Genomic DNA, 55,177 nt, shown 5'->3' with positions numbered 1-55,177 from the left:
TCACCGAGATCGATGCGCCGCCGCCGCCCGCCGCGGGCGAGGTCCAGGTACGGGTGAAGGCGCTGGCGCTCAACTTCCTCGATGTGTGGGGATTTCGCGGCATGGCGTTCGCCAAGCGCAAGATGCCCCAGGCCGTGGGCGTCGAGGCCTCGGGCGAGATCGCCGCGGTGGGCGAGGGCGTCACGCGCTTCAAGGCGGGCGATCCGGTCACCATGTACGGGGCCGAGACCTGCGGCCACTGCAGCGCGTGCCGGAAGGGCTGGGACAATCTCTGCGAGAACGTCGCCGGCATCATGGGCTTCCATATCGACGGCTTCGCCCGCGAATTGATCAACCGGCCGGAGCGGCTCGTCATTCCGGTGCCGAAGGGCGTCTCCTTCGAGCAGGCGGCCTGCGCGCCCATCGGCTTCGGCACCGTGCAGCACATGCTGTTCGACAACGCCAGGCTGGAGCCCGGCGAGTCGATCCTCGTCCATGCGGGCGGCTCCGGCATCGGCACGGCGGCGATCAAGATGGCGAAAGCCATCGGCTGCACCGTCTATACGACCGTGGGCGACGACGAGAAGGGCGAGAAGGCGAAGGCGCTGGGTGCCGATTACGTGGTCAACTATCGCACCGAGCGCTTCGAGGGCGAGGTGCGCCGGCTGACCAAGCGCAAGGGCGTCGACGTGGTGTTCGAGCATGTGGGCGCCGAGACCTGGAACGGGAGCCTGCTCTGCCTCAAGCGCGGCGGGCGCCTCGTCACCTGCGGCTCCACCTCGGGTGTCTCCACCACCATGAACCTGATGCAGCTCTTCCAGCAGCAGTACCGGATCTTCGGCTCCTTCGGCTGCCGGATCGAGAACATCAGCCAGTCGCTGGACAAGATGGCTCAAGGCATGACACCGGTGATCGACGCCGTCTTCCCGCTCGACGAGTTCCAGAAGGGCCTCGAGCGGCTGGAAGGCAGAAAAGTCTTCGGCAAGGTGCTCGTGGCGTTCTAGTCCTGAGAGCATGGGTCATATGAACCGACCTCCTCAGGATGAGGTCTCAGGGAGAGAAGACAGGGTTAAGCCGGCCTCTGGTACAAACGGCCGCGACGGCAGACCTTGACGAAAGCGTCTCCCCGCGAAAAGACGCGGGGAGTTTCATTTCAGGCCAGGATTCAAAAAAACGTGCATCAGCCCCACCGCCCCCGCAGCCTCGTCTCGCGCTTCACCGAGACGGTGATGGTCGGCGTCGTGCGCAGCGTCTTCGCCCTGGCGCGAGCCCTGGGTCCTGAGCGCTCCGGCGCGGTGGGCGCGGCCCTCACCCGCACCTTCGGCCCGTTGCTGCGCGCCCACAGGACGGCTCTTGCCAATATCCGCGCGGCCTATCCGGAGAAGTCGGACGCCGAGGTCAAGGCGCTGGCCATGGCCGCCTGGGACAATCTCGGCCGCACGGCCGGCGAATACCCGCATCTCGGGCGCCTGTTCGACTTCGATCCCGACAGCGAGGTTCCCGGGCGCACCGAAGTCGATGGAATCGACCACTTTCTGGCGCTTCGCGACGACGGGCGGCCCGGCCTCATCTTCTCGGCCCATCTCGCCAATTGGGAGCTGCCCGCCATCTGCGCTGCCCGCTTCGGGCTCGACACCACGGCGGTGTTCCGCGCGCCCAACGATCCGGCCATCGCCCGTGTGCTGCACGAGATCCGCAGCGAGACCATGGGCAATCTCGAAGCGGCCCGCCAGGGCGCGGCCTTCGCCATGCAGGGAGCGCTGGAAAAGGGCGGGCATCTCGGCATGCTCATCGACCAGCATTTCACCCGCGGGGTGATCGTGAACTTCATGGACCGTCCGGCCCTGGTGAACCCGATCCTCGGCAAATTCGTCCGCCGCTTCGACTGCCCGGTCCACGGGGTGCGGGTGATCCGTTTGCCGAACCACCGCTTCCGCCTGCAGCTTACGCCGCCCCTGGACCTGCCGCGCGATCCGGACGGCCAGATCAACGCGCAGGGCGCCATGCAGGCCATGACCTCCGTGGTGGAGGAATGGGTGCGGGAATACCCGGAGCAATGGCTGTGGATGCATCGCCGCTGGCGGGTGCCTGCCAAAGCATAGGACCCAAAAGTGGATTCCACTTTTGGGATCTGATCCGATGCTCCAATCGTTGAAGAGCGCATCGTTCGTGCGGAAACCCGGATCCACTTTTCCGCACGATGCGCTGGTGCTCAAGGTAACGTGAGTTCACCTTGAGGCGGAATTCATGTTCCATGGCGGCATCATGGTATCCCGATTGAAAGCGATCCTCCTGGCGGCTCTTGGATTGGCCGCCTTTCTGCAGCCCGCTCTGGCGGACCCACCCCGCGCGGTGGTCGAGCTCTTCACGAGCCAGGGCTGCTCCTCCTGCCCGCCGGCGGATGAGCTTCTGGTCGAGTATTCCCGCCAGCCGGACATCGTCGCCCTGTCGCTGCCGGTCAATTATTGGGATTATCTCGGCTGGAAGGACACGCTCGCCCATGTGGCCTTTACCGAGCGCCAGAAGGCCTATGCCCATTCCCGCAGCGACCGGCAGGTCTTCACGCCGCAGATGATCGTCAACGGCAAGAAATCCTCCATCGGGTCCGATCGGGCCCAGGTGGAGAAGGCGATCCAGTACACCACGAAGGGACGCAAGGCCCTGCCGGTGAACGTGATCGTCACCGAGCAGAACGGCGCGGTTTCGATTGCCATCGAGGAGACCCCCGACACCACCCAGCGCGAGGCCGAGGTGTGGATCCTGCCGGTGCTGAGATCGCAGACGGTGCCGATCGAGCGCGGCGAGAACCGGGGCAAGACCATCACCTACGCCAATGTGGTGCGCGGCCTGAACCGGGTCGGCGAATGGCGCGGCGGCTCCGCCCAGTTCGAGGTGCCCCTCGACATGGCCCGCCAGGGCGGCGACGCCTATGTGGTGCTCCTGCAGGGCACGGATGCAGCCCGGCCCGGACTCATTCTGGGAGCGGCGAAAGGTCCGGGGCTTTAGTCGAGAAGAATGACCTTGTTGGGCAGCTCGTCCACGTCGTCGAGACGGGGAGGGGCGTGCTCGGCGAGGATCGCGCCCGTGCGCCGGATGGCCTCGATCAGCCCCTCGATCATCCGGCCGTTCCGGATCGCCACCGTCAGATCCGCGACGATGCCGGCCCAGATTCCAGGATCGACCCGGTCCGCGACGCCCGTGTCGGCCAGGATCTCGGCATGGTGCTCGGCGAGCGCGAGGTAGATCAGCACCCCCGTCTTCTCCCGGGTTCGCGTCATCCCGCGCCGCAGGAACTCGCGCGAGGCTGCCTCGTGCGCCTGCGCGTGCTTGACTGAACGTGGCACCAGGGCGAAGCGCAGCTTCGGCCAGGAGAGGATGAGGCTTAAGGCGAGCGCCACCGCGAGCTGGATCAGGAAGATGCGCGAGGTGCTGATATCGGTCAGCCGGATCAGCGGCCAGGGGGTGACGAGCGCCGCGAGCATGGCCCATAGCACTGGGACGGCCCGGTAATGTCCGGCCTGCTCGGCAATCACGAGAACGATCTCGCCGGAGGTCTCGTCCTCCACGTCGCCGATTACGCTGGCGAGACGTGCCTGTTCGTCGCTCGAGATCATCTACCAGCTCCCCGAGGCGCCGCCGCCGCCCGACGAGCCGCCGCCTCCCGAGAAGCCGCCCCCGCCGGACCATCCTCCGCCCCCCGACCGCCCGCTGCCCCACCCGCCGGTGGTGACGATCCACGGGCCATGGCGGCCCCGCCGGACGCCGCGGCTGCGGCCTGCTCCCATGAAACGCGCAATCAGGAAAAACAGGATCAGCAGGATGATGAAGGCGATGACCGGATCCATGGCCGTGGTGCTGTCCTCGCGCACCTGAGCCCGGCGCTGCCATTCCTCGGCGTCGCCTGTGAGGATCGACAGAATGGCGTCGACCCCCGCATCGATGCCGCCCGCGAAATTGCCCTTCTGGAACTGGGGCGCGACCGCCGTGGTGATGATGATCTTCGACAAAGCATCCGTGAGGGCGCCTTCCAGCCCGTAGCCCACCTCGATGCGTACCTTGCGCTCCTGCGGCGCCACGAGGAGCAGGGCGCCGTTGTCCTTGCCCTTCTGGCCGAGCTGCCAGTGCCGGAACAGGCGGTTGGCGTAGTCCTCGATCTCATAGCCCTCCAGCGAGCGCAGGGTCGCGATCACCACCTGGTCCGTGGTCCTGTCCTCATGGGCTTTCAGCTTGGCCTCGAGCGCTGTCCGTTCCTCAGGCTTGAGGAGGTTTGCGGCATCGACTACGCGGCCGGAGAGGGGCGGGAAGGTCTGGGCGAGGGCGGGAAGAGAGAAGAGGACGAGGGTGAGGGTGAGGAAAGCGATGACGAGTGCGGTCACTTTTCCCTCCCCCTTGCGGGGAGGGGTAGGGGTGGGGGTGGTGCGATCAGGTGAGCGTTCAGACCAGCTAGGGCTGTGGAAGCGTTCCTGCTTCATGGATGAACGCAGCACTCCGACGTTGCGACCCCCACCCTCAATCCCTCCCCACAAGGGGGAGGGGACGCGCGGCACATCTCCCATCCCGTCAGAACTTCACCGGCGGCGGGCGGTCAGAACCGGCTGTCGCTGTGAACGTCTCCATGGGCTTGGCATCGGGATAGACGATGGAGGCGATCCAGCGGCCGGGAACCGTGCGCAGCTCCGTATTGTAGGCCTGGACGGCCGTGATGTAGTCGCGCCGGGCCACGGCGATCCGGTTCTCGGTGCCCTCCAGCTGCGATTGCAGGGCCAGGAAGTTGGCGTTGGACTTGAGCTCCGGATACCGCTCGACGGTGGCGAGCAGACGGCCCAGGGCTCCGGAGAGCTGGTTCTGCGCCTCTTGGAACTGCCGGAATTTTTCCGGGTCGGTGACGGTCGAGGCATCGACCTGAACCTGGGTTGCCCGGGCGCGGGCTTCCGTGACCTGGGTCAGCACCTCGCGCTCCTGCTGGGCGAAGCCCTTCACGGTCTCGACGAGGTTCGGAATGAGATCGGCCCGGCGCTGGTACTGGTTCTGCACCTCGCTCCAGGCGGCCTTGGCCTGCTCCTCCAGGGTCGGGACGTTGTTGATCCCGCAGGCAGACAATCCGAACGCCAGGATCATGGCGGTCAGGGCCGCACGGATTCGCGCGGTTGAGAGCAATGCCGTCATGTCTGTCCTTCTCGCGGTTCTTGTTACTTCTTACACCGCCCGGATCAACACATGGAGCAGGGGCGGCGTTTCAACAAGCGGCTTTGGGGTGGCCGTGCACACGGGATTGAGTCATGATCCGGCGATCTTAACGGCCAGATTCGACCCATGACCTTCCTGCCCGACGTCAGCACCCTGCTCACCTACACCTTGGCGGCGATCCTGCTCTTCGTCACGCCAGGTCCCGACATGAGCCTGTTCCTGGCCAAAACCATGTCGGGCGGGCGCAAGGCCGGAATGGCTTCGATGCTGGGCGCGACGGCGGGTTGCTGCGTCCATACGCTGCTCGCGGCGCTGGGGCTCTCGGCGCTGCTTGCCGCCTCCGTGACCGCTTTCACCGTGCTGAAGATCGTCGGCGCGCTCTACCTGCTCTGGATGGCGTTCGATGCGGTGCGCAACGGCTCGGCGCTGAGTGTGAAGGAGCAGGGCCAGACGGAGGTCTCGTTCTGGAAGACCTTCTTCATGGGCGTCGGCATCAATCTTACGAACCCCAAGGTGGTGCTGTTCTTCGTGACCTTCCTGCCCCAATTCGTCGACGCGTCTGATCCGCATGCGGCCGACAAGCTGCTGTTCCTCGGCCTCTACTTCGTCGCGCTGAATACGCCGATGGGCGCGCTCATGATCCTGGGCGCCGACAAGGTGATCTCCCTCCTGCGCGGCCATCCGAAATTCATGCGCGGGATCGACTATTCCTTCGCCGGCCTGTTCTCGGTCTTCGCCATCAAGATCCTGACGACATCGGCTCGATAGGCTCCTTTCGCCTCGGCTCGCGCCCGCCGATGATCGCCCAGTAGACGAGGCCGGCCACCGCGCCGGTGAGCCCGAGCACGACGCTCACATGCAGTTCCTCGGGGCTGGCGATCCGCGCCTGCCCGCGCAGGATCCACGGCACCGCCGCCGTCAGCACCCCCGTGGCGAGCCCATGCCACAGGAGGCTGCGCATCCCCAGCACCTCGCTGACGATGGCGACCAGCAGCGGCGGGAAGATCAGCAGCGTGAACATGATCCGGCCGACCGCCAGGAAGGCATCCTCCACGATGGGGCCGGGATCATCGGCCGCAAAGACCGCATCGATCAGCGACCAGAAGCCCACGAACAGCGTGTCGCCGGTCAGCAGCGCCATCACGGGATCGACCATGGAGGCGATGAGGAAGAAGGTGCCGCTCGCGCCGACGGCGATGAGGAGCGCGAAGGGAATGAGGATGAGCCAGCGGATCATGGCCATAAGCTAAGGGAGCTTCAGGACATTCGCCAGCGGCCGCTGTGGATGGAGGCGCCGCACTGCCCGCCAGCGCTGCGCATTTCGGCGTCTATTCCCCGTCCCGCACCGCATACACGCCCTCGGCCCCGATGCCCTGCTCGGCCATCATGCGGGCGCGGGCGCGCAGCTTTTCGGTCTCGCTCTTGAGCTGGCCGCAGGCGGCCAGGATATCGCGGCCGCGCGGGGTGCGCACCGGCGAGGCGTAGCCGGCGCGGTAGACGATCTCGGAGAAGCGCTCGATCCGCTCCCAGTCCGAGCACTCGTATTTCGAGCCGGGCCAGGGGTTGAATGGGATCAGGTTGATCTTCGCCGGAATGCCCTTGAGCAGTCGCACCAGTTCGCGCGCATCGGCGTCCGAGTCGTTCACGCCTTTGAGCATCACATACTCGAAGGTGATGCGGCGCGCATTCGACAGGCCCGGATAAGCGCGGCAGGCATCGAGCAGCTGCTTGATGTCGTATTTGCGGTTGATCGGCACCAGCTCGTCGCGCAGCTCGTCGCGCACCGCGTGGAGCGAGATCGCCAGCATGGTGTTGGCTTCCGCGCCGAGGCGCTCCATCTGCGGCACGACGCCGGACGTGGAGACGGTGATGCGGCGGCGCGACAGGGTGAGGCCCTCGCCGTCCGACATGACCTCGATGGCCGCGACCACATTGTCGGTGTTGTAGAGCGGCTCGCCCATGCCCATGAACACGATGTTGGTCACGAAGCGTCCGCCATCGTTCGGCACGAAGGCGCCGTCCGGCGGGGTGGCGCCGGGCCAGTCGCCGATGGAATCGCGGGCCACGATGAGCTGCGCCACGATCTCCGCCGAAGTCAGGTTGCGCACGAGGCGCTGGGTGCCCGTGTGGCAGAAGGAGCAGGTGAGCGTGCAGCCGACCTGGCTCGACACGCAGAGCGTGCCCCGGTCGACCTCCGGAATGTAGACGCACTCGATCTCCGCGCCCTTGTCGAGGGGGCCGGTGGAGGCCATGCGGATCAGCCACTTGCGGGTGCCGTCCTTCGAGACCTGCTCGGAGACCACCTGGGGCCGGGTGAGCGTATAGGCTTGGGCCAGCTTGGCGCGCAGCTCCTTGCCCATGTTGGTCATCTCGGCGAAGTCCCTGGCGCCCCGGAAATAGATCCAGTGCCAGAGCTGGGCCACGCGCATCTTGAGCTCGCGCTCGGGCACGCCTATGGCGGACAGCGAATCCTTCAGCTGGTCGCGGGTGAGGCCGACGAGCGAAGCGCCGCCGGGGGCTGCTCCCGCCGCGACGGTCAGCTCCGCGGTCTTTTCGATGAACCCGGCCGCGCGCGCGGCATCGCTGACGGCAACAGGAGCCGCATTGGGGTTTCGCTTGGCGATGTCGAGCACCGTCGCCATAGGAGATCATGCCTTCGTTGTTGGGAATTCGGTGGTCTTATAACACGATTGCGCCGGAAAAGTGAGCGCCTCAACGCAAAATCCGGGCTTGAGACCCGGAAGATGCTTATCGATCAGCCGATTTTCAACTGTGGGAAAGTGAAACCCTACGAAGCGCATTCCTTGCGGGCGTGCTCCAGGGCCTTGTTGAAGCCGTTCAGGGAATAGCGGTCGGTGAGGTTCGAGCCGCGGGCCGATTGTGTCTTCACCGTCATGGTGCCGCTCTTCGCCATCGTGGCGATGGCCTGGCCCTCCTCGGCCGGGTTCTTCAGCCAGGCATTGGTGGCCTTGGCCACGAGAGCATAGGACGTGTTGCCCACGGAGACTTCCGCCGGACCGTTCTCCTTGGCCGTGAAGCCGAACTCGAACGCCACCTCGTTCCTCACGTTCTCCGCCGGTCGGAAGGAGACGAAGAGATAGGCCGGATCGCGACTGGCGGTCTTGGGCGACCAGTCCTTCGGGCGGCTGAGCGCATAGCAGATCTTCGAACGGCCGCTCTGAGCCATGTAGACCTCCCAGTCGCCATAGGACGTCACGAGCGAGCCGCCGGGGCTCGCAGCCCGGGCCGGCTTGGCCGTGCTGGCAGCCGCCGCTCCGGCCGCAGCCGCTGCGGCGGGCTTGGCCGGCGTGGTCTTGGCGGCGGAAGATTTCGCCGCGGCAGCCGGCTTGGCTGCAGGCTTGGCCGGCGCCGAGCGGGTGGATGGCTGCGTCGAACGCTGGGCCTGAGCCAGGGCTGCAGGTCCGGTTCCGATGACGACGAGGGCGGAAAGGATGCCCGCGGCGATGCCGCGCTGGAAAGATGCAGGAGTCATGGGGCGGACCATAATGGCGGATGGTTAAGAACTTTTCACCATCCCCGTTAAGGCGGCGCCGGAAGATTGGCGGTGCGTCGAAACGCGGCGGTTGCTTTGAGGATGCCGACTCCGGCTGAACCGCAGCCCAATAAAAAGGGCCGCTCGCGCGACCCGTTCAGTATCCTTCAAAGCTTGTTCGTTTTTGAAACAGTCGGAGGATTTCAAATCATTTCTTTGCTAACGGAATCACATATAAAGATAATAAATAACATTTCAATAAGTATATATTCTTCTTACTCAGCCGATGCCTCTAGTGGCTGTTAGCTTGGCCTTGCGTCTCTGCCAATGTTTGTCGGGCTTTCTCCCGGTGAGCATCGGTGATGGACCCGGCCACCTGTGTGATGGCAGCAGCCAGAACGGCGGCATCGTCGGCAAAGCCGATCAAGGGCAGGAGGTCGGCGATGGCATCGGTTGGGAACACGAAATATGCGATCGCCCCGATGAGAATCAGCTTCACGCGGCTCGGGGTCGAGGGATCCGTTGCGCAGAAATAGGCTGCCACCAGATCCTCCGCGAAGGGGATCTTGCCGGCAACGCGCTTGATCTTCTCCCAGAAACGGCGCTTGAGGCCCTCCTCGTCGCGGGTCGCCTCGCGCATGGCCTCCATCTCGGCCTTGGTGAAAGGCTTCACGAAGGGTTCGCTCATCCAGTCTGCTCCTTCCATGGTCTGCGTTCCCGTTCGTTCGAGGATACCGTAAGACGTGTCCCGACACAGGGAGAAAAGCGATGAAGCTCGACAAATTGATGGCAGCCATCGTCACCGGAGGCGCTTCGGGTCTCGGCGAGGCCACGGCCCGCATGCTTGCGGCCAACGGCGCGAAGGTGGCCATTCTCGATATGAACGCGGAACGCGGCGAGCAGGTTGCCGGGGAAATAGGCGCCGTCTTCTGCATGGCCGACGTGACGGACGAGGCGTCCATCGATTCGGCGATCGCCGCGGCACGGGCCGCCAACGGCATCGAGCGGATCCTGGTTAACTGCGCCGGCATCGCGCCGGGCAAGCGCACGGTGGCGAAGAAGCGCGACACCGGCGAGTTAATTCCTCACGATCTCGCGAGCTTCCGCCGCGCGGTGGAGATCAACCTCATCGGCACCTATGCGATGATCTCCAAATGCGCCGCCGCCATGGCGGGCCTGGACCCGGTGACGCCGGACGGCGGGCGCGGGGTCATCGTCAACACCTCGTCGGTGGCCGCTCAGGACGGGCAGATCGGCCAGGCGGCCTATTCCGCCTCCAAGGGCGGCGTGCTCGGCCTGACGCTTCCCGTCGCCCGCGACCTCTCGGGTTTCGGCATCCGGGTGATGACGATCATGCCGGGCCTGTTCCACACGCCGCTCTTCGAGGGCATCGCGGAGGATTACCGCAAATCGCTGGAGGCCAACGTGCCGTTCCCGTCGCGCCTCGGGCGGCCCGAGGAATACGCGAATCTCGTCAAGGCCATCATCGAGAACGACATGCTCAACGGCGAGGGCATCCGCCTCGACGGTGCCCTGCGCATGCAGCCGAAGTAGGGGAAGACACCACGCCGCCGTCGCCTTGGCCTGCAGGAGGTCAAGGCGATGTTCCCTCGACGAGGAACTTGATGAGCATCAGAGCTCCGCCCCGGCTCAAGGCAAGATCTCTGCGATCCGACAGGTCGGCTTCGAACCGTCTGTTGAGATCGTCATAGGCCTGCATCAGGGGCTGTGCTTCAGGGATTTTAGAGCCTCTGAAGTGCTGCTCCATGCGGATCACCGTATCCTCGATTTCATCCAAGGTTGGTTTCATCCGGCACTCCTTCGCGTGAGCCTCCGTTCAAGATCACACGGTTGATGGCTTCGGCATCGTCGTGGATGGCTGGCCGGACAAGAAGCTCCGACTTCATGCGACTTCGCCCCGGTTCTCGGGAAAGCTCTTGAGATCCGGGGTGCAAAGCCAGCGCTCGCGGCGCTTGGTCCAGGCCTCGTAGGTCGGCGTGAACAGGTTCGGCTCGTTGAAGGCGCCGAGCTTGATCTCGATCTCGTCGCCTGCATCCCGATCAAACATTTGTGAGCCACAAATGGGACAGAAGCAGCGTTCCGATTCCGATGTCGCGGACCAACTTTTTGTTTCGCCCGTGATCGTCACCTGATCGACGGGGTAGATCACGAAGGCGTTGAAGGGTGCGCCGCTGATCTTGCGGCAGGTCATGCAATGGCACAGGCCCACGCGCTTCGGTTCGCCCATGGCCTTGAACGTCAGCTGGCCGCAGGCGCAGCCGCCGGTCAGGATGCGCGTCTCTGTCATGGCCTATCTCTTCGTCAGTCCGGCGGCCATCTGGTCCATGCGCTGGGCCAGCTCGACGTCGCGGCGCGTGAGGCCCTTGGCATCGTGGGTCGCCAGCGTGACCTCGACCCTGTTGTAGGTGTTGGACCATTCGGGATGATGGTTCATGGCCTCGGCCGCGAGCGCCACCCGGGTCATCCAGCCGAAGGCCTGGCTGAAATCGTCGAACACGAAGCGCTTGGTGATCGCATCGCGGCCCTCGACCATCGCCCAGCCGTCGAGGGCGGGCAGGAGTTCCTGGCGATCACTATCGGACAATCGGGGCATGATCCGGCTTCACCTTGAGAAAAGAAGTCTCCTAGTGATGAAGCGGCACGGCACAGTTTCAAGGGGGGCTCAGGGAATGGCTAGCAGGTGAATGAGCCCCAGGCTGATCGCGATCAGCACGAGGAGCGAGAGCGTGACCGCAAGCGTCACCCGCCCGCCGACCTTGCTCAGCACCTTGAGATCCACGCCCAGCCCCAGGGCCGCCATCGAGATCACCGTGAGAAGCGTTGCGGCCGGCATCACGATCTGCAGGAGCGCTTCGGGGATGGCGCCGAGCGAGCGCAGCAGCGCGAGGCCTAAGAATCCAATGATGAACCAGGGCACGAGCCGGCTGAAGGCGAGCCACGGTTTTGGCCCTTCCGCCTGTTGGCCCGCGATGATCGAAAGCCCGATCACCACCGGACCCAGCATCAGCACGCGCACGAGCTTCACGAGGGTGCCGATCTGCGTGCTGAGGAGGCCAACCGGCACCGTAGCGGCGAGCACCTGCGGCACCGCATAGACGGTCAGCCCCGCGAGCACGCCGTACTGCGTCATCGACAGGCCGATGAGCGGCACCAGCAGGGGCAGGGCGAGCACGACGATCACGCCGAGAATGGCCGTGAAGGCGATGGAGGAGGCTACATCCGCGGGCTTCGCGCCGATCACCGGCGCAACCGCCGCGATCGCCGAGTTGCCGCAGATCGCGTTGCCGCAGGCGACCAGCACCGCCATGCGCTTCGGCAGGCCGAGCAACCGGCCGAGGGTGTAGCCGGCGCCGAGCGCCAGGGTCACGACGGCCGCAATGCCCAGGATGAGCCCAAGACCCGCATCGAGCACGGCCTGGAAGCTGATCGAGGCCCCCAGCAGCATCACGGCGGTCTCGAGCAGGGTCTTGGCCGAAAATCCTATACCGGGCGTCCAGCGCTGGTCGGGATTCCAGAGGGTGCGCAGGCAGGTGCCGAGCAGAATTGCGATGACGAGGGCCTCGAGCCAGGGCCGGCCGGTCCAGTGCTCCTCGATCCATTGCAGCCCGACAGCCGCAAGCGCAATCGCCGCACAGAGGGCGATGCCCGGCGCCAATGGCGCGATGCGGGTGCGGATCATGGTGTCGTTTCGGTCCTGCGCGTCGTGAGGAAGGGGCTATTCGCACAGCGGGCAGGATGCAAGTGCGAAACGCGACAGTGTCATCCCCGGCGGCCGTCAGGGCGGGAAGGGGATCCACTCACACGCATGACGCTATGGATTCCCTTCCCCTCCGCTGACGCGTCCCTCCGGGAATGACACGGGAGATCCCGATGCCCTCTCAAGCCGCAAATCCATCCTCGATGGCACGCCAGTCCTGCGTCAGCGTGAACGAGTTCCGGTCGATGACGATGAAGCAGCCGCCGCCGGGATGCTGCGGGCGGCTCTCCCGGCCGATCTCCACCGTCTGGAGATGGGCGGTGAGCAGGCATCCGACGGCGCCGTGGGACACGATGACGATGTCGCCGGAAGTCGCCTCCTCGCGCAGGATCCGGTTCACGGCCGCCACGATGCGCGTCTGCGCGTCGATGGCGCGCTCCCAGCCGCGGATGCTCTCGTGCGGGCGGCCGAAGAACTCGCGCACCACCTCCCAGAATTCCGGCGAGGCGATGAAGCCCGTGGACGAGCGGTCGTTCTCGCCGAGATCCTCGCGCATCCGGCAGGACAGACCAAGGCGCTCCGCCACGATGGCCGCGCCGTCCCGCGCCTTCCGCTCGGCGCTCGCGTAAACGCCCGTGACGTTCCGATCTGCGAGCAGATCCGCGAACCGCTCCATGCGGGCGCGCCCGATGGCGTTCAGGGGCCATTCCGTGATGGGCTGATCCGGGTCGATGACCACTTCCGGATGGGTGATGAAGATGAGCGAAGCCATGGTCGCGGCTGTAACGCCCTTCCCTCGAAACGTCGAGGCCTAGCTCAAGGGATAGGCAGCCTCGATGACGTAGGGGCCGCCGCCGACGGAGGCGCGGGACGAGTAGAGCACGAACCGGTGGGCCGTGAAGGTGAGCTTCGGAAAGCGGCCGTGGGTCGCAATGTAATGCGCGACGTCGACCGGGGAGACCTGCTTCAGGCGCGCCAGGGTGATATGCGGGGTGAACTTGCGCGTTTCGGGAGCAAGGCCGACCTGGCGCAGGAGCCGTTCTTGCTCCGCCTGCAGCTCGACCAGCTCGCCGTTGCCGGAGGTGCGGGCAAAGACCGCGCGGGGCTTTGAGCCGCCAAAGCTGTCGAGCCCGTCGATGGTGAGGGTGAGCGGAGCACGCTGGCGCCTCTCGCCGAGAACCGAACAGACGTCATCGGCCATGCGCTCGTCGACATCGCCGATGAAGCGCAGGGTGATGTGGTAGTTCTCGGGCTCGACCCAGCGCGCGCCGGGAAGTCCGCCGCGAAAGCTCGACAGGGCCAGGGCAATCTCGGATGGAATCTCGATGCCGGTGAACAGACGTGGCATGCGGCACCTCCCAGGGCTTGCTGATGGCAACTCAGACGATTGGTGGCGGGGTTTGTTCCGATCGCCTTTTAGAGGTCGTCCCAGGGCTGCGCAGCAGAACCCGAGATCGCGTGAGGAGTGTGGCTCAACTGGCTTCCCTCCCCCTTGTGGGGAGGGAAGCCCGCGTTCCATCCTCCACCCGATCCCCCGGATCGGCTCACGCCGTCCGGCATGACGCTGCGGTTGCTACGGACACGGATTGCAGTGCTCGACGTGGATGGCGTCGATGCGCTTCTCCAGCTCCGGCGTGATCGTCACGCTGACCGATCCGATGTCCGTCTTCAGCTGCTCCATGGAGGTGGCGCCGATGATGTTCGACGTCACGAAGGGGCGCGAGTTGACGAAGGCGAGCGCCATCTGGGCCGGGTCGAGGCCGTGCCCCCCGGCAAGCGCAATGTATTTGCGGATCGCCGCCTCGGCAGTGGAGTTCTCGTAGCGCTGACCGCGCCCGAACAGGGTCGTGCGGGTTCCCGGCGGGCGGGCGCCGTCGAGGTACTTGCCCGTGAGATAGCCTTGCGCCAGCGGCGAATAGGCGAGCAGGCTCACGTTCTCGTGCATCGTCACCTCGGCCAGAGCCACCTCGTAGGTGCGGTTGAGGAGGTTGTAGGCGTTCTGCACCGACTGCACCCGCGCCAGACCCTTGGCGTCCGCGCGCTTGAGGAAGGTCATGGTGCCCCAGGCGCTCTCGTTGGAGAGGCCGAAATGGCGGATCTTTCCGGCCTTCACCAGGTCGGTCATGATCTCGACCGTCTCGGCGATGGGGTGCGACGGACCCTCCTGGTGGCGGAAGACCGTCGGGTTTGAGCCCCAGGGCATCGGGCGGTCGGGCCAGTGGATCTGGTAGAGGTCGATATAGTCGGTCTGGAGTCGCTTGAGGCTCTTGTTCACCGCCTCCTCGATCTGGACTCGCGACAGCTCGGCCTTCGAGCCGTCATCCCGGTACCAGGTGCTGTCGGACCGCCCCACCACCTTGGAGGCGAGGATCACCTTGTCGCGGGCCCCGCGGGACTTGAACCAGGAGCCGATGATCCGCTCCGTGGAGCCTTGGGTCTCGGGCTTGGGCGGAATCGAGTAGAGCTCGGCGGTGTCGAAGAAGTTGACGCCCTGATCGAGGGCATAATCCATCTGCTCATGGCCCTCGGCTTCCGTGTTCTGCTGGCCCCAGGTCATGGTGCCGAGGCAGATGAGGCTGACATTGAGGTCCGTGCGGCCGAGGCGGCGATATTCCATAGGCTTAAGCTCCTCGCGACAGTGTGATCCGCCGCGTTCAGGCAAGAAGGGGACGCTGACGGCGATCAGCGCTGGGCAATGCGGGCGAGAAAGCTCTCGACGCTGGGCAGGATGCGCTGGACGACGGTCTCCACGCCCTTGGCCGTCGGGTGCATGCCGTCGGGAAGGTTGAGGGACCGCTCGCCGGCGACTCCGTCCAGAAAAAAGGGATAGAGCACAAGGTCGTGCCTCTTCGCAATCTCCGGATAGAGGCTGTCGAACTTCTGCACGTAGTCCGGTCCGAGATTGCGCGAGGCATACATGCCCGCGAGCATCACCGGGATATTGCGGGCTTTGAGCCGCTGCACGATGGTCTCGAGGTTCCTCCGGGTGAGCGCCGGGTCGAGCCCGCGCAGCATGTCGTTGGCGCCGAGCTCAAGGATCACCCCGTCGGTGCCGTCGGGCACGGACCAGTCGAGCCGGTCGAGGCCGCCGGAGGAGGTGTCGCCGGACACGCCCGCATTGGAGACCTCAACCTTGTGGCCCCGGGCCTTGAGCGCCCGCTCCAGCACCACCGGGAAAGCCGCCTCCTGCGGCAGGCCGTAGCCGGCCATGAGGCTGTCGCCCAGGGCGACGAGGCGGATTGGTGCGCCTTGCGCGTGAGCGGCCGGAAGTGGGGCGATCATGGCCGCGAAGGCGGCCGCACACGCAAATATGATCGTCATGAATGGGCCGGAATGGCGCTTCATCGATAGGCTTCCCATATGTGCCGGACTAGAACCGGGGTCGTTTCAAGTTTCCAACAGATCGGGTGAATGGGCATGCAGGACAAGGCCATCGCGCTGCACGATGTCGATTTGAGCCTCGGGCGCGGGGCCGCGCGGGTGCATATTCTCAAGGGGATTTCCCTCGATATCCCCAGAGGCGAGGCGGTGGGGCTCGTCGGTCCCTCGGGCTCCGGCAAGTCGACCCTGCTCATGACCATGGCAGGACTTGAGCGACCTGATTCCGGAAAAGTGATCGTCGACGGCACCGATCTCTCGGGCCTCGACGAGGATGCGCTGGCGCGGTTTCGCGGCCGCCGCATCGGCATCGTGTTCCAGTCCTTCCATCTCGTGCCTACCATGACGGCGCTGGAAAACGTCGCGCTTCCCCTGGAGCTCGCTGGCGAGGACGACGCCTTCGAGCGCGCCGAGGCGGAATTGCAGGCCGTGGGCCTGGGATCTCGCCTGCATCACTATCCGGCGCAGCTCTCCGGCGGCGAGCAGCAGCGCGTGGCGATCGCCCGCGCCATCGTGCCCAACCCGGCGATCCTCGTGGCGGACGAGCCCACCGGCAATCTCGACGAGAACACGGGCGGGTCCATCATCGACCTGCTCTTCGCCCTCAAGCGCGACCGGGGTGCGACCCTGGTGCTCGTGACCCACGATCTCAACCTCGCCCGCCTCTGCGACCGCATGGTGCGCCTGCGCTCGGGCCAGCTGGAGGCCGACGCCGCCTCCGCCGTGGCATAAGGACAAGCACATGCACGGCACCCTTCCGGCCACGCCGCAGCGGCGCTCTTCCCCATCCCGGCTGCCGCTTCTGCTGCGCTTGGCCTTCCGCGAGCTGCGCGCGGGGCTCAAAGGCTTCGGCATCTTCCTCGCCTGCATCGCCCTCGGCGTCGCGGCGATCGCGAGCGTCTCGTCCCTGTCCCGGTCCCTCACGGAGGGCATCTCCCGGGAGGGACGGCGGATTCTCGGCGGCGACATGGCCTTCTCCCTGATCCAGCGCGAGGCGGGAGCGCCCGAGCGCGCCTTCCTGGAGGCAAACGGCCGGGTCAACGTGATCGCCTCCATGCGGGCCATGGCCATTGCCGGCGACAAGGGCTCCGGCCTCGTCGAGATGAAGGCGGTCGATGCGGGCTATCCCACCGTCGGCGCCCTCGAGACCGATCCGCAGTTGCCCCCCGCCGAACTCTTCGCCGAGCGCGATGGCGCCTTCGGGGCGGCGGTCGATTCGGCGCTGCTCGCGCGCCTCGACCTCAAGGTTGGCGACCGGGTGACAGTGGGTGCTGCCAACGTGGAGCTGCGGGCGCGTCTCATGTCCGAGCCCGACAAGATCGCCGACGGCATCGGGTTCGGGCCGCGGCTCCTGCTCTCGCAGGAGGCCTTGGCCGCCACCGGCCTCGTGCAGCCCGGCAGCCTCGTGCGCTGGACCTACCGACTCATCCTGCCGCCGGAGCAATCGACCGAGGCGGGGCTGACCCGGATCGAGGCGGAGGCGAACCGCGTCCTGCCGGAGGCCGGCTGGAACATCCGCACCCGGCTCAATGCCGATCCGCGCTTTGCCCGCAATATCGAGCGCTTCACCCAGTTCCTCACGCTGGTCGGCCTCACGGCGCTGCTCGTGGGCGGCGTCGGCGTGGCCAACGCGGTACGCGGCTTCGTCGACCGCAAGCGCGCCTCCATCGCCACACTCAAGAGCCTCGGCGCCCCGGGCGGGCAGGTGGTGATGCTCTATCTCACCCAGGTGATGCTGATCGCCATCGTGGGCATCGGCATCGGGCTGGCCTTCGGGGCAGCCCTGCCGTTCGTGATCACGGGACTGTTCGGCCATCTCCTGCCGATCCCCATCCAGCCGACGCTCGCCTGGAGCGAGCTCGGCATCGCGCTGCTCTACGGGGTGCTCACCGCCCTCGTCTTCGCCATCGCGCCCCTAGGCAGAGCCCATGACGTGCCGGTCTCCGGCCTGTTCCGCGACCAGATCGATCCGGAGCGGCGCTGGCCGCGCAAGCGCTACGTGACGGCGCTCGCGCTCTCCGTCGCGGCGCTCGTCGGGCTGTCGGTGCTGGCAGCCTATGACCGGCGGGTTGCCCTGATGTTCGTCGCCGCCGCGGCGGGATCCTTCGCGTTGCTGCGCGTCGTCGCCCTCGGGATCATGGCGCTCGCCCGCCGCCTGCCGCGCCCCCGCAGGACGGCGCCAAGATTGGCGCTCGCCAACATCCACCGGCCCGGGGCGCTCACCCCGTCCCTGGTGCTGTCGCTGGGCCTCGGCATTACGCTTCTGGTCACGCTCGCGCTCATCGACACCAACCTGACGCGCCAGCTGACGCAGAGCCTGCCGCAGCGGGCCCCCAGCTTCTTCTTCCTCGATATCCCGAACCAGCAGGCCGATGCCTTCGAGGGCTTCCTGAAACAGCAATCTGGCGATGCGCAGATCGAGCGCGTGCCCATGATGCGCGGCCGTCTCGTCACCCTGGGCGGTCGTCCGGTGGCCGAGATCAAGGCCAGCGAAGACATATCCTGGGTGCTCTCGGGCGACCGCGGCATCACCTATGCCAAGGTGCCGCCGGAGGGCTCGAAGATCGTGCAGGGCGAATGGTGGCCGGAGGATTACCGCGGCAAGCCGCTGGTCTCCTTCGACCGGAAGATCGCCGAGGGCTTAGGCTTGAAGATCGGCGACGAGATCACCGTCAACGTGCTCGGGCGCAACATCAGCGCCACCATCACCAATCTGCGCGAGGTGGAATGGCGCTCCATGGGCATCAACTTCGTCATGGTGTTCTCGCCCAACGCCTTCGCGGGCGCGCCGCACACGCATCTGGCCACCGTCACTTTCCCGAACGGCTCCGACGAGGCCCTCGACGCCCGCATTCTGCGCAGCTCAGCCCAGGCCTATCCCATGGTCACGAGCGTGCGGGTGAAGGATGCCCTGGAGGCGGTGAACGACGTGGTCTCGCAGCTCGTCATGGCGATTCGCGGCGCAAGCTCCATCGCGCTGATCGCCAGCCTCCTGGTGCTCGCAGGCGCCCTGGCGGCCGGCCACCGGGCGCGGCTCTACGATGCGGTGGTGCTCAAGACCCTGGGCGCCACCCGGGCCCGGCTGCTGTCGGCCTATGCCCTCGAATACGGGCTCCTGGGCTTGGCGACAGCCGTATTCGGGCTGCTGGCAGGCTCTCTCGCCGCCTATCTCATCGTCGAGCGCGTCATGAACCTAAGCTTTACCTTAGACTTGTCGGGCGCGATCCTGGCTTCTGCCTTGGCCGTTCTGGTGAGCGTCGGATTAGGGCTGGTGGGAACCTGGCGAATCCTAAGTCAAAAGCCGGCGCAGTATTTGAGAAACCTTTAAGGGTCGCGGGCCCCGTCGCGTTATAAGGAAACGCCAAAAGCTTTGTGAGGAGCAGCATCAACTCTGCTCTTCATTTTTCTTGCTTCACGAAGAATTGAAGCTTGACCTTGCCCCTTGCGGAAAATGGACCGACATCTCATATTCCATCTGTCGCCCGAAAAGCGGCGACCGAGGGCTGACCCCAGCCTTTCGAGGGAACAACGGGACACCGCGAGAAAGGACTCCGATGCAACCGTATGAGCAAAACCAAAACGCCTATGGCACCGGCTTTGCCCGGACGGCAGCTCAGGTCGACCAGGGCCTGCGCGCCTTCATGCTCGGCGTCTACAACAACATGGTCCTGGGCCTAGCCATCTCGGCCCTGGTCGCGCTCGGCATCAACATGCTGGCCACCACGAGCGATCCGTCGCAAGCGGTTGCCCGGATGGGTGGTGTTGGCCTGACCCAGTTCGGCGCGACCCTGTATGGCTCGCCCCTGATGTGGGTTGTGGCGCTGGCGCCTCTGGCCTTCATCTTCTTCTTCTCGTTCCGGATGGACCGGATGTCGGCTGCGACTGCTCGCACGACCTTCTTCGCCTTTGCGGCGGTGATGGGTGCTTCGCTCTCGACGCTTCTCATCCGCTATACCGGCGCGAGCGTCGTGCAGGTGTTCTTCATCACGGCGGCGGCCTTCGGTTCGCTGTCGCTCTGGGGCTACACCACGAACCGCAGCCTGTCGGGCATGGGCTCGTTCCTGATGATGGGCCTCGTCGGCCTGATCCTGGCCTCGATCGTGAACATCTTCGTGGCCTCGAGCATGCTGCAGTTCGGCATCTCGGTGATCGGCGTGCTGATCTTCGCAGGCCTCACCGCCTACGACACGCAGAAGCTGAAGGAGATGTACCTTTACGGCAACTTCGACCAGGAAGCCGCCGCCAAGGTCTCCGTGTTCGGCGCCCTGACGCTGTACCTGGACTTCATCAACATGTTCCAGTTCCTGCTGGCTCTCGTGGGCAACCGCAACGAGTAAGCTGGAACCGAGCAGACGCTCCTTCGAAAGCCCCGGCCGAAAAGCCGGGGCTTTTTGTTGTCCGTTGCACGGGACGAAGCGTGGCGCTACGACGGAGTCATGAGCCTCGTCATCCGCCCTTCTCGCGAAACCGATATCTCGGCCATCACGGCGATCTACGCCCATGCGGTGACCCATGGCACCGCCTCCTTCGAACTCGAGCCGCCTTCGGAAGTCGAGATGGCGCGGCGCCGTGAAGCCATCCTTGAGGGCGGCTATCCCTATCTCGTCGCAGAAATGAATGGCGACATCCTGGGCTATGCCTATGCGGGCGCCTACCGCACCCGGCCTGCGTACCGCTCCACGGTGGAGGATTCGGTCTACGTTGCTCCGTCCGCGCAGGGGCAGGGCGTCGGGCGCGCGCTTCTGGTAGCGTTGATCGAGCAGTGCGAGGCCCTGGATTTCCGGCTCATGGTGGCGGTCGTCGGCGATGAGGATTCGCACGGCTCCATCGGCCTGCACAGGAGCCTCGGCTTTGAGCCTGCGGGCATCATCAAGGGCATCGGCTACAAGCATGGACGCTGGCTCTCCACCGTGCTCATGCAGCGCCCTCTCGGGCGCGGCATGACCGAGCCGCCGACCCGTCCTGTTGCCTGAGACGCGCCGATGCTCACGACCATGATGCGCAGACCGAAGGACGGTCTGTGGCAGAACCCGGATTTCATGCGCCTGTGGGGCGCCCAGACCCTGTCCGCCATCGGCACGCGATTCACCCGGGAGGGGCTGCCGATCATCGCGGCGCTCACCCTTGATGCCTCGGCGACAGATCTCGGTGTTCTCGTGGCGCTGAGTATGCTGCCGGGCGTGCTTCTGAGCCCCTTCGTGGGCGCGTGGATCGATCGGACACGGCGGCGGCGCGTGCTCATCATGGCCGATCTGCTGCGTGCCGCGGTGCTGCTGACCCTGCCGGTCATGGCGTGGTTCTCTGCCATCACCATCGGCCAGGTGATAGTCGTCGCCACGGCCGTGGCCCTGTTCTCCATGGTCTTCCAGACCGCCGACAACGCCTATCTGCCCACCGTCGTGGAGAAGGATCAGCTTCTGGACGGCAACGCGAAACTCGCCACCACCGACGCACTTGCGGAGATCGCCGGCCCGGCCCTCGCCGGTGTCGCGATCCAGACCCTGACGGCGCCGTTCGCCATCCTGTTCGATGCCCTGTCCTATCTCTGGTCGGCCGTGCTGCTCGCCTCCATCAAACGGCCGGAGCCGCCGCTCGTCACAGGCGAGCATGCGCCGGACCTGTGGCGCGAGACACGGGAGGGCCTGCGCTTCGTCTTCGGGCATCCGGTGCTCAGGCCAATGACCCTGTGCCTTGCCACACTCACCTTCTTCCTGAGCCTCTTCGCGCCGCTTTACGTTCTGTATGCGGTCCGTGATCTCGGCATTCAGCCGGGCATTCTCGGGTTCATCGTGGCGCTCGGCGGCATCAGCGGCTTGGTCGGAGCGCGGCTGGCAGCCTGGGCCGGGCGGCGCTTCCCCGTCCGCAGGGTTCTCATCGGCGCATTGCTGGCCTACGGCTTCGTAACCTGCTTCATTCCCTTGGCGCAGGGTCCTCTCTGGCTGGCGGCTGGCGCCCTGTGCATCGGTCAGCTGTTCGGCGATGGTCTCTGGGTGGCTTTCTCCACCAACGCCACCGTCCTACGCCAGACGGTGACGCCGGATTCCTTACGCGGGCGAGAGGCCGGCACGGTCCATCTCCTGACCGGCGGCCTCGGCCTCATCGCGGCCCTGACGGCCGGGTTCGCGGCGGATTGGATCGGCATCCGGGCCGTGCTCTGGACCGGGGCCCTGGGCATCATCGCATCGAGCCTCTGGCTGTTGACCCTGCCTCAGGCTGTGGATCGGCACCGCGCGAGGGATTGAGCGTCGGATCAGTCCTAGGAATGCAGATCCACTCTGGGGTCCGATGCTCTAGTTCGACACCACCTTGGGCTTGTCGAGCACGCGCAGCACGCGCTCGAGTTCGTGCCCGCGCTTGAGGATCAGGCCCGTCGAGACGATGACCGCATACGCGCCCTGCTTCTTGGCGAGCTTCGGGTCCTTCTCGATGCGGTAGAGGGGCATTTCCGACGTGCGGCGGAAGATGGAGAAGACGGCTTTGTCCGGCATGAAGTCGATCGCGTAATCGCGCCATTCGCCGGCTGCCACCATGCGGCCGTAGAGGTTGAGAATGGCCTGCAACTCCGAGCGGTCGAAGGACACCTGTTTCGGCGCGGCGGGGAAGGGCACGATGTGGGCCGTGCCCTGGTTCGAGCCGCCGCGCAGCGGCTCTCCGATGTCACCTTCGCTCATGACGCCTCCCACGACTGGTCAACACATCCAGATGATGGGCTTAGGCGACTACCGGATCAACCCGTGACGACACAATGAATCACCGCTTCCTTTGCAAATCTTATTCCTGCCTCATTGGCGCCGAATTGGAGCCTCACTGAGCCCCGTAAATACTCAAGTTGCCTCGACGGCCCGGCTCATCGAACGGCTTGGATACGTCAGCCCCCCAGCCCTCCGGGTCGTTAGGAGAGCCGGGCCACGTCGAGACACAAGGCTGCCTCACGAGGCAGCCTTTTCTTTTTGTCGCTGACGAGTGACGCAAGAGTTCATCCTCCCTCTCTGCCACAGCCGTCCACACATCAGGGAATACGGCCCTCATCCTGAGGAGCAGCCGTGAGACGGTCGCTTAAGCGACCTCCTCAGGATGAGGTGAGAGCGTCTTGAAGCGGGATCACCGGCACAAGGCCGGTGATGACGGCAAGAGGATCGGAATATCCTCAGAACCCCGACAACACGATCTTGCCGCGCGTGCGGCCGCTCTCGATGAGCGCGTGCGCCTGCTTGAGATTCGACGCATTGATCGGGCCGATCACATCGGACAGCGTCGTCCTGATCGTCCCCGCATCGACCAGGCGCGAAGCCTCGTTCAGGATCTCGTGCTGCCGCTCCATGTCGGCGGTCTGGAAGGTCGAGCGGGTGAACATGGATTCCCAGTGAATCGACACGCTCTTGCCCTTCAGCAGGCTGATGTCGAGGGGCGCCTTCGGGTCGTCGATGAGCGCGAAGCGTCCCTGAGGCGCGATCGTCTTGGCGATCTCCGGAAAATGCGTGTCCGTATGGGTGATCGAAAAAACAAACGCCGGTGCGCCGATGCCGAGAGCTTCCACCTGCGCGGCGATCGGCTGGCTGTGATCGATTACGTGATGGGCTCCGAGCTCCCCGACCCAGGCCTGCGTTTCAGGACGAGACGCGGTGGCGATCACGGCGAGATCCGTGAGATGGCGGGCAAGCTGGATGGCGATGGAGCCCACGCCGCCTGCACCGCCCACGATCAGGATCGCGTTGGCCGCCCCCTTGACCGGACGCTTCACCTCCAGCCGGTCGAACAGGGTCTCCCAGGCAGTGAGCGTCGTCAGCGGCAGGGCGGCTGCCTCCTCGAAGCCCAGGGATGTGGGCTTTGCACCCACGAGCCGCTCGTCAACGATGTGGAATTCCGCATTGGTGCCGGGCCGGGTGATGGCACCGGCATAGAACACCTCGTCCCCCTCCTTGAAGAGCGAGACCTCCGCGCCCACTCCGCGCACTATGCCGGCGGCGTCATAGCCCAGCACCTTCACGCCGCCCGCCTCCGGTTGGGCCCGCATGCGGACCTTGGTGTCGACCGGGTTCAGGGACACCGCCTTGATCTCCACGAGAAGGTCCCGCGGGCCAGGCTCGGGGCGGGGCAGGTCGACGTCGATGAGGGAGGAATCCTGGTCGATGGGAAGAGATTGCTGATAGCCGACGGCTCGCATGGCTTGTCTCCTGTTCGCGCATCGTGCGGAAAAGTGTACCCGGTTTTCCGGTCCACACGATGCGCATTTCCAAAAGTTGAGCATCGGATGGATCCCAAAAGTGCATTCCACTTTTGGGTCCGATGCTGTAGAGCCATAGTTGAGCATAGGGTTTGAGATCGCAAGAACGCACATAAACAGCCCATAGTGTCAAAAAGGATACCGTGATGCCGAGGGTGTCTAGGAAGGTTCCGGGGGTCCAGGGATGCGCCGTCGAACGCACGCTCAGCCTCATCGACGGCAGATGGAAGATCATCGTTCTCTACAAGCTCCTGCGCGGGACCCTGCGCTTCAACGAGCTGCGCCGGCTCATCCCCAACGTCACGCAGCGCATGCTCACCCATCAGCTGCGCGAACTGGAGGCCGACGGGCTCATCGTCCGCACGGTCTATGCCCAGGTGCCGCCCCGAGTCGAATACTCCCTGTCGATCCGCGGGCGGAGCCTCGAGCCGGTGCTCATGGCCATGAAGGAATGGGGCGATACGAATCTTTCGTCTCAGGAGGCCCAGGCAGCATGAAGTGTTCGTGCGCAGCAAGAACTTAACTCTACGCAGCGCGCTCCTGCAGGCTGTCCTTGCGAAGCCTGCCGCTCTGTGGCAACGCTCCCGCAACAACGACAATCAGAGGATGCGCGCATGAAGCTGGATACACCGACCAGCGGAAGCGAGTTGACGGCGGAAGCCGTCGCCGTGCTGGAAGCCGGACACAAGGCCACCCCTCCCACCTTCGTGCGCGACTTGTACGGGCGGGTGCCGTCCGAGGATCTCGCCTTCTACTCGCCTCAATCCCTGGCGGATCTCGCAGCGGAAGCCTTCGAGCATCTCAAGGCCTCCCGCACCATGGAGGGCGCGGATGTCCGCCTCCTCGACGTGGAGGTCGAGCGCGACGGCCGGCGGCAGGATGTGACGGTGCTCGAGATCGTCAACGACAACATGCCCTTCCTGCTCGATTCGACCCTGGCCGAGATCGTCGACCAGGGCTACGACCCGCTTCTCGTGGCCCATCCGATCCTGGCCGTGGAGCGGGATTCCGGCGGCGCTCTCGTGCGCCTCGTGGGCGAGGCCACGGCGGCCCTGCGGCTCGGGGTGAAGCGCGAAAGCTTCATCCATATCCATCTGCCCCGCATCGACGATTCCGACACCCGCTCAGGGCTCATCGAGGCCATGCGGCGGGTCCACGGCGACGTGTCGCTGGCGGTGCACGACTGGCCGGGCATGCGCGCGCGCGTCACCGAGATCGTGCACAACTACCGCCTCAACCCTCCGCCGCTGCCGGACGACGAGGTGAAAGAGGCGATTGCCTTCCTCGACTGGATCGCACGGGACAATTTCACCTTCCTGGGTCTTCGCGAATACCGCCTGCCGTCCGGCGACACCGCGGCCGATCCGGTGGAAGGCTCGGGCCTTGGCCTCCTGCGGGATCCAAGCGTGCGCGTGCTGCGCCGCGGCCGCGATCTGGTTTCCATGTCGCCGGAAATCCGCGCCTTCCTGGCGCGTCCGCAGGCGCTCATCATCACCAAGGCGAACGTGAAGTCCCGCGTCCACCGCCGGGCGCATCTCGACTATATCGGCGTGAAGCTCTTCGACGGGAACGGCCATCTGCAGGGGGAACTCCGCATCGTCGGCCTGTTCACCGCGAGCGCCTACACCAACACCACCGGCGAGGTGCCGTATCTGCGCCACAAGGTGGCGAAGGTCACGTCCCGCGCGGGCTTCGATCCGTCGAGCTATGCCGGTCGCGCGCTTCTCAACGTGCTCGAGAACTATCCGCGCGACGAGCTGTTCCAGATCGACGAGGACACGCTCTACCACTTCGCCATCGACATCATGAACCTGTCGGAGCGCCCGCGGGTGCGGGTGCTGTCGCGGGCCGACGAGTTCGACCGCTTCGTGTCGGTTCTCGTCTTCGTGCCCAAGGACCGCTACGACACGCAGGCCCGCTTGCGCATCGGCCAGTTCCTCGCCGGCATCTACGAGGGGCGCGTCTCAGCCTCTTATCCGTCCTACCCGGAAGGCCCGCTCGCGCGCACCCATTACATCATCGGCCGCGACGAGGGGCAGACCCCGCAGGTCGCCCGCGAGACCCTTGAGAAGGGCATCTCCGCCATCGTGCGCACCTGGAGCGATGCCCTGCGCGATGCGCTCGACGCCAGCGTCGGCGGCGCACGGGCGCGGGCGCTCGCAACCCGCTACGGCGAGGCCTTCAGCGCCGCCTATCGGGAGGCCTTCGGGGCCGAGCAGGTGATCCAGGACATCAGCCTGCTGGAGCAGCTCTCGGAGGCGCGCCCCCGCGCGGTGGATCTCTACCGCCGCGAGGGCGACGGCGAGACCCGCGTGAACCTGAAGGTGTTCTCGCTCAACCAGTCGATGCCCCTGTCGGATCGGGTGCCGCTGTTGGAAAATCTCGGCTTCCGCGTGGTGAACGAGCGAACCTATCGCGTGGCGTTTATGGGCTCCGACCGGGTGTGGCTCCACGACATGACCCTGGAGCGCGCCGCGGGCGGCACGATCCGGATCGACGAGATCCAGGCACTGATCGAGGCGGCGCTGCTCGCCCTCTTCCGCGGCCTTGCGGAATCGGACGGCTACAACCGCCTCGTGCTCGAGGCCGGCCTCGGCTGGCGCGACGTGGCCATGATCCGGGCCTTCGGCCGCTACCTGCGCCAGATCCAGGTCACCTACTCGCAGGACTACATCGCCGGAACGCTGGCGCGCCACGGCGCGATCGCGGGTGATCTCGTGAAGCTGTTCTATGCCCGCTTCGACCCCCGCCACGAGCAGGGCCGCGCGGGCGCCGAGGCTGTGATCCGCGAGCGGATCGAGGAGCAGCTGAAAGGGGTCACGAGCCTCGACGACGACCGGATCCTGCGCCGCTTCATCAACCTGATCGCCGCCGCGACCCGCACCAACTTCTTCCAGCTCGAGGACAACGGCCTGCCGCGCCAGACCATCGCGTTCAAGTTCGAATGCGCCAAGGTGGAGGGTCTGCCGCTGCCCCGGCCTCTCTACGAGATCTTCGTCTATTCTCCGCGGGTGGAAGGCGTGCACCTGCGCTTCGGCAAGGTGGCGCGCGGGGGACTTCGCTGGTCCGACCGGCCGCAGGATTTCCGCACCGAGGTGCTGGGCCTCGTCAAGGCGCAGCAGGTCAAGAACGCCGTCATCGTGCCGGTGGGCGCCAAGGGCGGCTTCGTGCCCAAGCTCCTGCCGCCGGCAAGCGACCGGCAGGCCTGGCTCGCGGAGGGCACCGAGAGCTACCGCATCTTCGTGCGCACCATGCTGCAGCTCACCGACAACATCGTGGGCGACAGCATCGTCCCCCCTGTGGATACGGTGCGCCACGACGGCGACGATCCCTACCTCGTAGTCGCGGCCGACAAGGGCACGGCCACCTTCTCCGACACGGCGAACGCGCTCTCCATCGAGAAGGGCCACTGGCTCGGCGACGCCTTCGCGTCCGGCGGCAGCCAGGGCTACGACCACAAGAAGATGGGCATCACCGCCCGCGGCGCCTGGGAGGCGGTGAAGCGCCACTTCCGCGAGATCGACATCGACATCCAGAGCACGCCGGTGACGGTGGCGGGCGTGGGCGACATGTCGGGCGACGTGTTCGGCAACGGCATGCTGCTGTCGCGCGCCCTCAAGCTCGTGGCGGCCTTCGACCACCGCGACATCTTCCTCGATCCGAACCCGGATCCGGAGGCGACTTATCTGGAGCGCGAGCGCCTGTTCAACTTAGCCAGATCCAGCTGGCAGGATTACGACAAGGCGCTGATCTCGGCAGGCGGCGGCGTGTTCTCGCGCAGTGCGAAATCGATCCCGCTCTCGGCCGAGGTGCGCGCGCTCCTCGACCTCGACAAGCCGGAGGCCACGCCTGCGGAGGTGATGAACGCCATCCTGAAAGCCCGTGTCGACCTGCTCTGGTTCGGCGGCATCGGCACCTATGTGCGTGCATCAACCGAGACTGACGAGCAGGTGGGCGACCGCGCCAACGATGCGATCCGCATCACCGGACCGGACGTGCGCGCCAAGGTGATCGGCGAGGGCGCCAATCTGGGCATGACCCAGCGCGGGCGCATCGAGGCGGCCCAGAAGGGCGTGCGCCTCAACACGGATGCCATCGACAACTCGGCGGGCGTGAACACCTCCGACGTGGAGGTGAACATCAAGATCGCCCTGACCACGCCGGAGCGGGACGGGCGCCTCTCGGACGAGCAGCGCAACGTGCTGCTCGCGGACATGACCGAGGATGTCGCAGCCCTTGTCCTGCGCAACAACTACCTGCAGACCCTGGCGCTGTCGCTCTCCGAGCAGCGGGGGCTGGCCGATCTCGGCTTCGCCCGCCGGCTCATGCACATGCTGGAGGCGCAAGGCCGCCTCAACCGTGCGGTGGAATACCTGCCCGACGACTCGACGCTTGCCGAGCGCGCCCGCCGCGGCGAAGCGCTGACGCGGCCGGAGCTCGCGGTGCTGCTGGCTTACGCCAAGCTCTCCCTGCACGATGCGCTGCTGGAGAGCCCCGTGCCGGACGATCCGTATCTCGGCAAGGAGCTCGAGCGCTACTTCCCGGCCGAGATGCGCGAGCGCTTCCCCGATGCGATCGCAAGCCACCGTCTGCGGCGCGAGATCATCGCCACGCAGCTCGCCAACGCCATCATCAACCGCGGCGGCGCGACCATGGTGGCCCGCCTCGTGGATCAGACCGGCGCGGATGCGCCGACCATCGCGGCGGCCTATGCGGCGACCCGCGATTCCTTCAATCTCACCGAGATGAACCTCGCCATCGATGCCCTCGACGGCATCGTGCCGGGCCGGGTGCAGCTGCGCCTTTACGGCGAGTTGCAGGACCTGCTCATGAACCGGATCGTCTGGTTCATCCGCAACGTGGATTTCGCCAACCATTCCCTCGACCAGATCATCGGCACCTACCGGGCCGGGATCGCAGAAGTCGAGCAGAGCCTCGGCGATGCGCTCTCGCCCGAAGCCAAGACGGCGTGGGAGGCGCGCACGCGGGCGCTGGTGGACGAGGGCGTTCCCGAGGAGCTGGCCCGGCGCATCGCGTCGCTGCCCGATCTCGTGGCGGCGCCCGACATCGTGCAGACGGCGCAGAAGACGGACAAGCCGGTGGCCGAGATCGCCTGCACCCACTTTGCCCTGGAGGCTTCCTTCAGTCTGGGTGCGCTCATCGGCGCCGCGCAGGAGATCAGCGTCAGCGACTATTTCGATCGCCTGGCGCTGGATCGCGCCGTCGACAGCATCGCCTATGCCCATCGCGGTCTGACCGCCGAGGTGTCCTCCCAGGACATGTCCGGCGTCGAGGCGGTGCGCGCCTGGAGCGAGAAGCGCGGCGCGGACGTCAACCGCATCCGGAGCGCGGTCGACGGCATCGTCTCGTCGGGCCTGACCCTGTCGAAGATCACCGTTGCGGCAAGCCTCCTCGGCGACCTTGCGCGGACGACGTGAGCCTCCACGAGCCCTCCCCCTTGTCGGGGAGGGTACAGTATCGGTGCAGTGTCATCCCCGGCGCACGAAGTGCGGGAAGGGGATCCATGGTGCCGAGCGTGCGGGTGGATTCCCTTCTCCTGCGCTACGCTCCGGCCGGGAATGACACTGAACCTTTCCACGTCATAGCCGGGCTCGTCCCGGCCATCCCGATGCTGTGAAACGCGGCGCTTTTCGCATCGGGATCACCGGCACAAGGCCGGTGATGACAGGGGAATGGGAGCGCCAAGGTGGACAGCAAAATCCAGTGACACACACCAACACCCCCGCTCCCTCACAAAAGGCCTCGCGTCCGGCGATCCTGGGCTGGCTCCTGTTCGACTGGGCGTGCCAGCCCTTCTTCACCCTGGTCACCACCTTCGTGTTCGCGCCCTATTTCGCCTCGGCGCTGGCGCCCGATCCGGTGAGCGGACAGAGCCTCTGGGGCTATGCGACGGCGGCGGCCGGGCTCGTGCTCGCTTTTCTCTCGCCGCTGCTCGGCTCCATCGCCGATGCCACGGGGCCGAAGAAGCCATGGATCGCATCTTGCGGCCTCGTGCTGGTCATCGCGTCCCTCGCGCTGTGGTACGCCGCGCCTGGGCAGCCCTATGCCATTCCCATTGCATTAATCGCCTTCGCCTTCGGGACGGTCGCCGTGGAAGTGGCGGCGGTGTTCAACAACGCCATGATCCCGCACCTCGTGCCGCCGGAGCGCTACGGGCGCCTCTCGGGCACCGGTTGGGCGATGGGCTATTGCGGCGGGCTCGTGTCGCTGGTGATCGTGCTGGGCTTTCTCGCCGCGGATCCCACGTCCATGAAGACGGTCTTCGGCCTCGATCCGCTCTTCGGTCTCGACCCGGCCACGCGCGAGGGCGACCGCGTCACGGGGCCGTTCTCGGCCCTGTGGTTCCTCGTCTTCGTGCTGCCGCTCTTTCTCGTCACGCCCGACGTGCCCCGGTCGGGCGTGAGCCTTGGGCAAGCGGCGCACAAAGGTCTCGCGCAGGTGAAAAACACCATCGCGGATGCGCGGCGCCACCCGAGCGTCGGGCGCTTTCTGCTCGCCAACATGGTCTATCAGGATGCCCTGGTAGCGCTCTTCGCCTTCGGGGGCATCTACGGCGCCGGGGTGTTCGGCTGGCAGGCCATCGAGCTCGGATTGTTCGGCATCATGCTCAGCATCACCGGCACCATCGGGGCGCTGATCGGCGGGCGCCTCGACGACCGCATCGGGGCCAAGCCCGTCATCCTCGGGGCGATCGTCATCCTGGCGCTCGTCTGCGTCGGCATCTTGTCCCTCGGACGCGACTACATCTTCTTCGTGGTGCCGACCGCGCCGCCGACGCCCGATGACGGCCTCTACGGCTCCGCGCCCGAGAAGGTGTTCGTGCTGCTCGGCCTCGTCATCGGCTCCGTCGCCGGCCCGCTCCAGGCCTCGTCGCGCAGCCTGCTCGCGCGCCTGGTGCCGGCGCAGGAGGCAGGGCGCTATTTCGGCCTGCTGGCGCTCTCAGGCAAGGTTACGTCGTTCCTGGCGCCGCTCGCAGTCGCCGTTGCCACCGCGATCTTCCAGACGCAGGCAGCGGGACCCGCGGTGCTGATCCTGTTCCTGCTCGTGGGCTTTTGGCTGCTCGGCGGCGTGAGGCGGGTGTGACACCCTCCATTGTCATTCCGGGGCGGCCATAGGCCGAGCCCGGAATCCATAAACACGACGTCTCAAGATAGGTCGTACGGCGTCGCGCATCTTTCTGCATTGTCAGCGGCTATGGATTCCGGGCTCCGCTGCGCGGCCCCGGAATGACAGTGGTGAATCACTCCAGCGTCACCGCCGTGCCGCTGACCGACACCATCATCATGCCTTCGTTCTTGCCGAGCGCTCCGTAATCGAGATGGACGCCGACGATGGCGTGTGCGCCGAGACGCTGCGCCTCCTCGATCATCTCCTGCAGGGCGGTGTCGCGCCCGTCGCGCAGCACGCGCTCATAGGAACCCGCGCGCCCGCCCACCACATCGCGGATGGAGGCAAAGAAGTCGCGGAACACGTTGGCGCCGAGAATCGCCTCGCCCGAGACGATGCCGCGATAGGACGCGATGCGGCGGCCTTCGATGGTGGGCGTGGTGGTGATGATCATGGGGCTCTCCTTCTGCTCCGCTTCAAATGGTAAGGGGAAGGAGAAATGTCATCTCGGAAGGCGTCAGCCGAGCCGGGATCGCGTGCAGGATCAAGCGAATGTCTCCCTCCCCCTTGTGGGGAGGGATCCCGCGCCACTCTCGTCCAGCGATCCGGGTTCTGCTTTGCAGCCCCGGGATGACGTCTATATCCTAGATTCAATGCCGGAAATGCCGGTGTCCCGTGAACACCATGGCCAGCCCCGCCTCGTCGGCGGCCTTGATCACCTCGTCGTCCCGCATGGAGCCGCCGGGCTGGATCACCGCGGTGGCGCCGGCCTCCGCTGCGGCCAGCAGGCCGTCCGCGAAGGGGAAGAAGGCGTCGGATGCCACCACCGAGCCCCTGGCGAGGGTTTCCGGCAGGTTGGCAGCCTTTGCGGCTTCCGCCGCCTTCCAGGCGGCGATGCGGGAGGAATCGACGCGGCTCATCTGGCCGGCGCCGATGCCGACCGTGGCGAGGTCCCGGGCATAGACGATGGCGTTCGACTTCACGTGCTTGGCGACCCGGAAGGCGAAGCGCAGGTCGGCGAGCTCCCGCTCCGTTGGCGAACGCTTCGTCACCACCTTCAGGTCCATGGTGTCGACCACCGCGTTGTCCCGGTTCTGCGCCAGGAAACCGCCGGCGACCGTGCGCAGGGTCAGGCCCGGTGCGCGCGGATCGGGCAGGGAACCGGCGAGCAGCAGGCGCAGGTTCTTCTTGGCGGCCACGATGGCAATGGCGTCCTCGCTGGCATCGGGGGCGATGATCACCTCGGTGAAGATTTCGGTGATCGCCTTGGCGGCCTCCGCATCGAGCGTACGGTTCATGGCCACGATGCCGCCGAAAGCCGAGACAGGATCGCAGCGAAGCGCCTTCTCATAGGCCTCGCGGAGACTGGCGCCTTCCGCCACGCCGCACGGATTGGCGTGCTTGACGATCACGATGGCGGCGGAGCGCTCAGGGTTGAATTCCGCCACGGCCTCATAGGCCGCATCCGTGTCGTTGATGTTGTTGTAGGAGAGCTGCTTGCCCTGCACCTGACGGGCCGTGGCGACGCCGGGGCGGTTTTCCGACGTGCGGTAGAAGGCGGCGCTCTGGTGCGGGTTCTCGCCGTAGCGCATCACTTCCGCAATCGCGCCGCCGAGGGCCCGGAACGGCGGGGTGGCGTCACCAAGCTCGTTCGCGAACCAGTTGGAGATCGCCGCATCGTAGGCGGCCGTGCGGGAATAGGCCTTTTGCGCCAGCTTTCGGCGCAGGGTGAGCGTCACCGAGCCGTCGTACTGCGCCAGATCGTCGAGAACGGCCGCGTAATCGGCGCCGTCCACCACCACGGCCACGTCGCCGTGGTTCTTGGCCGCCGCGCGGATCATCGCCGGGCCGCCGATGTCGATGTTCTCGATGCAGTCGTCGTACGGCTTGCCCGCCGCCACCGTGGCCTCGAACGGGTAGAGGTTCACCACCAGCAGGTCGATGGCCTGGATGCCGTGCGCCAGCATCGCCGCCTGATGCTCCGGATTGGAGCGGATCGCCAGGAGGCCGCCATGAACGGCCGGGTGCAGCGTCTTCACGCGCCCGTCCATCATTTCGGGGAAACTCGTGAGCTCGCTCACGTCCTTCACGGGCAGGCCCGCCTCGCTGAGAGCCTTATGCGTGCCGTCGGTGGAGACCAGCTCGATGCCGCGCTCGACGAGCGCCCGGGCGAAGTCCACGAGACCTGTCTTGTCGGATACGGAAAGCAGAGCACGGGTGACGTGCTTCAGGTCGCTCGGCATGGCGGCCGCTCCATTGAAGGAAAAAGATGCGGGCGCGATAACACGGCAGGCGAGGGATGGAAACCGGCTGCGGAGGATGAAAACCTTATCAACGTTGAGTCCTCAAGGCATGAAGTGTGCCGGTGGCGTCACCCGAGTCAGGCTTTACCTCCTATGCCCATTTGCCCGCTGCGACGGGATCCAGCCATGCTGTCTCAGGAACCGGATGCACAGCGACCGCGGAGGATGGGCATGAACAATCTTGAGAAGGGCATCACGCGGGCCGGCGAAGGATACCAGGGCAAGTCCTGGAACATCCTGGGCCAGCGCTATTTCCCGAAGGCTTCCTGCGGGTCGACCTTTGCTTTTGAGACCAACAGCGATCCGGGGCAGCATGTGCCCGTTCATATCCATCCTCTCCAGGACGAGTTCATCCTGGTGCTCGAAGGCGAGCTCGATCTGAAGCTCGACGGCGTGTGGAGCAAGGCGAAGGCAGGCGACCTCGTGCGCATGCCAATGGGTGTCCCGCACGGCTATTTCAACAAGTCGGATGCACCGGCACGAGCGCTGTTCTGGGTTTCTCCCGCAGGCAAGCTGGAGTCCCTGTTCGATGCCTTGCACGATCTGAACGACATCCCGCGTGTGCTGCAGCTTTCCGCCGAGCACGATGTGGACTTCTTGCCGCCAGAGGCGAGCGATTAAGCCGGAGTCTCAGATCAGCTCCGCCTGCTCCTGCGGCTGGCTCGGGTCGAAGCTGCGGGCCAGGCGCTCGAAGCGCCAGCGGATCGTCGGGATCTCGCTCGGGCGAACCGTCAGCACGATCTGCTCCGTGCGGCGCAGGCCGTCGGCGGTGGCGAGGAACACGCTGTCCTCGATGTCCGCTTCGACAGGCGCCGCCGAGAACTGCCAGGCCTCCCGGTTCGGCAGAACCAGCATCACCACGCGGCCGCCTTGCGCGCGGCTCGCCTTGATGCCGGGCGCGAGATGGAAGCGGATGATGGCCTGGGCCGTGCCCGTATTGCCGCCCTCGCTCCAGAAATTATCCTCGCCTTCCAGCACGTTGCCCTTGGGCGCGAGCTGCCAGCGCCGCTCGTGGGTGATGCCGAAGCGCGCCTTGTAGCCGTCGTGGCTGGCGGAGAGCATCTGCACGTGCTCGCGCTCGCTGCGCTCCGCCGCCACCCGCTCCGGGCCGCTGAGGATGACCGGGCCGATCCGGCGCAGGAGCCAGGCCGACATCCGGCGCAGGAGCCAGTTCCCCTTCTTGTCGACGATCTGGCAGGAGGAGATGTCGTTGATGGAGGCGGTGGAATGGGCCGCAGTCGAGCGCGAGGCCTGGATGATCGGATCAGTAGCGATCTGCGGCATGCCGCAATTGACCACGATGCGCTGCGCGGCGCTCGAAAACTCGAAGGACAGGCAGCCCGCGCATGCTTCCTGGGACAGGGGCCGCGGCGGCGGCGCGCCCACATCGGCCACGAGCAGCGTGCGCCCGGCCTCCAGCCGCTCGTAGCCCGAAAGCGGCGCGTGATGGATCGGCTGGCTGCGCATGTCGTCATAGGTGAGCAGCGTCGCGAGATGATCGGCCGCCGTCACGCCCATGCCGTTGAAATGCGAGAGCGTGCCGTCCCCGTGCCGGAACAGGCGCACCATCGGCAGCATCCGGTCCACGGAGCGCAGGAGCGCCTCGGGGGTGTCGACCTCGCGGCTGGCGAACATCTGGCGCAGGGGCAGAAGATCGAACAGGAGTTCGACGACGATCCGCGGGTTGCGGCTTGCATGGCCCCCGTCGGCCAGGATCTGCCGGTCGAGCTCGCGGGTGAGCAGACGGCTGGCGCGGCGCAGGGTGCGGTCGAGCCCTTCGCAGCACAGGCCCGCATAGCAGAGCGCGATCCCGGCCATGAGCTGCTGGTAGGGCAGGGCGCCGGCGCGGATCTGCCGCTCGAGGGTCCGCACATGCTGACCGATGACCCGCAGGAAACGCTGGTAGAAGGCATGGTCGGCCCCTTCCAGGATCAGCGGCGACTGGCTGATGAACGACATGAGCCGGCGCGCCGTGATCTCCGTGCTGCAGGCGATCCGCTTGTCGCCGAGCTTGGAGGTGACGAATTCGTCCACCAGGGAGCGGGCATTGGCCTGGGCGAGCGCCGTGCCGGCGGCGCGCAGGTGGCGCAGCCAGCCGAAGCCGTAGAGCGCCTCGCCCCAGGCGCGGCTCGGTGGGTTGAACGCGAAGGGCGAGCGCCCGCCGGTGGTGATGGCGCGGCCGGAGAAGGCGAAGAAGCCGGAATAGATGTCGGTCGCGATGGTGGGATCGGCCGTTCGCAGGTCCTGGGGCGCGAAGAGCAGCCGCGTGGGCACGGGCGCGCTGGAGAGCCTGGACAGGCTCCAGGCCGTGCTCTCGCGCATGGCGCGGCCTGCCTCACGAAGGCTAAGCCTGTAAAGACGCCAGCGATCCGGCCCGAAATCCACCCGCGGCGCTCCTCTTGTTTGGCTTGAATCACGGCCAGATTAAGCGAGGAGTTCCTGCTGACCGGTTAACAGCCGGTAAGGGACGATTCACCATCCTCACGGAGCGTTGTGCATAAACCGTGCGACAAAGAACCCGTCGAGGCCGTTGCGGTCGTGCTCGGCGAGAACCTGCTGGCTCGGCAGGGTCCGAAGATCCCCCTCCGGGGTGATGCATTCCGCAAAACCGCCGATCTCGTCGGGGGTGACGGGCACGCGGGTGAACTCAGGGTGCCGGGCAAGGAAGGCTTCCGCCTGACGCTCGCCTTCCTCGGCTTCCAGGGAACAGGTGCAGTAGACCAGCCGCCCGCCGGGTTTAAGCAGGCCCGCAGCCTTGTCGAGGAGGCGGCCCTGGAGGCCTGCCAGCTTGCGGATGTCCTCCTCAGACTTGGTCCAGGCCACGTCCGGGTGGCGGCGGATGGTGCCGGTGGCCGAGCAGGGGGCATCGAGCAGGATGGCGTCGAAGGGCCCGGCTTCGAGCTTTTCCGCATCGATGGCACGGGTCTCGGCCTTCAGGTTCAGGCGGGCGAGGTTTTCGTCGAGGCGCTGCAGACGCTTGGCCGAACGGTCGACGGCCAGCACTTCCGCGCCCGCGGCGGCAATCTGGGCGGTCTTGCCCCCGGGGGCGGCGCAGAGATCCGCGATGCGCTCGCCGGGCCGAGGGTTGAGCAGGCGGGCCGGCAGGGCGGCGGCGGCGTCCTGCACCCACCATTCGCCCTTCTCGAAGCCGGGAAGCTCGCGGATGGCAGTGCGCTCTTTGAGCCGGACGCTGCCGGTGGGCAGGAGAACGCCTCCGAGGCGCTCCGCCCACGCCGCCGGATCGCTCTTCACCGTCAGGTCGACGGAAGCCATGGAGCGGTGCGCCTCGGCGATCTTTTGGGCCAGCGCCTCGCCGTATTGCGCGATCCAGCGTTCCTCCAGCCAGGTGGGCGTGTCGAGCCAGGGATCGTTCTCGGCCAGGATCGCCTCACGCTCGCGGGCGACCCGGCGCAGGACGGCGTTGATGAAGCCGCCCGCGTGGTGGAGCTTGGGATCGCTCTGCGCCAGCTGCACGGCGCTGTCGACGACAGCGTGGTCCGGCACGTCGAGAAACAGGATCTGCGCCGCCCCGGTGGCGAGCAGATGCATCAGGCGCTCGTCCTTCGGCGGCTTGTTGAGGCGTTCGTTCAAGGCACGCCCCAGGGTGCCGAGGCGCCGGAAGGTCACGATGGCGATGGCCCGCGCCAGCGCCTCGTCGCGGGACGACAGGTTTTCCGCGCGGGCGAGCTCCTCCATCACGTCGTCGAGCGGCACGCGCCGCTTCATGGTCTCCGCTACCGCCATCCAGGCGAGGCGGCGGGGCCCGAGGCCCGATTGTTCGTCCGACTGACTCAAAATTTATCCCCAGGGCCCGCGGCGGGTGCCGGTCGAGCCTTCCATCGAGCCCCAGGGGCCCGCTGATTTCTGCGTGAAGAAGCCGCTTTGCGGCGTGGTGCCCATCTCCTGCGCCAAAGCGTGGAGCGCCGCAATCCGGTTTTCGGTCGCGGGATGGGTGGAGAACAGGTTGTCCACGCCCTGGCCCGAGAGCGGGTTGATGATGAACAGCGAGGCGGTGGCCGGGCGACGCTCCGCATCCGGGTTCGGAATATGCGCCACGCCGCCGGCGATGCGGGCGAGGGCGGAGGCGAGCGCCATCGGTTGGCCGGAGATCTCGGCGCCCATCCGGTCGGCGTCGTATTCCCGCGAGCGGCTGATCGCCATCTGGATGATCATGGCGGCAATGGGCGCCAGAAGTGCGGTGGCCAGCATCACGATAGGGTTCGGCCGCTCGTCGCCGCGGCCGCCGAACAGAAAGCCGAACTGGGCCAGCGTCGCGATGGCGCCGGCGACCGTCGCGCTGACCGTCATGATCAGGGTGTCGCGGTTTTTGATATGCGCAAGCTCGTGCGCCATCACGCCGGCGATCTCGTCGCGGGAGAGCCTATGCAGCAGGCCCGTGGTGGCGGCGACAGCGGCGTTCTCCGGGTTGCGCCCGGTGGCGAAGGCATTGGGCTGCGGGTTGTCGATGAGATAGACCCGTGGCATGGGCAGGCCCGCGCGCCGGCTGAGATCGCGGACCATATGCACGAGCTCGGGGGCCGTATGCTCGTCCACCTCGACCGCATGGTGGGCGGCGAGCGCCAGCCGGTCCGAGTTCCAATAGGCGAAGAGGTTGGTGGCCAGGCCCAGACCCAACGCGATCATCATGCCGGTGCCGCCGCCCAGGAAATAGCCGACGGTTCCGAACAGGGCCATCAGGCCCGCCAGCAGCATTCCGGTCTTGACGGTGTTCATCGGGGTCTCCACCTCGTGGTCAGCACGAATTCATCCTCCGACCCCTATGTGGGCACGGTCCAGCTCTCTCCCAAGAGGGGTTCGGATCCGGCAAAGGCACCTCATGAGCACGAACGACAATCCTGATCGTCCCATCGCGGGCGCAGCCCCCGGCAAGACCCTCACCCCCGAGGCCCAGCGGGCCCTGGAGGAAGCCGCCAAGCGCCGCCTCGACATCGACGCCCGGGCGGCCGAGATCGCCAAGCAGAAGGAACTCCAAGGCCGCGGCGGCCTGGAGCCGGTCCGCTACGAGGACTGGGAGGTGAAGGGGCTGGCGAGCGATTTCTGAAAAATTCCTCGGGCCTCATGTCACATCATGCCGTCTTGTCTCGTCTTAGCATCGTCAGCACCATGACAATGAGGACCAAGACGATGAAAGCCCGGTTGATACCCTTCGAAGTCGCCCCCGGCTCCCTGAAGCCGATGGTGGAGCTGGAAAAGACCCTGAAGAACAGCGGTCTGGAGCTTAAGCTCATCGAGCTTGTGAAGACCCGCGCCTCGCAGATCAACGGCTGCGCCTATTGTATTCACATGCACACCAAGGACGCCCGCGCCAACGGCGAGACCGAGGAGCGGCTCTATCTCCTGAGCGCCTGGCGGGAATCGCCCCTCTACAGCGAACGCGAGCGCGCTGCACTCGCCTGGACCGAAGCCCTAACCCTGGTGGCCGAAACCCACGCTCCCGATGAGGATTACGAGGCGCTGAGCCGGCACTTCACCCCCGTGGAGCAGGTCAACCTGACCCTGCTGATCGGCGCGATCAACGCCTGGAACCGGCTGGCCATCGGCTTCCGGTCGATCCACCCGGTCGAGGCGAGCCGTGCTGCCGCCTGACGGCGACGCCGCCGAGCGGTTCCAGCCCCTCAGGCCGGGGCTGGTCCGCCTGGCCTACCGCATGCTCGGCTCCATGGCGGAAGCCGAGGACGTGGTGCAGGAGGCCTATATCCGCTGGCACCAGACGGACCGCACCATGATCCGGGAGCCGGGCGCCTTCCTGTCCAAGACCGTCACGCGCCTGTGCCTCGACATCCTGAAATCGGCACGGGTGAAGCGCGAGACCTATATCGGCCCCTGGCTGCCCGAGCCGGTTCTGGAAGCGGACGGGGAGGAGGATCGGGCCGAGGATCTGTCGCTCACCCTGATGATGGCCCTGGAGCGGCTGTCGCCTCTGGAGCGCGCGGCCTTTCTCCTGCACGACGTGTTCGGGCTCGGCTTCGACGAGGTCGCAGCGACCCTCGACCGCGATCCGGCAGCCTGCCGCCAGCTCGCCGCGCGGGCGCGCAGGAACGTGCGGGCCGAGCGGCCCCGCTACCCGGTCGACCGGGAGGAGGGCCAGAGGATGACCGACGCCTTCTTCGCGGCCTCGCGGAGCGGCGACCTGTCCGGCCTGCGCAGCCTCCTGGCGGATAATGTGGTCTCCTACACCGATGGCGGAGGCGTCCGGAATGCGGCGCTCAATCCGCTGGTCGGCTTCCGCAGGGTTTCGGGCCTGCTGATGGGCGTGGCGCGGAAGGCTGAGGGCCGGTTGCCGCCTGTCCTCTACAGGGGGCTGATCAACGGGCTGCCCGGCTTCGTCACCCTCGAGGAGGACGGCGTGGTGCAGACCACCGCGCTCGACATCGAGGATGGCCGCATTGTTGGGGTCTATATCGTGCGCAATCCGGAAAAGCTCAGGCACCTTGCCGATCTGGCGAACTGAGCAGCGTCCGAAGAATGGCCGGCTCCTGCCGGGGCGATCATTGTATCCCGCGGACCCGCTTTGCGCATGCCACGGTGTATTCGTAGCCGGCCTTCTCGGGCATCGACTTGGATTTCTGGAAGCATTTGTCGATGGCCGCCTCCTGGGCCATGATCTGCCCCATGACGCGGGCATTCGTCTGGGCATGACTGGCTCTGACCATGCTTCGGGTCAGCGCATAGGTGGGGCCGGCCGCCATGCCGGACGGATCGAGGGACGCCACCCTGTTGATGGCATTGGCTCCCATCCCCACCGCGGCCCCTTCGGTATAGACCTGGGTTCTCAGCGCATTGCCGGTGCCGTTGTCGGCAACGCACCCGGCCAGCGCAAGGGCGGCTGCCGTCAGGATGAGGAGAGGGGCTGTGCGCATGGGATCCACCATCATGGGAAATATGCGCCAGCATAGCTCCCGCTCGGAGACGGCGCCCCCTCTGTTCAGAGGGGGAAACCATCCACGCGTGATGGACGTCGCAGCGATGCAAAACGGGGACCTCGGGAACGGCACCCTGTTCGATCTCGCCGACCAGCGCCCGCGCGGGCCGTCAGGTCTGCCGCCGAGCCGGGCGGATCTGTATCTTTGATCTTCAGCGGGCTCTGCTGATTCAGAGGAATGCGAGCAGGGCCGTCAGCAGGATCGTCGCACCCATGGCAATGTTCAGGAGGCGCTCGGTCTGCGGCTGGAGCTTCGCTTTGTGAATCACGACCCCGAGCCAGAGCCAGATGATATCGACGACAATCATCACGATGACGCACAACAGCCACTTGAAGGCCGAGTCTGCCGAGGTGCTGGAGCGGACCACCGAATAGGAGGCCATCAGGGAAACGAAAGCCACATAGGCTTTCGGATTCGTGATGCCGAGAATGAAGCCGCTCAGCGCAGTAGAAGCGAACCCGCCTGCTGTGCCCTCAGGCTCGTCGCCGACTGGCGACATTGCGATCTTGTACGCGAGATAGGCAAGATAGAGCGTGCTGACGATGGCCATAGCTGCCGTCAGCACGGGGAAGGTTTGAAGAAGAGAGAACAGACCCGCAGCACTGGCGGCGGCTGCCAAGGCAAGCCCCACTTGAAGTCCGCCATAGAAGCGCATGCCTCCAGCCAGGCCTTCCCGGCGTCCGACGGCAACCAGGGCTGCAATGGCTGGACCAGGGGAGCCCAACAGGACGAGTGCGGCGAGGGTAAAAAGGCTCAAGTCGAGAAAATCAATCTGCATGGGTGCTCTCATAAAGACATAAAGATATCTTTATGAGATACATTGTATCTTGTCAACCATCTGGAGTAGGGAGGCTGCTCAGGGGCCCAGGCTCAGGGGGTTACCACCACCCGCGTGCCCACATCCACTTGATCGTAGAGATGCACGATGTCCTCGTTGAGCATGCGGATGCAGCCGTAGGACGCATAGGTGCCAATGGAGCCAGGGCGGTTGGTGCCGTGGATGGCGTATTCGTCGAGGTTGAGGGTGAGCGCCCGTGCGCCCATGGGGTTGTTCGGCGCGCCGCCGGGGATCACGTCGGGCAGGCGCGGGTTGTCGCGCTTCACCTCCGCCGGAGGCGACCAGGCGGGCCTCACATACTTGCCGTCGATCTGCGCCTCGCCGAACCATTGCTTGCCGGGCTTGCCCACGGCCACGCGATAGCGCAGGGCCGTCCCGTCGCCGCGCACGTAATAGAGCCGCCGCTCGCCCGTCCTGATCACGATGGTGCCGGGCGACACGCCGGCCTGAAATGGCACGACCTCGCGGGCGGATGCGGCATGACTGGCGAAGGCGATGCCGATGATGGCGGCGAAGGCAAGGATGCGCATGTGTCGAACCCTCCTACGGATAAGCTGAGGGTGAGACGCGAAAGATAAGGCTACGGTTCCGTGGTTCCCGAGAACCGCGCTTGGTCATCCCCGGCGAGCGTCAGCGAGGGAAGGGGATCCACGTCTTTGCAACGCAGTGGTTCTCAAGACGTGGATGGCCGGGACGAGCCCGGCCATGACGAGGAGTGTTGGAACAGGTCTCAGGTTTTGATCACGCCGCCTGCGTGCGCTTGTTCTGGCGGTTGGTGATCAGGTCGTCGACCACGCCGGGATCGGCGAGCGTCGAGGTGTCGCCGAGCGAGCCGAACTCGTCCTCGGCGATCTTGCGCAGGATGCGGCGCATGATTTTTCCTGAGCGCGTCTTGGGCAGGCCCGGGGCGAACTGGATCAGGTCGGGGGACGCGATGGGGCCGATTTCCTTGCGCACCCAGGCCACCAGCTCCTTGCGCAGCTCTTCCGAGGGCTGCTCGCCCGCCATCAGGGTCACGTAGGCGTAGATGCCCTGGCCCTTGATGTCGTGCGGATAGCCCACCACGGCCGCTTCCGACACCTTCGGATGGGCGACGAGGGCGGACTCGACCTCCGCCGTGCCCATGCGGTGGCCGGACACGTTGATCACGTCGTCCACGCGGCCGGTGATCCAGTAATAGCCGTCCGCATCCCGCCTACAGCCGTCGCCGGTGAAGTACTTTCCGGGATAGGTGGAGAAGTAGGTCTGCACGAAGCGCTCGTGGTCGCCGTAGACCGTGCGCATCTGGCCGGGCCACGAATCGGCGATCACCAGATTGCCCTCCGCCGCACCCTCCAGCACCTTTCCTTCCGCGTCCACCACCTGCGGCTGCACGCCGAAGAACGGACGGGTGGCGGAGCCGGGCTTGAGCTTGGTGGCGCCGGGCAGCGGCGTGATCAGGATGCCGCCGGTCTCCGTCTGCCACCAGGTGTCGACGATGGGGCAGCGGCTGTCGCCGACCACGCGATGGTACCATTCCCAGGCTTCCGGGTTGATCGGCTCGCCCACGGAGCCGAGCAGGCGAAGCGACTTGCGCGCGGTCTTCTTCACCGGCTCCTCGCCCGCCTGCATGAGGGAGCGGATCGCGGTCGGCGCGGTGTAGAAGATGTTGACCTGGTGCTTGTCGATCACCTCCCAGAAGCGGGAGATCGACGGATAGGTGGGCACGCCCTCGAACATCAGCGTCGTGGCGCCGTTCGCCAGCGGCCCGTAGAGAATGTAGGAATGGCCCGTGACCCAGCCCACATCCGCCGTGCACCAGTAGATGTCGCCGTCGTGGTAGTCGAACACGTATTGGTGCGTCATCGCCGCATGGACGAGATAGCCGCCCGTGGTGTGCAGCACGCCCTTCGGGGTGCCGGTCGAGCCTGAGGTATAGAGGATGAACAGCGGATCCTCCGCGTTCATCTCCTCGTAGGGACACTCGTCGGACACCATGCTTGCGGCTTCGTCGTAATAGACGTCGCGGCCCGGCAGCATATTGACGGCCGAGCCCGTGCGGCGCACCACCAGCACGTGGTCGACCACGCCGGCGCCGACGCGCTCGAGGGCCGCATCCACGTTCACCTTCAGCGGAACCTTGCGGCCGCCGCGCAGGCCCTCGTCGGCCGTGACGATGAAGGCGGACTTGGCGTCCTGGATGCGGCTTGCCAGCGAATCCGGCGAGAAGCCGCCGAACACCACGGAGTGGATGGCTCCTAACCGCGCGCAGGCCAGCATGGCATAGGCGGCTTCCGGAATCATCGGCATGTAGATCGTGACGCGGTCGCCCTTGGCGACGCCGCGGTTGCGCATGATGTTGGCCATGCGGTTCACTTCCGCGGAGAGCTCGCGGTAGGTGATCTTCTTCGACTCCGACGGGTCGTCGCCCTCCCAGATGATGGCGACCTGATCGCCGCGGGTGTGGAGATGCCGGTCGACGCAGTTATAGGCCACGTTGGTCACGCCGTCCTCGAACCAGCGGATCGACACGTTCTCGGGGCCGAAATTGGTGTTCTTGATCCGGGTGGGCGCCTTGAACCAGTGGATGCGCTTGGCTTCTTGAGCCCAGAAGGCCTCCGGGTCCTTGACCGAAGCCTCGTACTTGGCCCGGTAGCCCGCGTCGTCCAGATAGGCGCGGTGGGTCCACTCGGACGGCACGTCGTAGATCTTCTCTTCCATGGCGCTTCTCCCAGACGCTTGCGGGATGAATTTAGCGCTAGATTTACGGAAAGAGAGAGGGGTCGGGCAAGCGGCCTGAAATCGGACTTTGGTCTTTGCTCCTTTTGGGGCATGGACGGGCGAGCGAAGCTCTGCACCCCAATTCACTCTCCACCGTCATCCCCAGCGGTCCGCAGGGGCGGGAAGGGGATCCATGCTTACCCTCAGCGCTATGGACTCCCTTCCTCTGCGATGGCTCCGCCACCTTCGGCTGCGCCGAGCCTCAGTGCGAGAATTTACCGAATATGCTCACATGCAGCTCTATCCGGTTCCAAAAAAGGGTTTACGCGCAATTCGCGGACCGTCCTCTCACGCCGGCGGGGCTGGCTCCGGGTCAACCCGATGGATCTCCATGGAAGCCGTGACGGTCAGCACCCGGTGGCGGTGCTCGTTCTTCAGCTCAACCGTGATTGCACGGGCATCACCCTTCGGCAGCCGATCCCGTCCGATCTCGGCCGCAGCGCTCGCAGCCTCCCGTTCGGCGGCATCGAGGCTGTCGAATTCCAAGCCTGTTTCATCAGGGATGAAGCGCGCGCCTTCCCGAATGTCGAAATAGAACCGGGGCACTGCTTTCTCCCGTTATCTGATGATTACAAACTCGACGGGGATTGGTTTGTTCTGCCTTCAGTCCGGGAATTGCCGAGGTTGTCGCTCCTGCTAGCGCGGCTCACGGTCCAGGCTCAGGAACGTCGGGTCGAACTCGGCAATCTGTTGCAGGCGCGGCCAGTCCGTGATGAGTACCGTTTCCCCACGCCATGTGATCAGGCCTTCTGCCCGCAGCTCCTGGATGATCCGGTTGACGTGAACCGTCGAGAGCCCAAGGGTGTCACCCAGCTCAGCTTGGGTCAGAGGGAGCTTGAAGCTGTAACCTTCCGTAAGCCCGATCGCCTGAAGACGGAGAAACATCTCGCAGAACAGGTGGGCGGTATGCTCCAAGGCTGACTGGCGCCCGATGGAGACGATCCACTGGCGATGGATGGCCGCATCGACGGCAATATTCACGCTCAGCAGACGGATCAGGTGAGGCTGGGTCTCCGAGATGGAGCGCAGCGCATCGTGAGGCACCACACCCACCGTGCAGGCTGTAATGGCCATGACACCGTGATCCATCCTCTTCACCAGGAAGCTGTGGAGGTCGACGAAGTCGCCGGGCACGTGCAGGGCTGTGATCTGGCGCTTGCCCTTGCGCAGGAGGTTGTAGCGGGCAGCAAAGCCCGTAATGAGGAAGAGGCTCTCCGAGGGACGGTCCCCCTCCCGCACCAGGTCCTCACCCTTGGCCATGGCCTTTTGCCGGACGGTAGCCTGCTCCAGGAGCTGGCGCTCCGCATCTGAGAGGCGGTCGAACTGCTCAAGCTTCCGGATCAGAGCGGCGGCTGGCATGAACTTTTCCTGGGGAGCGTTGGAGCTGGCGATCAGCTTAGCCCAGATGCTGTAGGATGGCGAGGAGGGCTGAGCCATGCCCTAACCCTGTTCCATAAGCGGCCTTCCACGACATTCAAACTTAACCAGTGCTTTGAAACGTATGGCAGCCGCATGGCTGGGCCAACAACGCTCACTGCCCCGCTGGGCCTCATTCGGGCACGTAGCGCGGGTAGGTCGTCTTGCTGGACCGGGCGAAGGCCAGGTCAATCTCCACGGTGGCGTAGGGGGCCTCCGGAGTCGTCTCGGCCAGCACGTTGCCCTCCGGATCCACCACCCAGCCGAGCCCGCCGCAATTGGCCTTGTAGCCTTTCGGCGCCCAGAGGTTCGACGACAGGCAATAGGCGCCCGAGCAGACCGCCGCCGCCTGGCCGCCGGCCAGCCACTTGCGGGTGGACCCGTGCGGGGTCGCCCGCGGAACGCACAGGAGATCGGCGCGGCTCGCCGCGTAACGGCGCGCCCATTCGAAAAACCACATCTCGGTGCAGATCTGCACGCCGATGCGCATGCCCAGCGCCCGCGCGATGTCGAAGGTGCCCGGTCCGCGCTCGTACCAGGTATGCTCGTAATAGCCCTCCTCGTCGGGAAGGTAGTATTTCTGATGCACGGGCACGGCGCCCGTTCCTTCCGTCCAGACATAGGCCTCGTTGCGCCGGCTGCCGTGGGGCAACACGATGGGCCGCGTGCCCATGACGGCTTTGGCATTCAAGGCGGACATGCGCGCGATGCGCGCGTCATGCGCGGCCACCGCCTTCTGCCATTGGCCCGCATCCGGCTCAGGGTCGGCCGCCAGCCATTCGCCGAAGCACATCTCCGGCACCAGCAGGAAATCCGACGCCTCCTTTTCCACATGCGCGGCAAGGCCCTTCAGCGCCTCGTCCAGGCGATCCGGGCGGCAGTCGATCTGACAGACGGTGACCTTCATGGCGTCTCAGCCCTTTATTCCAACATCGCTGCAGGCGTGGCATCGCCTGCCGTGACTTCCTACAACCCGCCCATCTTACAGACGATCGCCCATTCCGCGTCCGTCACCGGCTGCACCGAGAGGCGGGAATTGTTGACGAGGATCATCTTTTCGAGGCCGGGCTGCTTCTTGATATCGTCCAGAGTCACGGGTTTCGGGAGAGCCTTCACGGCCTTGATGTCGACCATGCCGAACCTGCCCGTCTCGTCCGTGTGATCGGGGTAGTATTCCCGGATCACCTCGACGATGCCCACAACCGCCTTGCCCTCGTTGGAATGATAGAAGAAGCCCTGCTCGCCTAGTCTCATGGCCATCAGGTTCTGCTTGGCCACATGATTACGAACGCCGTTCCAATGGGTGCCCTTGTCGCCTTCCGCGACTTGAGCCTCCCAGGACCAGACGGAGGGTTCGGACTTGTAGAGCCAGCGGGCCATGGTGCTTACCCCTTCATGGATGCCGCGAGACCTTCGAAGCACGAATGCTCCGGGTCCCGCCTTCTTCTTTGCTTCAATACTCGGATTTGACCGGACGGTTCATGAGCGCATCGACCGCCTGATCGAGATTCCATGCGCCGGACAGGATCTGCTCGACCGCCTCGGCGATGGGCATGTCGATGCCTTTCGCCCGCGCCAGCGCCACCAGGGCGCTCGCGGTGGCTGCGCCCTCGACCAGCTTGCCCCCGGAGGCTTCTTCGACGCTCAGGCCCTGGCCGAGGCGCTGGCCGAAGGCGAAGTTGCGCGACTGCGCCGTGGAGCAGGTGAGTACCAGGTCGCCGAGGCCGGAGAGGCCCATGAGGGTCTCGGGCTCTCCGCCATAGGCGCGGGCGAAGCGCAGGAGTTCCGCGAAGCCGCGGGCGATCAGCGCCGCCTTAGCGCTCTCGCCGAGGCCCTTGCCCGCCACCGCCCCGCAGGCGATGGCCAGCACGTTCTTGGCCGCGCCGCCGATCTCGACGCCGCGCACGTCGCCTCGGTGATAGACGCGCAAGGTCGGGCCGGAGAGGGCATTGGCGAGATCCTCGGCCAGAGCCCCGTCGCGGCAGGCCAGCGTCACGGCGGTGGGCAGGCCGCGGGCCACGTCATGGGCGAAGCTCGGGCCCGACAGCACCGCGACGGGCGCGCCGGGGCGCTCCTCCGCGACCACGTCGCAGAGAAAAGCCCCGCTCCCGCGCTCGATGCCCTTGGCGCAGAGCACCAGCGGCGCTGCCACGGGCAGAACGGAAGCAAGGGCCGTGCTCATTTCCCGCGTCGTCTGCGCAGGCGTGACGAGAAGAACCGCGCGGGTTGAGGCCAGATCGTTGAGTTCGGGGGTCGGGCGGATGCGCTCGTGGAGTTTTACGCCCGGCAGGCAGCGCTCGTTGGTGCGCGTCGCCGCGAGCGTCGCTGCCTGCTCGGGCGAGCGCATCCAGAGCACCACGTCGTTGCCCGCATTGGCCGCCGCATTGGCGAGCGCCGTGCCCCAGGCGCCGGCTCCGGCGATGCCGATGGTTTGAGTCGGTATGGTCATGGACTGCCGGATTCCGAGCTCTCCTCCCCCTTGTGGGGAGGGAGAAGGTGCCTGATGTTAGTCACACAGCCCCCTCGAACGACCATGTCGGTCACGCCTTCGCTCCCGCCTCGTCGCGGCTGGTGTCCAGCGGCCAGCGGGCGCGGGCCGGGGCGCCGATGTCGTCGATGAGGCCGAGGCGCATGCGCTCGAGACCGGCCCAGGCGATCATCGCGCCGTTGTCGCCGCACAGATGGAGCGGCGGCGCCACGAGCTTGAGGCCGGCTTCGACCGCGAGCCGCTGCAGCCCCTGGCGCATGCCCTGGTTGGCCGCGACACCGCCGGCCACCACGAGGGCCGCCGGATGGCCGGCGATCTCCCGGAAGGCGCGCAGCCCCACGCGGGTGCGGTCGACCACCAAGTCGACGATGGCGGCCTGGAAGCTGGCGCAGAGATCCGCGATGTCGCTGGCGGTCAGCGGCGCGATCTTCTCCGCCTCGATCCTGACAGCCGTCTTGAGGCCGGAGAGCGAGAAATTCGGCTCCTTCCGGCCCTGCATGGGACGCGGGAAGGCGAAGCGCTCCGGGTTCCCCTTCGCGGCCTCGCGCTCCACATGCGGGCCGCCGGGATAGCCCAGCCCCAGCATCTTGGCGACCTTGTCGAAGGCCTCGCCGATGGCGTCGTCGATGGTGGTGCCGAGCCGCACGTAGTCGCCGACGCCGCGCACCGCCACGAGCTGGGTGTGGCCGCCGGAGGCCAGCAGCAGCAGATACGGGAAACCGATCCCGTCGGTGAGCCGCGCGGTGAGCGCATGGGCCTCCAGATGGTTCACCGCCATCAGGGGCTTGCGGGTCACGAGCGCGATGGCTTTTGCCGTGGTGAGCCCCACGAGCACGCCGCCGATGAGGCCGGGGCCCGCCGCCACGGCGATACCGTCGATGTCCTTGACCGAGCAGTTCGCGTTCTTCAGGGCGCGGGCGATGAGGCGGTCGATCACTTCCACGTGGGCGCGCGCCGCGATCTCCGGCACCACGCCGCCATAGCGGGCGTGCTCGGCGATCTGGCTCAGCACCTCGTTGGAGAGGATCTCGCCCCGTCCGTCGAAGCCCAGTCCTACCACGGCGGCCGCGGTCTCGTCGCAGGTGGTCTCGATGCCTAGAATGCGCATGATCGGTGGCTGCCCGATTTTAGGTGTTGTCCGGACTTCCGGCCCGGCGCTCCTCCCCCTATAGTCCGCCGCGCCGCACAAGATCAAACGCCGAAATCATTCTTCAGGAGAGCAGAACCGGAATGGCCGCTTCACCCACCCTGGTCATCGGTACGCGAGGCAGCCCGCTGGCGCTGGCTCAGGCCCACGAGACGCAAGACAGGCTGGTCGCCGCTCATGGTTCGACCGGGGCTGGCTGGACCGTGGAGCACCTGCCCCTGTCGGTCATCAAGACCACGGGCGATGCCATTCAGGATCGGCCCCTGTCGGAGGCCGGCGGCAAGGGGCTCTTCACCAAGGAGCTCGACATCGCGCTGCTCGAAGGCTCCATCGATCTGGCGGTCCATTCCGCCAAGGACCTGCCGACCACCCTGCCGGAGGGCATCGCGATCGCGGGCTTCCTGCCGCGCGAGGACGTGCGCGACGCCTTCATCAGCCACCGCTTCAAGAGCATCGCGGACCTGCCGCAGGGGGCAGTCGTGGGCTCGGCGTCGCTCAGGCGCCAGGCGCAGATCCGGCGCCTGCGGCCCGATCTCCAGGTTACGCTCCTGCGCGGCAACGTGCAGACGCGGCTCGCCAAGCTCGAACGGGGCGAGGTCGATGCGACGCTGCTTGCCATGGCGGGCCTGCGCCGCCTCGGGCTGACCGACCACGTGACCACCACGCTGGAAACGGACGACTTCCTGCCGGCCGTGGGCCAGGGCGCCATCGCCATCGCGATCCGGGCCGAGGACGAGCGGGTGCGGGACGTGCTTCAACCCATCCTCGATGCCCCGACCGGCCAGGCGCTCGCGGCCGAGCGGGCCTTTCTCACCATCCTCGACGGCTCCTGCCGCACGCCCATCGCGGGCCATGCGCGGCTCGTCGGGGGCGAGCTCGAATTCCGCGGCCTCGTGCTGCGCCCGGACGGGTCCGAGAGCCTGGAGGCCGTGCGCCGCGGCTCGCCGGGCGATGCGGTGGCCCTCGGGCGCGAGGCCGGAGCTGAGCTGCGCGCGCTCATGCCGACCGATTTCCTCAAAGCCTGATGCGGGTCCTCGTCACCCGCTCGGCCCACGATGCCGCGCGCACGGCGGAAAAGCTCGCCGCCCGCGGGCATGACGCGTGCGTTGCGCCCGTGACCCGGATCGTGCCGACGGGCGACCCGGCGCCGACCGGGTCCTACGACGCCCTGATCGTCACCAGCGTCCATGCGCAGGATTCCCTGGCCTCCCTCGACCGGGCCAAGCCCGTCTTCGCGGTCGGCGATCGCACGGCCGAAGGGGTGAGCGCGGCAGGCTTTGCCGACATCGCCGTGGCCGGGGGCGATGCGGTTTCCCTGTCGCGGCTGATTCGCGAAACCCTGCCCTCCGGCCTGGCCCTGCTCCACGTGACGGCGCGCCACCACAATGAGGAGCCGGCGGCGTCCCTGCGCGCTGCCGGGTTCACCGTGCTGCAATGGGAAGCCTATGAGGCCGAGGCTGTCGAGAGGCTGCCGGACAGCGCCGTCGAGGCCTTGCGCACTGGCCAAATCGCCGCCGCGCTCCATTATTCCCGGAGGAGCGCGGATCTCGTCGTCCGGCTGGCGGGGGACGCGGGGCTGGCATCGAGCCTCCTGGGCGTTCCCCATCTCTGCCTCTCGGCCGACGTGGCTGCGCCCCTGAGATCGGCAGGCGCCGCGACCCTCGTGGCGGAGGAGCCGTCGGAAGACGCGCTGCTCCAGTGTCTCGACAGGCTTCCATGACCCTGGAGGCCCCATCGGTTACGATCCCGTCAAAGGGATCTTTGTCGCAAGGAGAGGATCATGGTCCCATGGGCCCGCCGTTCTGGACGATCACCGGCTCTTGAGGGAACGAAAGCCTGCGCCCAAGCTTGCCTCAATTGCCTATCACACTGCCCTTTTGAAGACCTCGCCTGACGGCGACCCTGCAAGAGTGACCCGTGACCGATTCATCTGATCCCCGACGCTCGAAATCCTCCCGCAAGAAGCCCTCGCGCGAGCCGGCCACCATCGACCTGAAGGCGACCGTGATCGACGACGGCACCGTCCGGGCCCATCCCGGATCTGCTGCCCAGGAGCCCTCTATTCAGGAGACCTTCGGTGAGGAGGCCCTTGGTCGAGACACCCTTGGGCAGGAGACCCTTGGGCAGGAGACCATCGGCGAGGAGGCGCGCGTGGCGGAGACCGCCTCGGCCGACATCCTGCCTGGCGCGCAGCCCGACGAGACCATCGCCAGCGGCAGCGAGCCCCCGGCCGAGGATGTGGTGGCGTCTCCGGAGGCCAGTCTCGATTCGGGCTCGGGCACAGATACGCTCCCGTCCCAGGCCTCCCTCGAGCAAATGGCAGGGCAGGATGCCAGCTCAAGCGGCACCTCCTTCCAGGAGACTTCCAGCTCCGAAAGGCGTGCGGACGCCATGCCCCCGCCGCCCGCTCCCGAGCGGCGCAGCTCCGCCGGGGCCCTGATCGGTTCGGGTCTCCTCGGCGGCCTCGTCGGCGCAGGTCTCGTGTATGGATTGCAGACCTGGCAGGCAGCATCGCCCGCCCAGGACGATCCGCGCATCGCCCAGCTCGAGCAGCGCGTGAATGCGCTGCGTCAGCAGCCGGCGGCCCCCGCAGGCCAGCCCCAGGGCGACGCGGCGGCTCTGGATGGCCGCCTCCAGGCCCTTGAGACCGCCAGAGGCGAACTCGACCAGCGGCTCCAGGCGATCCAGGGCACGGCCGAGCAGGCGGCGTCCCGGGCGCAGGAGGCGCTGAACCGCCCCGTGCCGGAGGCCGCTCCCGCTCAGACGTCTCCTCAGAACGAGGCGGCGCTCGCCGATCTCTCCAGCCGCCTCGGGGCGCTGGACGAGCAGGTGCGGGCGAATGCGCAGAATGCCGCGAACACGACGAACGCCACGCAGGAGCTCGACCGACGTCTGGCGGATCTCGATCGCCGCGTCAGCGAGCGCGAGCAGCGGTTCCAGGACACCGACCGTCGCCTGACCGATCTCGACCGCCAGCTGGCGGAGAGCAGCCGGCGCTTTGCCGACGCGGACCGTCGGCTCAGCGAGCAGGAGCAGCGCCTTGCGGCCGTGTCCCAGCAGGCCGCCGAGAACACCAGGACGGCCGCGACGGCAAGCCAGACCGGCACCCGTGTCGTGCTGGCCGGGCGCCTGAACGATGCCCTGCAGAGCGGCACGCCCTACGCGGAAGTGCTCGACGGGGTGAGGAAGGCCGGCACCGACCCTGCCCGGGTGGCGCCCCTCGAGCCTTTCGCCCAGGAAGGCGCCCCGACCCCAGCCGAGCTGGCCCAGAGCTTCGAGCCGGTGGAGACGGCGATCCTGCGCGAGAGCCGCGGCCCGGCCGAAGGCTGGACCGACCGCATCCTGCGCATGGCCGACCGGGTGGTGACGGTCCGGCCCGTGAACGAACCGGGCGGCAGCGGCGTTCCTGCTCTCGTCACCCGCATCCGGCAGGCCCTGGAGCGCGGCGACGTGGTGGAGGCGGCGGCAGCCTGGGATGCCCTGCCGGAGCCGCTGCGCTCCGGCGAGTGGGGTCAGCAGGTCAAGGCCGTCGCCGGAGCCCATCGGGCGGCTCAAGCCATCAGCACGGATGCCCTCGCCACCCTCAACCGGACCACGCAATAAAAGGATCAGCCCAGCATGTGGCGCGCTCTCGTCTTCATCGGTCTTCTCTGCGTCGCGGCCTTCGGGGCCGTCTGGCTTGCGGACCGGCCGGGCACGGTTCTGATCACCTTTGCGGGCTATGAGATCCAGATGTCGGTAGCGGTGGCGGCCATCGCGCTCACCGGCCTCGCGCTCTTCCTGGCGCTGCTCTGGTCTCTGGTGTCCGGAATCCTGCATCTGCCCTCGCGCCTGACCTTCGCGTCGCGGGCGCGCCGCCGCTCCCGCGGCTACCAGGCCATCTCCCGCGGCATGGTGGCGGTGGGGGCGGGCGACACCATTGCGGCCCGCCGCTACGCCAACGAGGCTGAGCGGCTGCTCGGCCGCGAGCCCCTGACACTCCTGCTCAAGGCCCAGGCGGCCCAGGTCTCCGGCAACCGCGAGGCGGCAGAGGCTGCCTTCACCCAGATGATGGAGGAGGACGAGACCCGCGTGCTCGGCCTGCGCGGCCTCTTCGTCGAGGCCCGGCGCCGGGGCGACGTGGGGTCTGCTCAGCAATACGCTTCTGAAGCCGTCCGTCTGGCGCCTGCCGCCGCCTGGGCGAGCGACGCGGTTCTCGAGGCGCGCTGTGCCGATCACGACTGGCGCGGGGCCCTGGAGGCCGTCGAGCGGCGCGCGTCCCTCGGTCTCCTGAACAAGGCCACGGCCAAGCGCCACCGGGCCGTTCTCCTCACGGCCGATGCCCTGGAGCGGGTGGACCATGATCCCGATGGTGCCCTGAGAAGCGCCCAGGATGCGGTGAGGCTCGCGCCCCATCTCGTGCCGGCAGCGGCCATGGCCGGTCGCCTCCTGTCGCGCAAGGGCGATCTGCGCAGGGCCGCCAAGGTGGTGGAGGCGGCCTGGCGCAGCCTGCCCCATCCGAATTTGGCGGATGTCTATCTCAACCTGCGCCCGGGCGATTCCGGCCTCGACCGGCTCAAGCGGGCCGAGACCCTCATGCGGCTTTCCGGCGGCGCACCCGAGGGGCGGCTGGCGGTGGCCCGCGCGGCCCTCGAGGCGCGCGAGTTCGCCCGCGCCCGCGACGCGTTGGCGCCGCTGCTGCAGGACCGGCCGAGCATGCGTGTCTGCCTGCTGATGTCCGACCTGGAGCAGGCGGAGCACGGCTCCACGGGCAGGGGCCGCGAATGGCTCGCCCGCGCCACCCGCGCGCCGCGGGACCCGGCCTGGATCGCCGACGGGGTCGTGTCCGATCACTGGCTGCCGATCTCGCCTGTCACCGGCCGCCTCGACGCCTTCGTCTGGCAGGCACCGCCGGATGTGCTGGTCGCCCCCGAACTCACCCTGCACGACGACGTGACGGCGGATCTCGACGACGAGCCGAAGCCGCTGCCGGCTGTGGCCGCGCCTGAACCGGTGGCCGCACCCGAACCGGCCCCGGAACCTGTGGCATCGGATGAGCGGCTCCAAGAGCCGGAAGACGATGTTCTGAAGAGCGAGCTGAAAGCCGCCCTGAGTGCCGCGGAGCCTGTGAAGGAGGAAACGCCCCTGCCGCCTCCGGGACCCGTGGTCTTCCCGGTCACGCCTCCGGACGTGCCGAAGCCGAAGGAAGAGGCGGCCGCGCGCCGCAGCGTTTTTTCGGTCTGGTAGGACCTTTCCCGCCTTTCCCGCCTTGCCAACCGGCGGGGGAGGGGGTAAGAGGGCGGCCTCTCGGATCGCAACATTTGCGATGCCGCAATAGCTCAGCTGGTAGAGCACCTCATTCGTAATGAGGGGGTCGGGGGTTCGAATCCCTCTTGCGGCACCATTCCCATCCTTGGCGGTTACCGCCGCCGGGAGATGGGGAAGGAATGGCAGGGGGCCATAGCTCAGCTGGGAGAGCGCTTGCATGGCATGCAAGAGGTCGGCGGTTCGATCCCGCCTGGCTCCACCATCCTGCTGGATTTGAGACGGAGCGTGCGGGTGTAGCTCAGGGGTAGAGCACAACCTTGCCAAGGTTGGGGTCGAGGGTTCGAATCCCTTCGCCCGCTCCAATTCCTTCACGAGGAATCTTCATCGGCAAGGCGCCTTCGGGCGCCTTTCGTTTTTTTCCGGCGCCCCAACAGAACGGGCCCCTCCGTGTGGGGAAGGGCCCGCGGTGACTCGAGGTCACACGTCATCGACGTTCATCCGGCTAAACCGGTCAATTCTTCCAGAATGTCGAGCTGAAGAATGCCTCGACGCTCAACGCATGATCGTGGAGGGAGCATTCAGCCCAGGCGAAATCGCTATGTGAGCCTCCATCCGTTCAGTCCGGGGCGGGTGCCCGGCTCATCAGTTTGCGGGATCAGCGTCCGTGAAGAACCCACTCAGAACGTCATGCCAATCCGTTTTCCGTGACGGGTACTTCCAGGTTTGGATCACGACCCGTCATGACTAGTAAAGCACTCAGCGGACGCTTGTTTCAGCGTGGCGGCAAAGAAAAAAGACCCGGCTAATCGTTGCCGGGTCTTTCTGCTCTTCATGAGGATGCAGGTGCTTCAAGCGGCTTTGACGTTTGTGAGGAAGTTGGCGACTTCGTGGGCGAGGTCGCTGGAGTGGCGCGACAGCTCCTGGGCG

General features: G+C 66.4%; 54 protein-coding genes and 3 tRNA genes (1 of these 57 cut by a window edge). 25 read left to right on the top strand and 32 right to left on the bottom strand.

Annotated features, from left to right (window positions below):
- The 3 genes from AC0QTX_RS13215 to AC0QTX_RS13205 all read left to right on the top strand — a co-directional run.
- Window positions 1–983: the 3' portion of a zinc-binding dehydrogenase gene (locus AC0QTX_RS13215; RefSeq protein ID WP_474604288.1), read on the top strand. Its footprint begins 40 nt before the window's first position; only the last 983 of its 1,023 coding nucleotides appear in the window; its start codon lies beyond the left edge, outside the window; its stop codon occupies window positions 981–983.
- Between the two features lie 171 nt (window positions 984–1,154).
- Complete coding sequence (locus AC0QTX_RS13210; protein WP_474604287.1) at window positions 1,155–2,081, top strand: lipid A biosynthesis lauroyl acyltransferase; 927 nt, start codon at window positions 1,155–1,157, stop codon at window positions 2,079–2,081.
- Between the two features lie 145 nt (window positions 2,082–2,226).
- On the top strand, window positions 2,227–2,985 hold the full coding sequence (locus AC0QTX_RS13205) for a DUF1223 domain-containing protein (RefSeq protein WP_474604286.1): 759 nt from the start codon (window positions 2,227–2,229) through the stop codon (window positions 2,983–2,985).
- Here the strand turns inward: AC0QTX_RS13205 and AC0QTX_RS13200 are convergent.
- The 3 genes from AC0QTX_RS13200 to AC0QTX_RS13190 form a co-directional block, all read right to left on the bottom strand.
- Window positions 2,982–3,593 carry a TPM domain-containing protein gene (locus AC0QTX_RS13200; protein WP_474604285.1) on the bottom strand — a complete coding sequence of 204 codons (612 nt, stop codon included), beginning with the start codon at window positions 3,591–3,593 and terminating at the stop codon, window positions 2,982–2,984. The two genes, AC0QTX_RS13205 and AC0QTX_RS13200, sit on opposite strands and share 4 nt — an antisense overlap.
- Entirely contained in the window at window positions 3,594–4,451 is an 858-nt protein-coding gene (locus AC0QTX_RS13195) for a TPM domain-containing protein (RefSeq protein ID WP_474604284.1), read from the bottom strand.
- 88 nt (window positions 4,452–4,539) lie between these two features.
- The gene (locus tag AC0QTX_RS13190) at window positions 4,540–5,145 is read right to left on the bottom strand and encodes a LemA family protein (RefSeq protein WP_474604283.1); all 606 of its coding nucleotides are present in this window, start codon (window positions 5,143–5,145) and stop codon (window positions 4,540–4,542) included.
- 147 nt (window positions 5,146–5,292) lie between these two features.
- Here AC0QTX_RS13190 and AC0QTX_RS13185 point away from each other — a divergent pair, with 147 nt between their 5' ends.
- The gene (locus AC0QTX_RS13185) at window positions 5,293–5,934 is read left to right on the top strand and encodes a LysE family translocator (RefSeq protein WP_474604282.1); all 642 of its coding nucleotides are present in this window, start codon (window positions 5,293–5,295) and stop codon (window positions 5,932–5,934) included.
- On the opposite strand, the gene AC0QTX_RS13180 is transcribed toward AC0QTX_RS13185, so the two are convergent.
- From AC0QTX_RS13180 to AC0QTX_RS13165, 4 genes are all read right to left on the bottom strand, one after another.
- Complete coding sequence (locus tag AC0QTX_RS13180; RefSeq protein WP_474604281.1) at window positions 5,906–6,403, bottom strand: hypothetical protein; 498 nt, start codon at window positions 6,401–6,403, stop codon at window positions 5,906–5,908. The genes AC0QTX_RS13185 and AC0QTX_RS13180 overlap by 29 nt on opposite strands.
- A gap of 91 nt (window positions 6,404–6,494) precedes the next feature.
- Window positions 6,495–7,808: a dual-specificity RNA methyltransferase RlmN gene (rlmN, locus tag AC0QTX_RS13175; protein ID WP_474604280.1), complete on the bottom strand. Its 1,314-nt coding sequence runs from the start codon at window positions 7,806–7,808 to the stop codon at window positions 6,495–6,497.
- Window positions 7,809–7,954: 146 nt separating this feature from the next.
- On the bottom strand, window positions 7,955–8,659 hold the full coding sequence (locus AC0QTX_RS13170) for a hypothetical protein (RefSeq protein WP_474604279.1): 705 nt from the start codon (window positions 8,657–8,659) through the stop codon (window positions 7,955–7,957).
- Window positions 8,660–8,951: 292 nt separating this feature from the next.
- Window positions 8,952–9,347: a YkvA family protein gene (locus AC0QTX_RS13165; protein WP_474604278.1), complete on the bottom strand. Its 396-nt coding sequence runs from the start codon at window positions 9,345–9,347 to the stop codon at window positions 8,952–8,954.
- Between the two features lie 80 nt (window positions 9,348–9,427).
- Between AC0QTX_RS13165 and AC0QTX_RS13160 the strand changes: the two genes are divergently transcribed.
- On the top strand, window positions 9,428–10,213 hold the full coding sequence (locus AC0QTX_RS13160; protein WP_474604277.1) for an SDR family NAD(P)-dependent oxidoreductase: 786 nt from the start codon (window positions 9,428–9,430) through the stop codon (window positions 10,211–10,213).
- Window positions 10,214–10,253: 40 nt separating this feature from the next.
- Here AC0QTX_RS13160 and AC0QTX_RS13155 read toward each other — a convergent pair whose 3' ends face one another.
- The 8 genes from AC0QTX_RS13155 to AC0QTX_RS13120 form a co-directional block, all read right to left on the bottom strand.
- Window positions 10,254–10,469 (bottom strand): hypothetical protein, encoded by a 216-nt coding sequence (locus AC0QTX_RS13155; RefSeq protein ID WP_474604276.1) that lies wholly within the window; start codon window positions 10,467–10,469, stop codon window positions 10,254–10,256.
- A 93-nt stretch (window positions 10,470–10,562) separates the two neighbouring features.
- Window positions 10,563–10,967, bottom strand: coding sequence for a GFA family protein (locus AC0QTX_RS13150; RefSeq protein ID WP_474604275.1), 405 nt, complete (start codon window positions 10,965–10,967; stop codon window positions 10,563–10,565).
- Between the two features lie 3 nt (window positions 10,968–10,970).
- Window positions 10,971–11,273: a 4a-hydroxytetrahydrobiopterin dehydratase gene (locus tag AC0QTX_RS13145; protein ID WP_474604274.1), complete on the bottom strand. Its 303-nt coding sequence runs from the start codon at window positions 11,271–11,273 to the stop codon at window positions 10,971–10,973.
- A gap of 69 nt (window positions 11,274–11,342) precedes the next feature.
- Entirely contained in the window at window positions 11,343–12,359 is a 1,017-nt protein-coding gene (locus AC0QTX_RS13140) for a YeiH family protein (RefSeq protein ID WP_474604273.1), read from the bottom strand.
- A 199-nt stretch (window positions 12,360–12,558) separates the two neighbouring features.
- Window positions 12,559–13,149 (bottom strand): histidine phosphatase family protein, encoded by a 591-nt coding sequence (locus AC0QTX_RS13135; RefSeq protein WP_474604272.1) that lies wholly within the window; start codon window positions 13,147–13,149, stop codon window positions 12,559–12,561.
- A 39-nt stretch (window positions 13,150–13,188) separates the two neighbouring features.
- Entirely contained in the window at window positions 13,189–13,725 is a 537-nt protein-coding gene (gene thpR / locus AC0QTX_RS13130) for an RNA 2',3'-cyclic phosphodiesterase (RefSeq protein ID WP_474604271.1), read from the bottom strand.
- A 225-nt stretch (window positions 13,726–13,950) separates the two neighbouring features.
- Window positions 13,951–14,994 (bottom strand): aldo/keto reductase, encoded by a 1,044-nt coding sequence (locus tag AC0QTX_RS13125; protein ID WP_474604270.1) that lies wholly within the window; start codon window positions 14,992–14,994, stop codon window positions 13,951–13,953.
- Between the two features lie 65 nt (window positions 14,995–15,059).
- The gene (locus tag AC0QTX_RS13120) at window positions 15,060–15,722 is read right to left on the bottom strand and encodes an arylesterase (RefSeq protein ID WP_474604269.1); all 663 of its coding nucleotides are present in this window, start codon (window positions 15,720–15,722) and stop codon (window positions 15,060–15,062) included.
- Between the two features lie 66 nt (window positions 15,723–15,788).
- Here AC0QTX_RS13120 and AC0QTX_RS13115 point away from each other — a divergent pair, with 66 nt between their 5' ends.
- From AC0QTX_RS13115 to AC0QTX_RS13095, 5 genes are all read left to right on the top strand, one after another.
- Window positions 15,789–16,487, top strand: a complete 699-nt coding sequence (locus AC0QTX_RS13115) for an ABC transporter ATP-binding protein (protein WP_474604268.1) — start codon at window positions 15,789–15,791, stop codon at window positions 16,485–16,487.
- Between the two features lie 10 nt (window positions 16,488–16,497).
- Window positions 16,498–19,083 carry an ABC transporter permease gene (locus AC0QTX_RS13110; protein WP_474604267.1) on the top strand — a complete coding sequence of 862 codons (2,586 nt, stop codon included), beginning with the start codon at window positions 16,498–16,500 and terminating at the stop codon, window positions 19,081–19,083.
- A 226-nt stretch (window positions 19,084–19,309) separates the two neighbouring features.
- The gene (locus AC0QTX_RS13105) at window positions 19,310–20,092 is read left to right on the top strand and encodes a Bax inhibitor-1/YccA family protein (RefSeq protein WP_474604266.1); all 783 of its coding nucleotides are present in this window, start codon (window positions 19,310–19,312) and stop codon (window positions 20,090–20,092) included.
- A 99-nt stretch (window positions 20,093–20,191) separates the two neighbouring features.
- On the top strand, window positions 20,192–20,728 hold the full coding sequence (locus AC0QTX_RS13100) for an N-acetyltransferase family protein (protein ID WP_474604367.1): 537 nt from the start codon (window positions 20,192–20,194) through the stop codon (window positions 20,726–20,728).
- Window positions 20,729–20,737: 9 nt separating this feature from the next.
- Complete coding sequence (locus tag AC0QTX_RS13095; RefSeq protein WP_474604265.1) at window positions 20,738–21,997, top strand: MFS transporter; 1,260 nt, start codon at window positions 20,738–20,740, stop codon at window positions 21,995–21,997.
- A 48-nt stretch (window positions 21,998–22,045) separates the two neighbouring features.
- Here AC0QTX_RS13095 and AC0QTX_RS13090 read toward each other — a convergent pair whose 3' ends face one another.
- Window positions 22,046–22,426: a DUF2794 domain-containing protein gene (locus AC0QTX_RS13090; protein ID WP_474604264.1), complete on the bottom strand. Its 381-nt coding sequence runs from the start codon at window positions 22,424–22,426 to the stop codon at window positions 22,046–22,048.
- 476 nt (window positions 22,427–22,902) lie between these two features.
- On the bottom strand, window positions 22,903–23,919 hold the full coding sequence (locus AC0QTX_RS13085) for a zinc-binding alcohol dehydrogenase family protein (RefSeq protein ID WP_474604263.1): 1,017 nt from the start codon (window positions 23,917–23,919) through the stop codon (window positions 22,903–22,905).
- A gap of 206 nt (window positions 23,920–24,125) precedes the next feature.
- On the opposite strand from AC0QTX_RS13085, the gene AC0QTX_RS13080 reads away from it, so the two are divergent.
- The 3 genes from AC0QTX_RS13080 (at window position 24,126) to AC0QTX_RS13070 (ending at window position 31,083) form a co-directional block, all read left to right on the top strand.
- The gene (locus AC0QTX_RS13080; RefSeq protein ID WP_474604262.1) at window positions 24,126–24,476 is read left to right on the top strand and encodes a winged helix-turn-helix transcriptional regulator; all 351 of its coding nucleotides are present in this window, start codon (window positions 24,126–24,128) and stop codon (window positions 24,474–24,476) included.
- A 117-nt stretch (window positions 24,477–24,593) separates the two neighbouring features.
- A complete protein-coding gene (locus AC0QTX_RS13075; RefSeq protein WP_474604261.1) occupies window positions 24,594–29,417 on the top strand; it encodes an NAD-glutamate dehydrogenase in 4,824 nt (1,607 codons plus the stop codon).
- A gap of 286 nt (window positions 29,418–29,703) precedes the next feature.
- The gene (locus tag AC0QTX_RS13070) at window positions 29,704–31,083 is read left to right on the top strand and encodes an MFS transporter (RefSeq protein WP_474604260.1); all 1,380 of its coding nucleotides are present in this window, start codon (window positions 29,704–29,706) and stop codon (window positions 31,081–31,083) included.
- 157 nt (window positions 31,084–31,240) lie between these two features.
- Here the strand turns inward: AC0QTX_RS13070 and AC0QTX_RS13065 are convergent, their stop codons facing one another.
- Complete coding sequence (locus tag AC0QTX_RS13065) at window positions 31,241–31,561, bottom strand: heavy metal-binding domain-containing protein (protein ID WP_036346496.1); 321 nt, start codon at window positions 31,559–31,561, stop codon at window positions 31,241–31,243.
- A gap of 196 nt (window positions 31,562–31,757) precedes the next feature.
- Window positions 31,758–33,350, bottom strand: a complete 1,593-nt coding sequence (gene purH, locus AC0QTX_RS13060; RefSeq protein WP_474604259.1) for a bifunctional phosphoribosylaminoimidazolecarboxamide formyltransferase/IMP cyclohydrolase — start codon at window positions 33,348–33,350, stop codon at window positions 31,758–31,760.
- Window positions 33,351–33,581: 231 nt separating this feature from the next.
- Here purH and AC0QTX_RS13055 point away from each other — a divergent pair, with 231 nt between their 5' ends.
- Window positions 33,582–34,031, top strand: coding sequence for a cupin domain-containing protein (locus AC0QTX_RS13055; protein ID WP_474604258.1), 450 nt, complete (start codon window positions 33,582–33,584; stop codon window positions 34,029–34,031).
- A gap of 9 nt (window positions 34,032–34,040) precedes the next feature.
- Here the strand turns inward: AC0QTX_RS13055 and AC0QTX_RS13050 are convergent, their stop codons facing one another.
- The 3 genes from AC0QTX_RS13050 to htpX all read right to left on the bottom strand — a co-directional run bounded on the left by AC0QTX_RS13050 (window position 34,041) and on the right by htpX (window position 38,144).
- Window positions 34,041–35,795: a heparinase II/III family protein gene (locus tag AC0QTX_RS13050; protein ID WP_474604257.1), complete on the bottom strand. Its 1,755-nt coding sequence runs from the start codon at window positions 35,793–35,795 to the stop codon at window positions 34,041–34,043.
- Window positions 35,796–35,891: 96 nt separating this feature from the next.
- On the bottom strand, window positions 35,892–37,205 hold the full coding sequence (rsmB, locus tag AC0QTX_RS13045; protein WP_474604256.1) for a 16S rRNA (cytosine(967)-C(5))-methyltransferase RsmB: 1,314 nt from the start codon (window positions 37,203–37,205) through the stop codon (window positions 35,892–35,894).
- A 3-nt stretch (window positions 37,206–37,208) separates the two neighbouring features.
- Window positions 37,209–38,144: a zinc metalloprotease HtpX gene (gene htpX, locus AC0QTX_RS13040; protein ID WP_474604255.1), complete on the bottom strand. Its 936-nt coding sequence runs from the start codon at window positions 38,142–38,144 to the stop codon at window positions 37,209–37,211.
- A 103-nt stretch (window positions 38,145–38,247) separates the two neighbouring features.
- Here htpX and AC0QTX_RS13035 point away from each other — a divergent pair, with 103 nt between their 5' ends.
- From AC0QTX_RS13035 to AC0QTX_RS13025, 3 genes are all read left to right on the top strand, one after another.
- Window positions 38,248–38,472 carry a DUF1674 domain-containing protein gene (locus AC0QTX_RS13035; protein ID WP_474604254.1) on the top strand — a complete coding sequence of 75 codons (225 nt, stop codon included), beginning with the start codon at window positions 38,248–38,250 and terminating at the stop codon, window positions 38,470–38,472.
- 83 nt (window positions 38,473–38,555) lie between these two features.
- On the top strand, window positions 38,556–39,017 hold the full coding sequence (locus AC0QTX_RS13030) for a carboxymuconolactone decarboxylase family protein (RefSeq protein WP_474604253.1): 462 nt from the start codon (window positions 38,556–38,558) through the stop codon (window positions 39,015–39,017).
- Window positions 39,004–39,882, top strand: coding sequence for a sigma-70 family RNA polymerase sigma factor (locus AC0QTX_RS13025; protein ID WP_474604252.1), 879 nt, complete (start codon window positions 39,004–39,006; stop codon window positions 39,880–39,882). The genes AC0QTX_RS13030 and AC0QTX_RS13025 overlap by 14 nt, the downstream gene beginning before the upstream one ends.
- A gap of 37 nt (window positions 39,883–39,919) precedes the next feature.
- Here AC0QTX_RS13025 and AC0QTX_RS13020 read toward each other — a convergent pair whose 3' ends face one another.
- Window positions 39,920–40,291, bottom strand: coding sequence for a hypothetical protein (locus AC0QTX_RS13020; protein WP_474604251.1), 372 nt, complete (start codon window positions 40,289–40,291; stop codon window positions 39,920–39,922).
- A gap of 88 nt (window positions 40,292–40,379) precedes the next feature.
- On the opposite strand from AC0QTX_RS13020, the gene AC0QTX_RS13015 reads away from it, so the two are divergent.
- Window positions 40,380–40,502: a hypothetical protein gene (locus AC0QTX_RS13015; protein WP_474604250.1), complete on the top strand. Its 123-nt coding sequence runs from the start codon at window positions 40,380–40,382 to the stop codon at window positions 40,500–40,502.
- A 21-nt stretch (window positions 40,503–40,523) separates the two neighbouring features.
- On the opposite strand, the gene AC0QTX_RS13010 is transcribed toward AC0QTX_RS13015, so the two are convergent.
- The 9 genes from AC0QTX_RS13010 to tsaD all read right to left on the bottom strand — a co-directional run bounded on the left by AC0QTX_RS13010 (window position 40,524) and on the right by tsaD (window position 48,964).
- Window positions 40,524–41,132 carry a LysE family translocator gene (locus AC0QTX_RS13010; protein ID WP_474604249.1) on the bottom strand — a complete coding sequence of 203 codons (609 nt, stop codon included), beginning with the start codon at window positions 41,130–41,132 and terminating at the stop codon, window positions 40,524–40,526.
- 92 nt (window positions 41,133–41,224) lie between these two features.
- Window positions 41,225–41,722 carry a L,D-transpeptidase gene (locus tag AC0QTX_RS13005; protein ID WP_474604248.1) on the bottom strand — a complete coding sequence of 166 codons (498 nt, stop codon included), beginning with the start codon at window positions 41,720–41,722 and terminating at the stop codon, window positions 41,225–41,227.
- A gap of 211 nt (window positions 41,723–41,933) precedes the next feature.
- Window positions 41,934–43,892, bottom strand: a complete 1,959-nt coding sequence (acs, locus tag AC0QTX_RS13000; RefSeq protein ID WP_474604247.1) for an acetate--CoA ligase — start codon at window positions 43,890–43,892, stop codon at window positions 41,934–41,936.
- A gap of 348 nt (window positions 43,893–44,240) precedes the next feature.
- A complete protein-coding gene (locus AC0QTX_RS12995; RefSeq protein WP_474604246.1) occupies window positions 44,241–44,498 on the bottom strand; it encodes a DUF6894 family protein in 258 nt (85 codons plus the stop codon).
- 90 nt (window positions 44,499–44,588) lie between these two features.
- The gene (locus tag AC0QTX_RS12990) at window positions 44,589–45,311 is read right to left on the bottom strand and encodes a Crp/Fnr family transcriptional regulator (protein ID WP_474604366.1); all 723 of its coding nucleotides are present in this window, start codon (window positions 45,309–45,311) and stop codon (window positions 44,589–44,591) included.
- Between the two features lie 190 nt (window positions 45,312–45,501).
- Window positions 45,502–46,275, bottom strand: coding sequence for a carbon-nitrogen hydrolase family protein (locus AC0QTX_RS12985; RefSeq protein WP_474604245.1), 774 nt, complete (start codon window positions 46,273–46,275; stop codon window positions 45,502–45,504).
- A 59-nt stretch (window positions 46,276–46,334) separates the two neighbouring features.
- Window positions 46,335–46,748, bottom strand: coding sequence for an EVE domain-containing protein (locus tag AC0QTX_RS12980; RefSeq protein WP_474604244.1), 414 nt, complete (start codon window positions 46,746–46,748; stop codon window positions 46,335–46,337).
- A gap of 73 nt (window positions 46,749–46,821) precedes the next feature.
- Complete coding sequence (locus tag AC0QTX_RS12975) at window positions 46,822–47,817, bottom strand: NAD(P)H-dependent glycerol-3-phosphate dehydrogenase (protein WP_474604243.1); 996 nt, start codon at window positions 47,815–47,817, stop codon at window positions 46,822–46,824.
- A gap of 91 nt (window positions 47,818–47,908) precedes the next feature.
- On the bottom strand, window positions 47,909–48,964 hold the full coding sequence (gene tsaD, locus AC0QTX_RS12970) for a tRNA (adenosine(37)-N6)-threonylcarbamoyltransferase complex transferase subunit TsaD (RefSeq protein ID WP_474604242.1): 1,056 nt from the start codon (window positions 48,962–48,964) through the stop codon (window positions 47,909–47,911).
- A 122-nt stretch (window positions 48,965–49,086) separates the two neighbouring features.
- Here tsaD and hemC point away from each other — a divergent pair, with 122 nt between their 5' ends.
- The 7 genes from hemC to AC0QTX_RS12935 all read left to right on the top strand — a co-directional run bounded on the left by hemC (window position 49,087) and on the right by AC0QTX_RS12935 (window position 54,612).
- On the top strand, window positions 49,087–50,028 hold the full coding sequence (hemC, locus tag AC0QTX_RS12965; RefSeq protein WP_474604241.1) for a hydroxymethylbilane synthase: 942 nt from the start codon (window positions 49,087–49,089) through the stop codon (window positions 50,026–50,028).
- Complete coding sequence (locus tag AC0QTX_RS12960) at window positions 50,028–50,723, top strand: uroporphyrinogen-III synthase (protein WP_474604240.1); 696 nt, start codon at window positions 50,028–50,030, stop codon at window positions 50,721–50,723. The genes hemC and AC0QTX_RS12960 overlap by 1 nt, the downstream gene beginning before the upstream one ends.
- Window positions 50,724–50,920: 197 nt before the next feature.
- Complete coding sequence (locus tag AC0QTX_RS12955) at window positions 50,921–52,606, top strand: COG4223 family protein (RefSeq protein ID WP_474604239.1); 1,686 nt, start codon at window positions 50,921–50,923, stop codon at window positions 52,604–52,606.
- Window positions 52,607–52,621: 15 nt separating this feature from the next.
- Window positions 52,622–54,229 (top strand): heme biosynthesis HemY N-terminal domain-containing protein, encoded by a 1,608-nt coding sequence (locus tag AC0QTX_RS12950; protein WP_474604238.1) that lies wholly within the window; start codon window positions 52,622–52,624, stop codon window positions 54,227–54,229.
- Between the two features lie 81 nt (window positions 54,230–54,310).
- Window positions 54,311–54,386 (top strand) — tRNA-Thr (locus tag AC0QTX_RS12945).
- Window positions 54,387–54,436: 50 nt separating this feature from the next.
- Window positions 54,437–54,512, top strand: a tRNA-Ala gene (locus tag AC0QTX_RS12940).
- Window positions 54,513–54,537: 25 nt separating this feature from the next.
- Window positions 54,538–54,612, top strand: a tRNA-Gly gene (locus tag AC0QTX_RS12935).
- The last annotated feature ends 565 nt before the right edge of the window (window positions 54,613–55,177 follow it).

Source organism: Microvirga sp. jy35, assembly GCF_056148915.1.
Note: the sequence above shows the minus strand (reverse complement) of the source record. Positions and strands in the feature narration are given on the sequence as shown.

Coding starts and splice junctions, on each gene's coding strand:
- AC0QTX_RS13205 (WP_474604286.1), top strand. CDS start 2,227: ATGTTCCATGGCGGCATCATGGTATCCCGATTGAAAGCGATCCTCCTG.
- AC0QTX_RS13200 (WP_474604285.1), bottom strand. CDS start 3,593: ATGATCTCGAGCGACGAACAGGCACGTCTCGCCAGCGTAATCGGCGAC.
- AC0QTX_RS13195 (WP_474604284.1), bottom strand. CDS start 4,451: ATGAAGCAGGAACGCTTCCACAGCCCTAGCTGGTCTGAACGCTCACCT.
- AC0QTX_RS13190 (WP_474604283.1), bottom strand. CDS start 5,145: ATGACGGCATTGCTCTCAACCGCGCGAATCCGTGCGGCCCTGACCGCC.
- AC0QTX_RS13185 (WP_474604282.1), top strand. CDS start 5,293: ATGACCTTCCTGCCCGACGTCAGCACCCTGCTCACCTACACCTTGGCG.
- AC0QTX_RS13180 (WP_474604281.1), bottom strand. CDS start 6,403: ATGATCCGCTGGCTCATCCTCATTCCCTTCGCGCTCCTCATCGCCGTC.
- rlmN (WP_474604280.1), bottom strand. CDS start 7,808: ATGGCGACGGTGCTCGACATCGCCAAGCGAAACCCCAATGCGGCTCCT.
- AC0QTX_RS13170 (WP_474604279.1), bottom strand. CDS start 8,659: ATGACTCCTGCATCTTTCCAGCGCGGCATCGCCGCGGGCATCCTTTCC.
- AC0QTX_RS13165 (WP_474604278.1), bottom strand. CDS start 9,347: ATGAGCGAACCCTTCGTGAAGCCTTTCACCAAGGCCGAGATGGAGGCC.
- AC0QTX_RS13160 (WP_474604277.1), top strand. CDS start 9,428: ATGAAGCTCGACAAATTGATGGCAGCCATCGTCACCGGAGGCGCTTCG.
- AC0QTX_RS13155 (WP_474604276.1), bottom strand. CDS start 10,469: ATGAAACCAACCTTGGATGAAATCGAGGATACGGTGATCCGCATGGAG.
- AC0QTX_RS13150 (WP_474604275.1), bottom strand. CDS start 10,967: ATGACAGAGACGCGCATCCTGACCGGCGGCTGCGCCTGCGGCCAGCTG.
- AC0QTX_RS13145 (WP_474604274.1), bottom strand. CDS start 11,273: ATGCCCCGATTGTCCGATAGTGATCGCCAGGAACTCCTGCCCGCCCTC.
- AC0QTX_RS13140 (WP_474604273.1), bottom strand. CDS start 12,359: ATGATCCGCACCCGCATCGCGCCATTGGCGCCGGGCATCGCCCTCTGT.
- AC0QTX_RS13135 (WP_474604272.1), bottom strand. CDS start 13,149: ATGGCTTCGCTCATCTTCATCACCCATCCGGAAGTGGTCATCGACCCG.
- thpR (WP_474604271.1), bottom strand. CDS start 13,725: ATGCCACGTCTGTTCACCGGCATCGAGATTCCATCCGAGATTGCCCTG.
- AC0QTX_RS13125 (WP_474604270.1), bottom strand. CDS start 14,994: ATGGAATATCGCCGCCTCGGCCGCACGGACCTCAATGTCAGCCTCATC.
- AC0QTX_RS13120 (WP_474604269.1), bottom strand. CDS start 15,722: ATGAAGCGCCATTCCGGCCCATTCATGACGATCATATTTGCGTGTGCG.
- AC0QTX_RS13115 (WP_474604268.1), top strand. CDS start 15,789: ATGGGCATGCAGGACAAGGCCATCGCGCTGCACGATGTCGATTTGAGC.
- AC0QTX_RS13110 (WP_474604267.1), top strand. CDS start 16,498: ATGCACGGCACCCTTCCGGCCACGCCGCAGCGGCGCTCTTCCCCATCC.
- AC0QTX_RS13105 (WP_474604266.1), top strand. CDS start 19,310: ATGCAACCGTATGAGCAAAACCAAAACGCCTATGGCACCGGCTTTGCC.
- AC0QTX_RS13100 (WP_474604367.1), top strand. CDS start 20,192: ATGAGCCTCGTCATCCGCCCTTCTCGCGAAACCGATATCTCGGCCATC.
- AC0QTX_RS13095 (WP_474604265.1), top strand. CDS start 20,738: ATGCTCACGACCATGATGCGCAGACCGAAGGACGGTCTGTGGCAGAAC.
- AC0QTX_RS13090 (WP_474604264.1), bottom strand. CDS start 22,426: ATGAGCGAAGGTGACATCGGAGAGCCGCTGCGCGGCGGCTCGAACCAG.
- AC0QTX_RS13085 (WP_474604263.1), bottom strand. CDS start 23,919: ATGCGAGCCGTCGGCTATCAGCAATCTCTTCCCATCGACCAGGATTCC.
- AC0QTX_RS13080 (WP_474604262.1), top strand. CDS start 24,126: ATGCCGAGGGTGTCTAGGAAGGTTCCGGGGGTCCAGGGATGCGCCGTC.
- AC0QTX_RS13075 (WP_474604261.1), top strand. CDS start 24,594: ATGAAGCTGGATACACCGACCAGCGGAAGCGAGTTGACGGCGGAAGCC.
- AC0QTX_RS13065 (WP_036346496.1), bottom strand. CDS start 31,561: ATGATCATCACCACCACGCCCACCATCGAAGGCCGCCGCATCGCGTCC.
- purH (WP_474604259.1), bottom strand. CDS start 33,350: ATGCCGAGCGACCTGAAGCACGTCACCCGTGCTCTGCTTTCCGTATCC.
- AC0QTX_RS13055 (WP_474604258.1), top strand. CDS start 33,582: ATGAACAATCTTGAGAAGGGCATCACGCGGGCCGGCGAAGGATACCAG.
- htpX (WP_474604255.1), bottom strand. CDS start 38,144: ATGAACACCGTCAAGACCGGAATGCTGCTGGCGGGCCTGATGGCCCTG.
- AC0QTX_RS13035 (WP_474604254.1), top strand. CDS start 38,248: ATGAGCACGAACGACAATCCTGATCGTCCCATCGCGGGCGCAGCCCCC.
- AC0QTX_RS13030 (WP_474604253.1), top strand. CDS start 38,556: ATGAAAGCCCGGTTGATACCCTTCGAAGTCGCCCCCGGCTCCCTGAAG.
- AC0QTX_RS13020 (WP_474604251.1), bottom strand. CDS start 40,291: ATGCGCACAGCCCCTCTCCTCATCCTGACGGCAGCCGCCCTTGCGCTG.
- AC0QTX_RS13010 (WP_474604249.1), bottom strand. CDS start 41,132: ATGCAGATTGATTTTCTCGACTTGAGCCTTTTTACCCTCGCCGCACTC.
- AC0QTX_RS13005 (WP_474604248.1), bottom strand. CDS start 41,722: ATGCGCATCCTTGCCTTCGCCGCCATCATCGGCATCGCCTTCGCCAGT.
- acs (WP_474604247.1), bottom strand. CDS start 43,892: ATGGAAGAGAAGATCTACGACGTGCCGTCCGAGTGGACCCACCGCGCC.
- AC0QTX_RS12990 (WP_474604366.1), bottom strand. CDS start 45,311: ATGCCAGCCGCCGCTCTGATCCGGAAGCTTGAGCAGTTCGACCGCCTC.
- AC0QTX_RS12985 (WP_474604245.1), bottom strand. CDS start 46,275: ATGAAGGTCACCGTCTGTCAGATCGACTGCCGCCCGGATCGCCTGGAC.
- AC0QTX_RS12980 (WP_474604244.1), bottom strand. CDS start 46,748: ATGGCCCGCTGGCTCTACAAGTCCGAACCCTCCGTCTGGTCCTGGGAG.
- AC0QTX_RS12975 (WP_474604243.1), bottom strand. CDS start 47,817: ATGACCATACCGACTCAAACCATCGGCATCGCCGGAGCCGGCGCCTGG.
- tsaD (WP_474604242.1), bottom strand. CDS start 48,964: ATGCGCATTCTAGGCATCGAGACCACCTGCGACGAGACCGCGGCCGCC.
- hemC (WP_474604241.1), top strand. CDS start 49,087: ATGGCCGCTTCACCCACCCTGGTCATCGGTACGCGAGGCAGCCCGCTG.
- AC0QTX_RS12960 (WP_474604240.1), top strand. CDS start 50,028: ATGCGGGTCCTCGTCACCCGCTCGGCCCACGATGCCGCGCGCACGGCG.
- AC0QTX_RS12950 (WP_474604238.1), top strand. CDS start 52,622: ATGTGGCGCGCTCTCGTCTTCATCGGTCTTCTCTGCGTCGCGGCCTTC.